Raw genomic sequence first — 56,500 nt, forward strand, 5'->3', positions numbered from 1 at the left:
TGATGACCTTGTAGCCGTTGTAGTCCAGCCAATCGATCAGAGGACGGATCGACGAATATTCCTGATCTTCGATAAGCGCGGTGTAATAGTAGGCCCTGAGCAGGTATCCGCGTTTCTGGAAAGCTTTCAGCAGCTTGCGATAGTCGATGTCGAAGCCGAGGCTTTTCGACGCGGCGTAGAGATTGGCGCCGTCAATGAAAAGTGCGATTTTCTCGCGGGGATCGAACATCGTAATTTCCTTTTCCATGCCGGCGCATCTTGAACCTTCCGACCGAAGGGTGCGCAGAAAATAGGTGGATTACATTAACAATTGCTGATATTGCAAATAATGTAGGTTATACCACGCATTAATCCAACCAGCGCACGACGCATATAGCTAGTTTTAGCAGTTGCTGCAGTTGGTCCACACCTCAATTTGCGATTGCCGCTGCAAATTCGATTAGCGCATTGCGCAATGCAATCAGCATATATGGCCAACACTTGCGGCGCGCAGGCGTCATATTCTACCATGTGTCATTGGGTGATGTGAGCACCGAATGCAGGAAAAACTTGAACTTATGCTGTTTTGATTGTATCCGGGCGGATAATTCCAGAAATCGGAGCTGATGAAGTCGTCAATCGACGGCTGTTCCGGTCTCGTGTCGTTTAATCTGTGCAGCGGCAACGCCGCCGCGCTTTGAGTCGCAAAGGACAGGCTATGGCCCGCGTCACCGTCGAAGACTGCATTGACAAAGTCGACAACCGTTTCGAACTCGTTCTGCTCGCCAGCCATCGCGCACGTCTGATTTCGCAGGGTGCTGCTATCACCGTTGATCGCGACAACGACAAGAACCCCGTCGTTGCATTGCGCGAGATCGCTGACGAGACCCTTTCGCCCGGCGATCTGAAGGAGGACCTGATCCACTCGCTGCAGAAGCATGTCGAGGTGGACGAACCCGAGCCGGATCCGGCTTCGCTGACCCAGCCGGAAGCCGCCGCCGCTTTCGCGGATGCGGCGGAAGAGGAAGATCAGCCGGAAGCGCTGACCTTCGACCGCATGTCCGAGGAGGAACTGCTTGCAGGTATCGAAGGACTTGTGCCTCCGGAAAAGAGCGACGACTACTAAGATCCGTTCCGGAACGCGTGTTCCGGCGTGTTTTCAAAGCAGTGCGCCACTCCTATGATTGGCGCACTTTTTTATTTGTCTTTTCCACGGAGCCGCCAGCGGATGATGCGCCAATACGAGCTCGTTGAGCGCGTGCAAAAATACAAGCCCGACGTCAATGAAGCCCTGCTGAACAAGGCTTACGTCTACGCCATGCAGAAGCACGGCCAACAGAAACGGGCAAGCGGCGATCCCTATATCTCCCACCCCCTCGAAGTGGCGGCCATTCTTACCGAAATGCATCTGGACGAGTCCACGATCGCCGTTGCCCTGCTGCACGATACGATCGAGGACACGACGGCGACGCGGCAAGAAATCGACGATCTCTTCGGCGAGGATATCGGTGCCCTGGTCGAGGGACTGACGAAGATCAAGAAACTCGATCTCGTCACCAAGAAGGCCAAGCAGGCGGAAAACCTGCGTAAGCTGTTGCTTGCCATTTCGGACGACGTCCGCGTTCTCCTCGTCAAGCTTGCCGATCGCCTGCACAACATGCGCACACTCGACCACATGTCGCCGGAGAAGCGCGCGCGCATTTCCGAGGAGACGATGGACATCTATGCGCCGCTGGCCGGGCGCATGGGCATGCAGGACATGCGCGAGGAACTCGAAAATCTCGCCTTCCGCCATATCAACCCGGAGGCCTACGAAACAGTCACCAGACGGCTCCAAGAACTCTCCGAGCGCAACGAGGGCCTGATCAAGAAGATCGAGGAGGAGCTGAGCGAACTGCTGCAGGCCGAGGGCCTGACGGAGGCGCTGGTCAACGGACGTCAGAAGAAGCCCTATTCGGTCTTCCGCAAGATGCAGTCAAAATCGCTTTCCTTCGAGCAGCTGTCGGATGTCTGGGGCTTCCGCATCATCGTCGAAGACATGCCCTCGTGCTACCGTGCGCTCGGCATCGTGCACACACGCTGGCGCGTCGTGCCGGGGCGCTTCAAGGATTATATCTCGACGCCGAAGCAGAACGATTACCAATCGCTCCACACGACGATCATTGGCCCGTCGCGCCAGCGCATCGAGCTGCAGATCCGCACGAAACGCATGCACGACATTGCGGAATATGGTATTGCGGCGCATGCCCTTTACAAGGATCGTGACGCCGTGGCGACGGATGCGCCGCGATCGCCCACATCTAACGCCTATTCCTGGCTTCGCCGCACGATCGAATCGCTGGCCGAAGGCGACAATCCCGAGGAGTTCCTGGAACACACGAAACTCGAGCTGTTTCAGGATCAGGTATTCTGTTTCACGCCCAAGGGGCAGCTGATCGCGCTTCCGCGCGGCGCCACGCCGATCGACTTCGCCTATGCCGTGCATACGAATATTGGCGATACCTGCGTCGGCGCGAAGATCAACGGCCGCATCATGCCATTGGTCACGCGTCTCAACAACGGTGACGAGGTGGAGATCATCCGTTCCGGCATTCAGGTGCCGCCGCCCGCCTGGGAGGAAATCGTCGTTACCGGCAAGGCGCGTGCCGCTATCCGTCGCGCGACGCGTGCGGCCGTCCGCAAGCAGTATGCCGGTCTCGGCTACCGCATTCTTGAGCGCACCTTCGAACGGGCCGGCAAGAGTTTTTCGCGCGAGGCGCTGAAGCCCGCTCTGCACAGACTCGGGCAAAAAGAGGTCGAGGACGCGATCGCCGCGGTCGGGCGGGGTGAGCTGTCCTCGCTGGACGTCCTGCGCGCCGTATTCCCCGATCATCAGGACGAGCGCGTCACGGTGAAGCCCAGCGCAGACGACGGCTGGTTCAACATGCGCAGCGCAGCAGGCATGGTCTTCAAGCTTCCCGGCCGTGCGAAAGAGACGGTCGAAGCGCAACAGGCCGAAGGCCCCGAAGCTTTGCCGATCCGTGGCCTTTCCGGCAACGCCGAGGTGCACTTCAGTCCGGCCGGCGCCGTTCCGGGCGACCGCATCGTTGGCATCATGGACAGCGACAAGGGTATCACCATCTATCCGATCCAGTCGCCTATCCTGCAAAAGTTCGATGACGAACCGGAGCGCTGGATCGATGTGCGGTGGGACCTCGATGAAGCGAACAGCAGCCGGTTCATCGCAAGGATCGCGGTCAGCGCGCTGAATGAGCCCGGCACACTGGCGGAGATCGCTCAGGCGATCGCGACGACCGATGTCAACATCCGCACGCTCTCCATGGGGCGAGTCGCGGCGGATTTCAGCGAGCTGCAATTCGACTTGGAAGTCTGGGATCTGCGTCAGTTGAATCATCTGATCGCACAGCTCAAAGAGTTGCCGAGCATTTCCATGGTCAAGCGGCAGTTCGAATAGGCGCGTCAAAAAGCTGCAAGAGGCCTCGCCAGCACTGCGATTTCTCGGCGGGGATGGCCCGTTCGTGCGATCGAGTCGCGCGTCGTTCAAGCCGCGTGCATGGATGACAGTTGTTCCGACGGATACGTTCTCCATGCATTTGCCTATGGAATAGGCACGACGCGGGAGGGAAAGGCCGCTGTCATGCGTTAGTTGCATGGCTGCCGCCTTATCCTGACGCTGGTAGAGCAGCGGTCGCTAAACTATCTTTCGCTCGGGAGGTAAACGAAGAGGTTTGCCATGTTCAAGCAGTTGAAGAAACTCACCCGTGCCCTGCACGTCCCGACCGTTGAAGAGCGCGAGATCGCCTATCTGAACGGTTCCGTCGATCGCATTGATCTTGAATACCGTCAGCGCCAGATCGACCGTGGCCTGTTCCGCAGCAGCTTCTGATTTTATCGCGTGGCCTTCGAACGCGCGCGATGGCTGACCCTACAGCCCAACGTGTCTTTTCAGGTGCGAAAAGGTCGCTGTAGCACTCTGAATTGCTGCATGTTTTATCCTTGACCGGCCCGATTTAAGGACGCATGCAGCAGTGGTTGGCGGCTCGCTAAAGCCATGCATCAGACGAATAGCTCCGTTGCAAATTTCTGCGGTGCCGCGCCTGACTTGTCTGCGATGGACATGACGCCTATCTTGCGGCCCACAACGAGGCGGAAGCGCTTTCTCGCGCCCATGGGCCGCTTCGAGATGCGATCATGACGGCATAATGTTATTCAGGCGCAGAAAACCGGTCACGACTTCCGAGAGGCTCCGCGCCTTGTTATGGCCACGCAAGGGCATCTCGCGCGGGCTGCGATACATTGCCTTGCGCGTCCTGCGTCTGTCGTCTTCGCCGCATTCGATCGCGGTCGGCGTTGCGGCCGGCGCCGCATCGTCGTTCACGCCGTTTTTCGGCCTTCACATCTTCCTGGCAGTCGCCCTCGCGTCGATTTTTTCCGGCAATCTACTGGCGGCCGCTATCACGACGGCGCTTGCCAATCCGGTCACCATTCCGGTCATCCTGACGGCCTCTTATGAAATCGGCACCGTCCTGACGGGGCCGCAGGATGGCACGGCTGTCAGCGGCGCCGAGATCGGTGATATGCTCGAGCGCCTGGAACTTGCGGAACTCTGGGGCCCGGTATTCAAGCCGATGCTCATCGGTTCACTTCCGCTCGCCGTCGCTGGCGCGCTTGTCTTCTATCCGCTCGCCTACCAAGCGGCCCGGCTTTTCCAGCGGCGGCGCAGGCGAGCACGTTCCCAACAGGTCGGACACTCATCATGATCATTGGCATCGGCAGCGATCTCATCGATATCCGCCGGATCGAGAATTCACTCGAACGCTTCGGCGAACGCTTCGTCAATCGGTGCTTCACCGACATCGAGATCGCCAAATCGGACGGCCGCAAGAATCGTGCCGCATCCTATGCCAAGCGCTTTGCCGCCAAGGAGGCCTGCTCGAAGGCACTGGGCACCGGCTTGGCGCAGGGGGTTTTCTGGAAGGACATGGGTGTCGTCAATATGCCGGGCGGAAAGCCGACGATGCAGTTGACCGGCGGCGCGGCCGAGCGGCTCCAGAAAATGTTACCCGTGGGTCACCGTGCTGCCATCCACCTGACGATCACGGACGACTTCCCATTGGCACAAGCCTTCGTGATTATCGAGGCGCTGCCCGTTGCCCCGGTGGAGGGAACGGTTTAGAGCATTCTGCTGGAAACACGGACCGGTGGTCGCTTGAAGCGCAAAGTTCCGGCAACATATAGGATCGAATTGCGCGGCGGCGCGCAGTACGGAGCCCGAGCGCAAGTGTCGGGAATCCGAAGCGGATGACAAAGGAAGACAGCAGCGTGGAAGAAAAGACAGAAACGAAGCAGAGCGGTCTCTGGGAGAATGTAAAGGTTATCATCCAGGCGCTGCTTTTGGCCGTCGTCATCCGAACAGTCTTCTTCCAGCCCTTTACGATTCCGTCAGGCTCCATGATGCCGACCCTGCTTGTCGGCGACTATATTTTCGTGAACAAGTTCGCCTACGGCTATTCGAAGTACTCGCTGCCTTTCTCGCCTGATCTTTTTAGCGGCCGGATTTTCGCAAGCGAGCCAGAACGCGGCGATATCGTGGTCTTCCGCTTCCCGCCGAATCCGGACATCGACTACATCAAGCGTCTTGTTGGCCTTCCCGGCGACCGGATTCAGGTGAGAAACAGCATTCTCTACGTCAACGACAAGGCCGTCGATCGCGTCCCGGATGGCGCATTCCGCGCTGACGACCAGTACGATACCGGCGGCGATGTCCCGGTCTACCGCGAGACGATGGACAGCGGCGTTTCCTATGACACGCTCGACCAGTTTCCGGATTCGCGCGGAGACAACACGCGTGAGTTCATCGTTCCCGACGGCCACTATTTCATGATGGGCGACAACCGCGACAATTCCGCCGACAGCCGCTTCGACGTCGGCTTCGTGCCAGCGGAAAATCTGGTGGGCCGCGCCAGCCTGATCTTCTTCTCGCTCGGCAACGACACGTCGTTCCGCGAGGTCTGGAAATGGCCGGCAAACCTGCGTTACGACCGCCTGTTCAAGGTCGTCGAATGATGAAGGGGCGACCGCTGAGCGCGGAGGATCGGGCAAGACTCGAGACCGTGATCGGTTATCAGTTCGTCGAGAAGGAACGCCTGGACCGGGCGCTGACGCATTCGAGCGCTCGCAACGCCAAGGGCAGCAATTATCAGCGTCTCGAATTCCTGGGTGACCGTGTGCTGGGCCTGTGCGTGGCCGAGCTACTGTTCCAGACGTTTCGCGACGCGAACGAGGGTGAGCTTTCCGTCCGACTGAACCAACTGGTCAGCGCGGAAAGCTGCGCCAAGGTCGCGGACGACCTGTCACTGCACGAGTTCATCCGCACCGGTTCGGATGTGAAGAAGATCACCGGCAAGCACATGATGAATGTGCGCGCCGATGTGGTAGAGTCGCTGATCGCGGCGATTTACCTCGATGGCGGTCTGGAGGCGGCGCGGCGCTTCGTGCTGCTCCACTGGACGGCTCGGGCGGCCAGTGCCGACGGCGCCCGCCGCGACGCGAAGACAGAATTGCAGGAATGGGCGCACGCCAGATTCGGCGTTGCACCGAAATACAGGACGGATGATCGCTCCGGCCCCGACCACGACCCGCGTTTCACGGTGACGGTCGAGGTTATGGGGGTTGCACCGGAGACGGGAACCGACCGCTCCAAACGCGGCGCCGAACAGGTCGCCGCGACACGATTGCTGGAGCGTGAAGGCGTTTGGCAGCAGAAGCCTGCCGGAAATTGACGGAAGCTATGACGGATATGGAACATGATACGGCCGCCACCGGCGCGCCGACCCGCTCGGGTTTCGTGGCGCTGATCGGCGCAACGAATGCCGGTAAATCGACGCTCGTCAACCGCCTCGTCGGTGCGAAAGTCTCGATCGTCAGTCACAAGGTGCAGACGACGCGCGCGATCGTGCGTGGCATCGCGATCCATGACAATGCCCAGATTGTCTTCATGGACACGCCGGGCATTTTCAAACCGCGGCGCAGGCTTGACCGCGCGATGGTGACGACCGCCTGGGGCGGCGCCAAGGATGCCGATCTGATCATGCTGCTGATCGACAGCGAACGCGGATTGAAGGGCGACGCGGAAGCGATCCTCGAGGGTCTGAAGGAAGTGCATCAGCCGAAGATTCTGGTGCTCAACAAAATCGATCAGGTTCGCCCGGAAGATTTGCTGAAGCTTGCGGCCGCGGCAAACGAAACGGTCAAATTCGAGCGCACGTTCATGATCTCGGCACTTTCCGGCTCCGGATGCGATGATGTCATGGATTATCTTGCGAAGGCGCTGCCGGAAGGCCCCTGGTACTATCCCGAGGATCAAATCTCTGATCTTCCGATGCGCCAGCTCGCAGCCGAGATCACCCGCGAAAAACTGTTCCTCCGGCTGCACCAGGAACTTCCCTATGCGTCTCACGTCGAGACCGAGAAATGGGAGGAGCGCAAGGACGGGTCCGTGCGCATCGAGCAGGTGATCTATGTCGAACGCGACAGTCAGAAGAAGATCGCGCTTGGCAAGGGCGGGGAGGCGATCAAGGCGATCTCGACCGCGGCCCGCAAGGAAATCTCGGAGATCCTGGAGCAGCCCGTGCACCTTTTTCTGTTTGTGAAGGTGCGCGAGAACTGGGGCGACGATCCGGAGCGCTTCCGTGAAATGGGGCTCGAATTCCCGCGATAACGGGGTTGTCGGCGCGGCAAACGTCTTGGCCTATTCGCGGTTGGCTTGGCTGTTCGTTGCCGCCATCCTTTTCACGAGAAGCGGACTGATTGTCTCCGCGCGGTTGGTCCAGACATAGCCCGCGAAATTCTTGGGCACGAGCGTCAGGTCATCTGCGCTGTCGATGCCGGAGGTAAAATCGCCGCCGCCGTAGCGCCCGAGAAGTATCACCTCGCTGCCTACATCCTTCATGCGGGCCGCAAAGCGGTCTGGCCAGCCCCAAAGAAACGGCGCGTAGTTGGCGGGTACGACGACGAGCGTGTTATGGCAGGCCTCAGGCACAATGCTTGTCCAGCCATAGGCGACGTAGCGGCCAAGACAGGCGAGAGTGGACTGTCTGTCATAGCCCCTCAGCCCAGGCACCAGCCGCAGGGTTTCCTGCGTCGGAGCACTGCCGCCATAGACGCCGAAAACCGATTTTCGCCATTCAGGGTGCGCGCGCAACAGGACCGCAAGCGTCGCTCCTTCCTCCCGCCGCTCGCTCTTGAAGTTGATGAGGAAGCGGCCGTGGGGCAGGGCGGTGAATACCTCCGTCAGCGTCGGCATTTGGCCTTGCGCGCGGCCGCGGAAGGGGAAGGTCTTGCCTCCGTCGGCGGTGTAGCCGTAGCCGATATCGAGCGTCTTCAGCTTCGTCATCGGCGTTTGCTCGGTGACGCCCTTTCCGTCCGTGCGGCAATCGAGCGTCCAGTCGTGGAACACGGCAAACTGACGGTCCGGCGTAAGGTGAACGTCGAGTTCCACGACCTCCGCGCCACTGTCCATTGCCGCTTGCATCGAGGCTATCGTGTTTTCGAGATAGGTGTGACGCGGCGGCTCGATGCGCTGGGCGGTGCAGGTGTCGTTTTCGACGCCTTCCTGTTGGAAAACCTGATGAATGCCACGGTGCGCGAGAATTTTGGCCGTGTCTGACGGTGGCGTCACCAGCAGGGAGGTATTGAGAAGCCAGAGGGCGGCAACGACGGCAAACACAACAACGATGAGCGTCTTCATCGTGACTTCTCCTCTGGCGCCCGCTTCACCGGCAATATGGGCGAAGATGATGCGAGCGCCGGGCGCGCGGTTTGCGAACGATCTGTCACCCCGCGCGCAATTGACCGGAAATCAACCCTGTGGAACGTAAGCCATCGATACCGGTTTAGGCAACGCCTGCAGGAGAACTCGCATGCCGCAGCTCGTCGATGGAAAATGGGTCAAGAGTGATGTCGCCGCAAGCGAGATGAAGGACGGTGCCTTCCATCGCGAGCCGACTCGGTTCCACAACTGGATCACTCCCGACGGGCGGGCCGGTCCGGACGGCCAACCGGCATTGATGGCTGAAGCAGGGCGTTACCGGCTTTTCGTCTCTTATCTGTGTCCCTGGGCCTCCCGTACCATCGCGATGCGCAACCTCAAGGGCCTTGAAGCCGTTGTCGGCTTGACAGCCTCCAACCCCATTCTGGGTGAAGATGGCTGGACCTACGACCAGCCTGCCGATGCCGGCGCCCGCGTGGGCGAGATTCGCTATCATCATCAGCTCTACACGGCGAGCGACGCGCACTACACCGGCAAGGTCTCGGTACCGGTGCTATGGGACATGAAAGAGGGGCGCATCGTCAACAACGAATCAGCCGACATTATTCGCATCCTCAATTCGGCGTTCGACCATCTGACCGGCAATCGCCTGGATTTCTACCCAGCCGCATTGCGCGCGGAAATCGATCGTTGGAACGAGCCGATCTATGCACGCGTGAACAACGGCGTCTACCGCGCCGGCTTCGCAAAGACGCAGGCGGCCTATGACGAGGCGGTCTCCGGACTGTTCGACATGCTCGATGAACTCGAGCGGCATCTTGAGGCGCATCGATATCTTGCCGGCGCCTATCTCACCGAGGCCGACATCCGGCTGTTCGTCACCCTGATCCGTTTCGATGCCGCCTATCACGGCGTCTTCAAGTGCAACATCCGCCGGATCGAGGACTATCCATCGCTGTCTAACTATATGCGCGAAATTTACCAATGGCCGGGTATCCGCGAGTCCGTGCGCATCGATCACATCAAGCGCGGCTATTACGGCATCCGGCATGTCAATCCGACCGGGATCGTTGCGGCGGGACCGGACCTCGATCTCGATCGCCCGCATGATCGCCACAGCCTTCGCGGGCTTGGCGTGTTCGGCAGCTAGGGTGGAAGGAAAAGCCTCGGAATGTCCGGTTCATCCCGCGGCCGATCCCTTGGCCACACCTGGCCGACGGGCCGCCGCCGGCCGCTCCAATCGCATTTCTTCGAATTTACTAAGGAAGCAGATCAATGAGGGGCCACAAAGAAGCCCATTGATAAACCGTGGAACACCGCTAAGTTAATGGAAGTTCTGATGGATAGGAGCCCGGTGGGCCAGCCTGACGAAATTCCCGGTGCGCGGCGACCTTGCGGCGCCGCTACCTGACGGAAGCCGTGGGCTTAGCCAAGTCGGTTCTCGCTTTCAGGATGCGTCCGGCGTCGTTTTCCCAAGCGCATGCCTGCGCGCATATCCTCCGAAAGCTGATCGAACCGCTCGCAGCGTCTCCTGTGCGGAGGAACGATATGTCCGTTTAGGTCTGATGCTGAGGTAGGATATGAGTGCGGCATTGTCGAATCTGCTTCGCCGTCTTGTTCAGAAGGGCAAACTGACGGTCGTTTTCTCATCGGGTGAAAAGGAAGTCTTCGGTGATGGTACCGGCCAGCCGGCGGCCATACGGATAGCCGATGCCGCGGCCGAAAAGGCCATTGTGCGGGACCCCGGGCTAAAGTTTGGTGAAATGTATATGGATGGTCGCGTTCTCGTTGAGGAAGGCGACATCTTTGACGTGCTATCCATTATCAAGAGCAATGATCTGGCAAACGTTGCGACCTTCGCCAATTCCATCGTGGCGTTGGGGCATGTGTTGCGCCAGCAGGTGAAGAGCAGGCTGCCGGTCAACCGCAATCGCTACAATGTCGCCCACCACTATGATCTCGACGGGAAGCTCTTCAACCTCTTCCTCGATGAGGATTGGCAATATTCCTGCGCCTATTTCCATCCGCCGGGAATTTCGCTCGACGAGGCGCAGCGCGCCAAGAAGCGGCACATCGCGGCGAAGCTCTTGCTCGAGCCCGGGCAAAAGGTGCTTGAAGTCGGTTCCGGCTGGGGCGGGATGGCGATGTATCTTGCCGAAGCATCCGACGTCGAAGTCACCGGAATCACGCTCAGCGAGGAGCAACTGAAGGTCTCGCGCGAACGAGCGGAGCGGCGCGGGCTCGCCGATCGCGTGCGCTTCGAGCTGCAGGATTACCGCACGATGCAGGGGCGGCAGTTCGACCGGATCGTCTCGGTCGGCATGTTCGAGCACGTGGGCATCGGCAACTACGGCAATTTTTTCCGCAGGATGAAAGAGCTGCTGACACCCGAAGGGGTGATGCTCCTTCACTCCATCGGCCAGATCTACAAGCCTTGGGCCACCAACCCGTGGATCGAGAAGTACATCTTCCCCGGCGGTTACATCCCGGCCCTCTCGGAAGTGCTGCCGTCGGTCGAGAGCACACGGCTGCTCGTCAAGGACATCGAAATCCTGCCGATGCACTACGCCTGGACACTGCGGGCCTGGCGCGAGCGCTTCGTGGCGCGCCGGGAGGAGGCGGTCAGGCTCTACGACGAACGGTTCTTCCGGATGTGGGAATTCTATCTCGCGGCCTCGGAAACCGCCTTTCTCTATGACAAGCACTTCGTCTTCCAACTTCAGCTCTCGCCATCGCTGAGGTCAGTACCGGTCTCGCGGGATTATATCGCTCAAAAGGAGCGCGAATTGCTTGAATTCGAGAGAACCCGCCGGCGCCTGGAACTCGTCGCGGTCTAACGCAGCATAGTACCGGTCATCCGGCGAGCGTCTGCCCCTCATTCCATGTGGGTGAGGGGTGCCGTGAGTATTTCCGCAATCGACCATCTTCTGTGGAGTGCGGTCGGGCGACCATCCGCCCTCACTTGGCCTTGATGGTCTGCGCCAGTATGGTCCGCTCGGAAACAGAATACGGAATGCAGAATGACCGCAAAGCCCATTGCCGCCCTCATCGCAAGCGAGATCAAGGCAACCACCGCGCAGGTTGCCGCCGCCGTCGACCTGCTCGACGCAGGAGCGACGGTGCCTTTCATCGCTCGCTATCGCAAGGAGGTAACCGGCGGTCTCGACGATACGCAACTGCGCGTGCTTTCGGAACGGCTCACCTATCTGCGTGAACTCGAGGCGCGCCGGTCGTCGATCCTCGATTCGATCCGCGGCCAGGGCAAGCTCACCGACGAGCTCGAAGGCAAGATCGCCGCTGCGGCCACCAAGGCGGAGCTTGAGGACATCTATCTGCCCTATAAGCCGAAACGGCGCACCAAAGCAGAGATCGCCCGGGAGCGTGGGCTGGGACCGCTGGCGGAGGCTATACTTGCCGACCGCTCGATCGCACCGGCCGATCGCGCCGGTGCATATCTGACGGCCGATGTCACGGACGTCAAGATGGCGCTCGAGGGTGCGCGCGACATCATCGCCGAAGGCATGACCGAGAACGCCGATCTTTTGGGGCGCCTGCGCAATTACATGAAAGACGCCGCGTTCCTGCGTGCCAGAGTGGTCGACGGCAAGCAGGAAGTCGGTGCGAAGTTCTCGGATTATTTCGATCATTCCGAACGCTGGGCGACGGCGCCCGGCCACCGCGCGCTTGCGATGTTGCGCGGCTGGAACGAGGAGATCCTCTCGGTCGATATCGTCGTCGACCAGGACGACAGGTCACCGATGAAATCGGTCGAGCGCATGATTGCGGCCGCCTATAATGTCGGCCCGCACCTGCCCGGCGACAAATGGCTCCTGGACGTGATCGGATGGACCTGGCGGGTCAAGCTCTCCATGTCGCTCTCGCTGGATCTGATGCGTGAGTTGCGCGAGCGGGCGGAAGAGGAAGCAATCCGCGTCTTCGCCCGCAATCTCAAGGATCTGCTGCTCGCCGCGCCCGCCGGCTCGCGCGCAACCATGGGCCTTGATCCGGGCATCCGCACCGGAGTGAAGGTCGCGGTCGTCGACGGCACGGGCAAATTGCTTGATACGACAACGGTCTATCCCTTTCCGCCGAAGAACGATGTCCGCGGCACTCAGGCGGAACTTGCGTCGCTCATCCGCAAGCACAAGGTCGAACTGATTGCCATTGGCAATGGCACGGGCAGCCGCGAGACCGAGAAGCTTGTGACCGACATGCTTGCGCAGCTGCCGGCGCCGAAGCCCACCAAGGTCATCGTCTCGGAGGCGGGGGCTTCGGTATATTCCGCGTCCGAAACGGCGGCAGCCGAATTTCCCACTCTCGACGTCTCGCTGCGCGGCGCCGTATCGATCGCCCGAAGATTGCAGGATCCGCTTGCCGAACTCGTGAAGATCGAGCCGAAGTCGATCGGCGTCGGCCAATATCAGCACGATGTCGATCAATCGAAGCTCAGCCGCTCACTGGACGCGGTCGTCGAAGATGCGGTGAACGCCGTCGGCGTCGATCTCAACACCGCCTCGGCATCGCTGCTGGCGCGCGTCTCCGGCCTCGGCAAATCGTCGGCGGAAGCGATCGTCGCGCACCGCGACGCGACGGGGGCTTTCACCAGCCGTCAGGAACTCCTGAAGGTTCCGCGTCTTGGCGCCCGGACCTTCGAGCAATGCGCCGGCTTTCTGCGGATCCCGAACGGCACCGAGCCGCTCGATGCGTCCTCGGTGCACCCGGAGGCGTATGGAGTGGCGAAAAAAATTGTCGCCGCTTGCGGTCGCGACCTCCGCTCCCTTATGGGTGACAGCGTCGCCCTGAAAAAGCTCGACCCGCGCGCCTTTGTCGACGAGCGTTTCGGCCTGCCGACCATCAAGGATATTCTTGCAGAGCTGGAAAAGCCAGGCCGCGATCCGCGCCCGAGCTTCAAGACTGCAGCCTTCGCCGACGGCGTCGATGACATCAAGGATCTGAAAGTCGGGATGCAACTCGAGGGTACGGTGACGAATGTCGCCGCGTTCGGTGCGTTCGTAGATATCGGTGTGCACCAGGACGGCCTCGTCCACGTGTCGCAACTGGCCGACCGCTTCGTCAAGGATCCGCATGAGGTCGTGAAGGCGGGCGATGTCGTGCAGGTGCGCGTCACCGAAGTCGATGTTGCGCGCAAGCGCATTGGCCTCACGATGCGCAAGGATGGTGGCGCGGAAAAAGGGGGGCGCCAGCCGCGAGTATCCGCATCGAATGGCACCGGCGCGCGCAACGCAGCCGACCGTCAGCCGCGGCCGCAAGCGCCTGCCCAGGGTGCGCTTGGCGCGGCACTGATGGCGGCAATGAAACAAAAATGACCAGCAAAGTGGAACGGCCGGCGCCAACGATCGTTTCCCCCTCATCGACTGTTGGCATGACGGTTTCAGGTGAGTGATCTGTAAATTAGTTAATTGAAATATACCGTGCTTTCCGTCATACTCCTCTCGTGGCGACACCGGCTTCGTGTCGCGAGCAGGTGTCGACCATAGGATGCCGGTCTACGGCGGAACAGGTCAGCGGAAATCCTCTTCCGCCGGGGCTCCCGGCGAAAGGAGGAGCGTCATGGTACGCAATGTGATCCGCGGCCTCACAAGAGCCATCATATTGGCTGTATTGGTGTCGGCACATCCCTATCCGGCAGGTTCGCAGACGGTCGCGAATTGCGCCGAACGATCCCAGGTGATCGAGTTCCTTGCGCAAAAATATGACGAGAAGCCCGCGGCAATCGGATTGATCAACCCGCAGGCCGTCATGGAGGTTTTTGCCGCCGACAACGGCAGCTGGACCCTGATCGTCACGGATGTCTCGGGCCGAAGCTGTGTCATTCTCGCCGGAAAGAGCTGGGACCCGATGCCGCAGATAGGGCCGAAGGCATGAACGCGAAAGATCACGCGTGACCGTTCATTGCGAACGATCACGTGACGGCACAATTAATCTGCCGTCACGTCAAAAAGCTTCCGCACTTTCATCCCGTGTCTCGGAACGTCTGGTCAGTCCGGCCTGCCGATGCTGGCATAGCCGAAACCGTGCCTTGCCACTTCGTCCCTACGGTAGATGTTGCGCAAGTCGACGAGCAGCGGCGTCTTCATCACGGTCTTGAGCCGCGCAAAATCCAGCGCCCGGAATTCGTTCCACTCGGTGACGATGACCAGTGCATCGGCGTCCGCTGCCGCAACGTAGGGGTCGGCCGCGTAATCCAGCCCTTCAATCAGCTTGCGGGCATTCTCGACACCCTCCGGATCGTAGCCGGTTACCTTGGCGCCGGCATCCTGCAGGGTCTGCACGATTGCGATCGCCGGGCTGTCGCGCATGTCGTCGGTATTCGGCTTGAAAGTGAGGCCGAGGACGGCGATCTTGCGCCCGCGCACATCACCGCCCGCGGCGGTGATCACCTTGCGACCCATCGCCCGTTTGCGATTGTCGTTGATCGCAACGGTCGTTTCGACGAGGCGAACCGGACTGTCGTAATCCTGAGCGGTTTTGACGAGTGCCAGTGTATCTTTGGGAAAGCACGAACCGCCGTAACCCGGCCCGGCATGCAGGAACTTCGAGCCGATGCGGCCGTCAAGGCCAATGCCGCGGGCGACATCCTGAACATCGGCGCCGACCTTTTCGCAGAGATCGGCCATTTCGTTGATGAAGGTGATCTTCATCGCCAGGAAGGCGTTGCCGGCATATTTGATCAGTTCGGAGGTGCGGCGCGTGGTAAACACAAGCGGCGACTGGTTGAGGTAGAGCGGGCGATAGACCTCGGTCATGACTTCACGTGCCCGCTGGTCGTTGCCGTTGAGGCCGACGACAATACGATCCGGCCGCTTGAAATCCTCGATTGCGGCGCCTTCGCGCAGGAACTCCGGATTGGAGACGACGGCGACGTCGGCTTCGGGATTGGTTTCGCGGATGATGCGCTCGACCTCGTCACCGGTTCCGACAGGAACGGTCGACTTCGTGACGACGACGGTGAAGCCGGTGAGATTGCTGGCGATCTCCCGGGAGGCTGCATAGACGTAGGAGAGATCGGCATGCCCGTCGCCGCGCCGCGATGGCGTGCCGACGGCGATGAAGATCACGTCGCTTTCGGCGACGGCCGACTTGAGGTCTGTCGTGAAACTCAGGCGTCCCGACGCGACATTGCTGAGGACAAGATGGTCAAGGCCGGGCTCAAAGATCGGGATTTGCCCCTGCTTGAGCGCCTCGATCTTGCGCTCGTCCTTATCGAGGCAGATCACGTCGTGACCAAAATCCGCAAAACAGACGCCCGAAACAAGGCCGACGTAGCCGGCGCCGATCATCGTGATTTTCATCGGTTCTTCCTTTGTTGTTGGGTTTTCTTGGATATCGGTTAGATAAATCCGTGTATTAAAAGCGAAATAGACCTATTTGCGACCATTTTGAGCCGGATCTGAGATTTTGCCGCAGCTTCGTGGCAAATAATACGTTATGCGATCTGGCCGGTTTTACAATAATATTGCTCATACCATTCCACAAAGCGGGCAACGCCCTCCTTGACCGAAATCGACGGCTTGAAATCAGTTAACGCTTCGAGCAGGTCCGGCGACGCGTAGGTGCGGGGAACGTCACCCTGTTGCATCGGAAGCATGTTGCGGATGGCGGGCCTGCCGACTGCCTTCTCGACCGTTTCGACGAAGGTCATCAGTTCGACGGGCTGGCCGCCGCCGACATTAACGATGCGAAACGGTGCCTGAGAGGAAAGCGTGTCCTTGGCCTTTTCCGCCGGAACGCGGTTTTCCTCTGCCGGTGCAACATGCGAGAGCCTGAGGATGCCTTCGACGAGATCGTCGATATAGGTAAAGTCCCGGCTCATCCGGCCCTCGCCGTAGATGTCGATCGGCCGATCGTTGTGAATCGCATCCACAAATTTGAACAGCGCCATGTCGGGGCGTCCCCAAGGGCCGTAGACGGTGAAGAAGCGGAAGGCGGTCGTCGGCACCTTGTAGAGATGGGCGTAGCTGTGCGCCATCAATTCCATCGATTTCTTCGTCGCCGCGTAGAGCGTCAGGGGCTCGTCGGCCCGGTCCGTCTCGGAAAAGGGGATCTTCTCGTTGGCGCCATAGATCGAGGACGTCGACGCGAGCATCAGGTGCTTGGGACCAATTGCGCGCGCAAGTTCCAGCATGTTCCACGTGCCGACGAGGTTCGAGTCGACATAGGCCTTGGGATTTTCGAGGCTGTATCGAACGCCCGCCTGTGCGGCGAGATGAATGATCACCTCGGGCTCGGCAAGCTCTGCAGCGTGGTCGAGTGCCGCCCGATCCTCGAGCATCGCCGTCACCGCCTTGAAGCCATTGGAGCGCTTCAGGATCGCATGGCGACGCTCCTTGAGCGTCACGTCGTAATAGGGCGTCATGCCGTCGAAGCCCACCACGAAATGGCCCTCGTCGATAAGCCGCTTGGCGACATGGAAACCGATGAAGCCTGCTGTGCCGGTGATGAGGTAGCGCACGACGGTATCCCCAAATTTGCATAGTCGGACAGTTCATACGAAGAAAGCTGAGCAATGGAAAGCCGAATCCATCACTTGGGCGGGCTTTCGAGCCCCCGGTGCAGGGCCGTCAGTACCGACATGGCGTGGTCCGCATATTGGCTGATCCAGCGATCGTGAATGGCCTGGATCGGCAATGCATTCAGATAGTTCCATCGCTCGCGCCCCTGTCGTTGGACAAGGATCAGGTTTGCGTCCTCCAGCACCTTCAGGTGTTGCATCACGGTGCAGCGGTCGAGTTGCGAGAATTGTTCGCAGAGCATGCCGGTCGTCTGCGGTGCGGCCTTCAGAGCGTCGAGGATCTGCCGGCGCAGGCCGTTGGCCAGTGCCCTGAAGACGGCGTCGTCTTTCGAATCGGTTGACATGTTATATTTTTATAACATATCATCGTGTCACACAATGGCGAGGAGGAAGACATGACCTTGGAATTTCGTGTGAATGGCCGGATCGCCCGGCCTGTCGATGAGGTGTTCGACGCTGTCGTCAACCCGGATCAGCTCAGCCGCTACTTCGTGACCCTCGGCGGCGTCAGCGCGCCCCTAGTCGCTGGTACGACAGTTACCTGGTGGGGGGAGGTGCCGGTGGAGGTGGAAACCGTCGAGCCCAATCAGCGAATCGTATTCCGGTGGGACGCCAAGGTGGGCGAGGGCGAGGCCCCGTACCGGACGAAGGTAGAGATGCGCTTCCAGTCCCTTGATGACGGCGCAACCATGGTCACCATTGCCGAAACCGGCTGGCGGGAAAACGAACAGGGACAGAAAAGCTCCTATATGAACTGCGAAGGCTGGTCCCAGATGCTCGCCTGCATGAAGGCCTGGCTCGAATATGGCATCAACTTGCGCGAGGGCTATTACGTGAGCGAACTCTCGGGCAATCCTGCACTCGAGCCGCAAGCATAGGAGGGCGTGCGATGCCGACGGAGATCAAGGGCGGGTTCAACATCGCCATGAAGGTTCCTAGCCATCAGTACGAAGCCGTGATTGCCTTCTACCGCGACGTCGTCGGGCTTCCGCCCTTCGATGAGAAGGCGCCGGCGATGGGGTTCGTTCTCGGCCCAAATCGCCTCTGGATAGATGAGGCGCCAAACTACAGCCAGGCGGAAATCTGGCTGGAGCTTTTCACCGGCGATCATGAGAGGGCGCTCGAGCATCTCGCGGCGAACGGAGCTGTCCGCTGCGACGCGGTCGAGGATCTGGGTGGAGGCTTTCGCGGGGGCTGGATCATGAACCCCGCGAACATTGTGCACCTGGTGCGGGAGCCGGGTGCCTGGTAGGCACCTGGGTGTCAAAATGCATCACATGGGCCAGTCGTCACATGGAAAGCGGCTGACCCTCATCGGCGGCGGCCGCCATTGGCTCACCGAGCGGTCCACCCATCGGTGGTTCGGATTGAAGCACGACGACGCGCGTATCCGTCGGCACGCGGCTATAAAGGTCGATGATATCAGGATTGAAAAGCCGGATGCAGCCGCTCGAAACGGCCTTTCCAATGGACCAGGCCTCGGTGGTACCGTGAATGCGAAACAGCGTGTCGCGGTTGCCCTGGAAGAGATAGAGCGCGCGCGGGCCAAGGGGATTGCGAAGCCCCGGCTCCATGCCGCCGGCAAGCGGCCCGTAGCGTTCCGGCTCGCGTGCGACCATGTCGGACGTCGGCGTCCAACGCGGCCACTCGGCCTTGCGTCCGACACGGGCCTCACCCTGGAATTCCAGCCCCGCCTTGCCGACGCCGATCCCATAGCGCAACGCCATACCGCCGTCCTGCACGAGATAAAGGAAGCGATTCTGGGTGTCGACGACGATCGTGCCCGGCGGTTCAGAAGTGGGATAGGCGACCTGCTGGCGCAGATAGCGGGGCTCGACCTTGCTGATGTCGATTGCGGGTAGCGGGAACTTTTCCTCCGGCTTCGCCCCATACATGGCGAGGTAGTATGGATCCGGTCCTTTCGGCTTGGCGCTTTGGCCGCTGGTCGCGCAGCTGGCGAGAACTGACGAAACGAGGAGAAGGGCGAAGAGCCGCGCCAGGCGGCCGGCACTGTTCCGGGACACACACATAGTTGATCCTGCTGACTGCAATAATTCCTGGACTCGGAAGCGTTCCAGCGAGTGGCCCGGCTTGAGGCCCAAAAGTGTCCGCGGGGAGGCGGCGCTAAGGCAGAAATGTGGCCGGCAGGCGGTGTAGCGAAAAGGCGACAGTTTCGTCGAGAACCGTTCTCGCCGCCCCATCCGAAGCCGACACATCTGTGCTTGATCCGCTTTCAAACCCGGGTGTATGCCTGTTCCATGCAGTGGAGCGATCAAGCTATCATACTCGGCATCCGGCGGCATGGCGAAAGCTCTGTCATCGCGGAAGTCATGACCGCCGCGCATGGGCGGCATCTTGGCCTCGTGCGCTCCGGCCGATCGCGTACGATGCAGCCCGTGCTGCAGCCCGGAAACTCTGTCGAAGTGACCTGGCGGGCGCGGCTTGACGAACATCTCGGCGAATTTCGGGTGGAGCCGCTTCAACTGCGTGCCGCAAGGCTGATGGAGGCGGCAACATCCGTCTATGGCATCCAGGCCCTGGGCGCGCTGCTGCGGCTGCTGCCGGAGCGTGATCCGCACCCGCATCTCTACGAGGCGCTTGCCGTCATCGTCGACCATCTTCAGGACCCTGCGGATGCCGGGGAACTGTTCGTGCGCTTCGAACTCGCCGTCTTGAACGACCTCGGCTTCGGTCTGGATCTGTCGGAATGTGCCGCGACCGGCGCGCGCCAGGGCCTCGTCTATGTCTCGCCCAAATCCGGCCGCGCCGTCAGTCGGGAGGCCGGCGCGCGCTATGCCAACCGCATGCTCGCCCTTCCGGATTTCCTGTCTCCCGGTGGGCACCAGGCGGCCGATCACGACAGCCTCGCCGCCGCGTTTCGCCTGACCGCCTATTTCCTCAACCGCCACGTCTATGAGCCGCGCGGTCTCGACGCCTCCTCCGTGCGTGACGCTTTTGTTCACGCCGCGCTGAAGGCGTTGAAATCTTCTCCACCGTCTGCGGCCTGATAGAGGCCTACTGGCAACCTCCGACGATGAAGCCGGACGCCGCGTCGGCGACGCGGCGTCCGTTGTAATGCTACTGCATGTTTCCTTAAATCGCAGCCGATTTAAGGATAAAAACATGCGGCAATTCAAAGTGCTACAGCGTCCTTTGCGCGTCTGATAAGACGCGCGGCGCTGTAGGTCAGCCGATTCGGCCGCCGCCGCGCTTGGTGACGGCCACCACAGCCGGGCGCACTGGCATGTCGTCCTTGAAGTCGGGCCAGCGCGTTGCCGGCTTCTCGTAGGTGGCAAGGCCTGCGTCGCCCGGGTGCTGCACGGCGAGGAAGAAAGTGTCGGACGTCGGATTGAAGCAAGGTCCGCACATTTCGGCCCCGACGGGAACGCGGAAGAACAACTTCGAGGTACCGCGCGCGCCGCCTTCGGTGTCGATCGCCCAGACGCCATCGGTGCGGCCGGTTTCCTTTTCGTTGTTGCCGTCCGTCGAAACCCAAAGCCTGCCGTCCGCGTCGATCGCGCAGTTATCCGGCATGCCGAACCAGCCGTTCTTGGTCGTGGCCGTCGAGAACGACGCGCCGACTTCGGCAACGCTTGGATCGCCACATTTCAGAAGCACGTCCCAGCGGCTGCTGAGCGAGGCGAAATCGCCATCCGTTTCGGTGATTTCGATGATGTGACCGAAGGCATTCTTGGCACGCGGATTGGCAGCATTGATTTCTTCCGCCGTGCGCTTGGTGTTGTTGGTCAGCATCACGTAGACCTTGCCGGTCTTCGGATTGGGCTGGACGTCCTCTGGACGGTCCATCTTGGTGGCGCCGAGCGCGTCGGAAGCAAGCCGGGTGTCGATCAGCACGTCGGCCTGCGAGGCAAAACCGTTCTCGGCGGTCAACGGTCCCTCGCCATGAACGAGCGGCATCCAGGTGACTGTGCCGTCTTCATCGAACTTTGCCACATAGAGCGTGCCTTCGTCGAAGAGGTCCATGTTGGCGGCCCGATCGTTCGGGTTGTAGGTGCCCTTGGTCACGAATTTGTAGACATAATCATAGCGCTCGTCGTCGCCGGTATAGAGCACGACGCGCCCGTCCTTGTTGACGATGGATTCGCAGCCTTCGTGTTTGAACCGGCCAAGCGCCGTGCGCTTCTTCGGGATGGACGTCGGGTCGAGGGCATCGACTTCTACGATCCAGCCGAACCGATTGGCCTCGGTCGGTTCCTTCGACACGTCGAAGCGATCGTAGAACTTGGACCATTCATATTGTCCGCCAGGCGCCCCAAGACGCTTCAGCTGCTTGAATTCCGCATGGTCCTCGGCGATTTCGCCGCCGAAGTAGCCGTTGAAGTTCTCCTCGGCCATCATGTAAGTGCCCCAGGCGGTGACGCCGCCGGCGCAATTGTTGACCGTGCCAAAAACCTTCTTGCCCGTCGGGTCGGACGGCGTTCTCACGCGGTCATGACCAGCGACCGGTCCCGAAAGCTGCATCTCGGTGTTGAGCGTGATGCGGCGGTTGTATTTGCCGTCGAGCACAGGCTGCCACTTGCCCTCCACCCTGCGGATTTCGATGATCGTGCCGCCGTGTGCGGCCATTTCGATGTCGACGAGGTCCTTGGTGTATTCGCCAAGGGTAACCTTTTCCTCTTCGACTTCCTTGCCGTCCTTGGTCACCTTCTCCTTCACGATCGAAGCGAAGACCGGGAACATCAGTTCCGCATTGGTGTATTCATGGTTGACGACCAGCAGACCGTGGTCCGGATTGTCCTCGAGCGGGATGAAGCCGACATAGTCATTGTTATAGCCGAAGAGCTTCTCCTGGCCCGCGGCCGTCTGGTTCTTCGGGTCGAAGTCCGGGCTGTCGGCAAAAACCTTGTCGCCCCAGCGCAAGAGGATATCGGCATCATAGCCGTCGGCAACGTGATGGTTCTCGTCGATACCGGCTTCGACTTCGGTGAAGTCGAAACGCGAGGCGTCGTCGGCGCGCGCTTCATCGGCCGTCAAAAGCGCGAGCGGGCTGACCGTCGTGGAAATAGCGGCAACGGCCAAGGAGCCGCCGATGAATGAGCGGCGCGAGAAACGGCGATTGATGATGTCGCCCATGGTCGGGTTGGCGGAACAGTTCTGACCGATGTCCTCCAATTCCTCCCTGCGTTCCGTCAGCGTCTTGAATTCGGTTTCTTCCGTTGAGGCGAGATGCTTGTCCATTGCCTGGTTCTCCACGTTGAACGATAGAGCCGCCGCGCATCATGCGACGTCCATCCGTCGCTGTAGCAGCAAGCTCATGACAGTTCCGCGACAGTTCGGTGAAGAGATTGCTGCGCCCGATTGTCAATGCATTTGGCGCTTGAATGAAAACCTGTATGGTCGCAGCAGCCTGCGAAGATTGCCGCCACTGCATGATTCCTTAAATCGGAATCGATTTAATGACAGAATCATGCAGCAATTCAAAGTGCTACAGCGATCTTTGCGCGTCCGATTGGACGCGCGGCGCTGTAGGGGGAAAGATGCTGGAAGTCATTGCCTTTGTTGCCTTTGCCATGGCACTTGCCGCTTTTCTCGGTGGCCGCAAGACTGCGGAGCGGCTGGAAGCCGAGATCGCTTCTCTGAGGGCCGAGATCGCTCGCTTGGGCGAACGACAGACCGTGGCCGAACCTGCTCCCTCCCGGACCATTGAGGCACAGGCTCCCGATACGATCGAAGTTGAAGACGAAGGCAAGGAAGGCCCCTGGTCGCGGGCGCGAGAAGGCGCACGGATCGCCAGCGGGGATGCGGGAGCACAGGAGCAGGCCGAGGACGGGGGCGGCGACGGTCAGATTGCTGCTGCAGCCATCGCGGAGGCTCCTACACCCTCGGCAGAAAGCCTCGAAAGCCGAATTGGCGGCCAATGGCCCGTTTGGGTCGGCGGTCTGGCGCTGGCGCTCGGCGGTTACTTCCTGGTGCAATATTCTATCGATGCGGGACTGCTGAGCCCGACCGTCAGACTGACACTGGCGGCGGCTTTCGGTCTTGCGCTTGGGATCGCTGGCGAAGTGATCCGCCGGCGTGCGATGCCGACGATTGCCGACAGGTTCCGTCATGCCATGATCCCGGGCGTGCTGACGGCGGCGGGTGCCGCCACGCTTTTTGGTGTCGTATATGCTGCCCACGGCATCTACGGCTTCATAGGCACTGCGGCGGCGTTCGTACTGCTGGCATTGATTTCGCTGGCGACGGTGGCACTGTCGTTGTTGCATGGCCAGGCCTTCGCCGGGCTTGGGCTCCTCGCGTCGCTGCTCACGCCCTTGTTCGTATCAAGCGAAGCGCCCCGACCATGGGTGCTTTTCGGCTTCCTGTCGATTGCCTGGCTCGCGACGCTCTTCGCCTCGCGCCTCCGCCAGTGGACTGTCGTTCCGACGCTCGCCAATGCCGGGCTTGCTCTCTGGGGGCTCGCCTATGTCGTGGGCGTGACACCCTTCGAGGCGTTGCCGGTCACCTTTGCGCTGCTGGTGATGATTGCGGGCGTCGGATTGATCTGGCCAGGCGACGGCGAACGCGCAGAAAGTGCGCCGGGGGCGGGTCGCGCTGACGCCGCCGCGGCCGGCCCGTGGGAAAGACTGTTCGCACCCCCCTATGCGGCAGTCACCGTCTCGGCCGCGATCGCAGCAACCGTTCTCGCGCTCCTTTTCATCAGCCCGGCAGTCACCGCAGAGCGTTTCCCGGTCCAGGAATTTGTCGTGGTGATCGCAGCGCTCGCCCTGGTCGGCGCATTGAGGGCATCGGCGGTCTACCCGGCGCTGTTTGCCGCCTTCGGCGCAATCGCCGGCACGTGGAGCCTGACCGCGCTCAGCGATGTTCTTGCCTATCTCGACCCTGCGCTCCCGCAACTTTCACCGGAAGTCGTCGTTCCCGGCAGCACGGCGATGCTGGCCGCGATGACGCTGGCCGCGCTCTTCGTTCTGCTCCCTTCCTTCGTGCTCGACCGGCGGCTTGGGACGCACTCGCAGTTTGCCATTCTGTGGGCAGGTATCGCCGGCGTCGTGCCGAATGCCGTCCTGGCCATGTCCTTCCTCATGACGGGAAAATTCGCCTTCGATCTGCCGCACGGGCTCGCCGCCTTTATCGGCGGCTTGTTTCTTCTCGCTTTCGTCGAGTGGCTTTACCACCGGAGCGCAGAGACAAGAGACATGAATACAAGGGACATGGATATCGCTAGCGGACTGCTGGTGGCGGGCTCCTTCGGTCTCTTCGTCATCGGCCTGCATGCCTGGACGGATGGTCTCACCACGACCCTTGCCGTTGCGCTGCTGGGCGCGGGATATACCTTCGCAACGCGGGCGCGCTCCTGGCCCGTTCTTCCCTGGATAACCGTCGGATCAGCCATCGCGGTTCTGGCACGGATCGCCTGGGAGCCGACGATCGTCGGTGCCGGAAATCTCTCGACGACACCAGTCTTTAATGCGCTTTTGCCAGGCTACGGCATTCCGGCATTGCTGCTGGTGGCATCCGCCTATCTGCTTCGCGCCTCATCGGCGACGCGCGTGCGCAACCTGCTGCAGGCGCTCGCAAGCCTTTTCGTGCTGCTGACGCTCGCGATCCTTGTTCGCCACGCGATGAATGGCGGCGTTCTGGACAGTTCCGTTCCGACGCTTGCGGAGCAATCGATCTACACGCTTCTTGCAATCGGCGCGTCCGGCATATTCATGACCCTGGACACGAAATCGCCAAGTCCGGTATTCCGCTACGGCGGGATGGCGCTCGGCGCGCTTTCGATGCTTTCGGTGCTTTCGGCGCACCTTGCCGGTCTCAATCCCTATTTCAGCGGCGAACTGCTCGGCAGGATCCCTGTATTCGACCTGCTCTTTATCGGTTATCTGCTGCCCGGCGTCGCTTACGCCGGCCTCGCCTGGTATGCGCGCGACAAGCGCCCTTGGCCTTATGTGGCCGCACTTGCGGTAAGTGGTGCAATCCTCGCCTTCGCCTGGGCAAGCCTCAGCGTTCGCCGCTTCTGGCAGGGAGAGAACGTCGCAGACTGGAAGGGCTTCCTCCAGGGGGAAACATATACCTATTCGGTCGTCTGGCTGGTGCTTGGTGTGTCGCTCCTTGTCGCCGGCTCGCGCTTCGATGCGAAGAGCATCCGTATTGCCTCGGCCGTGCTCGTCTTCATTGCCGTGCTCAAAGTCTTTCTCATCGACATGTCGAACCTGGAAGGGTTCCTGCGCGCCCTGTCCTTCATCGGTCTCGGTGGCGTACTGATCGGTATCGGCCTTTTCTACCAAAAGATATTGTCCAACACGGGGAATGGCGGCCGGGCCGACGCTAGGGCAGCCACAATTGGACCAGACGAGGGGACTAGCCGCGCATGACACGCCTTCCGGAACTGGCAGCCGCTTTCGCGCCTTATGACGAACTCGCAAGAAAGCTCTTGCCGCATGCCTTTGCCGAGGACGACGGCTCCCACGATGCGTCGCACCTCATTCGCGTCTGGAAAAATGCAGCGCGCATACAGGCCGAGGAGGGCGGCGACACCCACATTCTCGTGGCCGCCGTGCTGCTTCATGATTGCGTTTCGGTCGAGAAGAACTCGCCGCAGCGTGCCGAGGCTTCCCGGCTTGCGGCCGAGAAGGCCTGGCAAATCCTCGACGCTCTCGCCTGGCGCACGGCGGACATTTCGCCTGTCGCGCATGCCATCCTGACGCACAGCTTCTCCGCCAACCTGCCGCCTGAAACGCTGGAGGCGAAAATCCTGCAGGACGCCGACAGATTGGACGCGATCGGCATGGTCGGCGCGGCGCGCTGCTTCTATATCGCCGGACGCATGGGCAGTGGGCTCTACGATCCGGTCGATCCTCTGGCAGAGGATCGACCGCTCGACGACAAGGCCTTCGCGATCGATCATTTCGAGACGAAGCTCTTTCGCCTTGCGGATGGATTCCAGACCGCGGCGGGGCGTCGGCATGCGAAGGAGCGGCAAGCCCGTTTGCGCAGCATACTTGCCATGCTGCTCGATGAAATCTAGAGCAGAAGAGAAAGGTGCGAAGCGGGTCTCCGCCCCGCATTCCGCTCCTCATGAAAATCGATCGCAGCCATTCCCGATTGTCTCAATCAAAAATGATGTGATCTTTCAATCGATTGGTGCCGCTCGCCGAATCGGATTGCGAGCCGCCTGAATCAACTTCTGAATTCGGAAAGATCGACATGAAAGTGACCGGCCTCAATATCCATCCGCTGAAGAGCGGTCGCGCCATTCCGCAAGTCGCCGTGGCGGTCAAAATTGATGGGCTCGTCGGCGATCGGCGCTTCATGGTGGTCGAACCGGATGGCCACTTCGTTACCCAGCGCGAGTTGCAGGCGTTGGCACAGGTCGAGGCGGCGCACATCAACGGCGGCGTGCGCTTGAAGATGAACGGCAACGAATTGTCCGCGCGCTTCGATCCAGGCCGCCGGCTCGATGTCCGCGTCTGGTCGAGCGACGTCGACGCGGCGGTCGCCGACGATGCCGCCAATGACGTGCTTTCCCGCTGGTTCGGGCGTGCTGTGAAACTGGTCCACATGGACGAACAAGCAGAACGCTTCGTCGGCGCCGAATGGGCGGGCGCGGCAGCGCCAGTTGGCTTTGCCGACGGCTTTCCGATCCTCATTACCACGACCGGATCGCTTGCGGACCTCAACCGCACGCTGATCGCGAAGGGGCAGCAGCCAGTCGGCATGGAGCGCTTCCGCACCAATATCCTGATCGATTGCGATGAACCCTGGGAAGAAGATTGGTGGGAAAGCCTGGAGATCGCCGGCATCACCTTCGATCTCGTCAAGCCCTGCGCCCGATGCATCATGACCACGCAGGATCAGACCACCGGTGAGCGGACCGGCGGCAATCCGATCCAGGGTCTGTCGGAAAAGCGCATGTCCGCGAACCGGCGCGTCGCGGGCGTTCTTTTCGGCTGGAATGCCGTGCCGCGAGGCGAGGGGACCGTCAAGCTCGGGGACGACGCCAAGGTCGTTCGCCGGCGCGGTGAGCGCTGGCCTATGAAGGTGCGCAACGCGAATTGAAGCGCCTTACGCTTCGGAATGGCGGTTGCCGGCAGGCGCTATCAATTCCTGTGATCACATCGTCAAATTAATTGGCTTTCCTCAATATGAGCCCCGCCATAGGATGCGCCCTCACAAATCGGAGCTATCCTATGTCCGCGATTTCCTCAGCCGCCGCACGTCCAGCCGATAACAACCTGCCGTGGCTGATCATCACCGCCGGTTCCATAATTGCGATGCTCACCTTCGGTCCGCGCTCCGCCATGGGCTTCTTCCAGTTGCCGATGCTCGCCGATACGGGGTGGGACCGAACGACCTTCGGCCTCGCTATGGCGCTCCAGAATCTCTGCTGGGGGCTTGGCCAGCCGTTCTTCGGGGCAATAGCCGACAAGTTCGGTACCTGGCGCGTGCTGGCGTTGTCCGGCCTTGTTTACGCGGCGGGTCTGTTCATCATGGCCTTTGCCAATGCACCGATCTGGCTGCATATCGGCGGCGGCGTGCTCGTTGGCCTCGGGGTTGCGTCCGGTTCCTTCGGCATCGTGCTTTCGGCCTTCGCGCGCAATGTCGCGCCCGAGCAGCGCTCGCTCGCCTTCGGCATCGGCACGGCTGCCGGTTCGGCCGGCATGTTCCTGTTCGCGCCGCTGAGCCAAGGGCTGATTTCCGCCTATGGCTGGTCCGACAGCCTTGTCTATCTCGGCGTGCTGATGCTGCTGGTCCCACTCGTCGCAATCCCCTTGCGCGGCAACGCTTCTTCCGGTCGCCAGTCGGAAATGCAGTACAAGCAGACAGTCGGCGAGGCCCTGAGGGAAGCATTCGGGCATAGAAGCTATCTGCTGCTGGTTTCGGGCTTCTTCGTCTGCGGCTATCAGGTCGCCTTCATCACCGCGCATTTCCCCGCCTATATCGGCGACATCGGCATCGATGCGCGTTATGCGGTGATTGCCCTCGCTCTGATCGGCTTCTTCAACATCATAGGTTCGTTCTCAGCCGGCATCATCGGTCAGCGCTATTCGAAGCCCTATTTCCTGGCGCTGATCTATCTTGCCCGCTCGATCGCCGTTACAGCTTTCCTGCTGCTGCCGCAGTCGCCGACCTCGGTCATAATTTTCGCAATCGTTATGGGCTTGCTCTGGCTGTCGACCGTGCCGCCGACCAACGGGCTGGTGGCGATCATGTTCGGAACGAGACATCTCGGCCTACTTGGCGGCATTGTCTTCCTTTCCCACCAGATCGGTTCCTTCCTCGGCGTCTGGATGGGCGGCTATCTCTACGACCGCTTCGGTTCCTATGATCCAGTATGGTGGCTGGGCGTCGCACTCGGCGTGTTTGCTGCCATCGTCCATTGGCCAATCGAGGAGCGTGGCGTCGCTAGACCGGCGATGGCCTGACCGAAGACGACAATATTGATGCGCCCGAAAAGGGGCGCATCCTCCTTGAAATCTGTCACAAAACTTTCTAAATCAGTCGCCGCGGCTTCGCCGCTTTTGTTTTGATCTAATTATGCTCAAGATGAGCATAATTAGAAACTGCCGGAAGCGGCGGGAGAGGAGAGACGATGACCAATCTTGACCTTCGCGCGGACGCAGCGCCAGCCCCGGCATTCGTCACCGCGGCTGCGCGCTTCGGTGTCATCGAAAAACCCGACCTCACCTACACGCCGGCGATGGCGCGCGAAACCGCGCATCTCTACGAGAAGGTCAAGGATTTCATCCCGGCCATCGAGTGGCCCGCTTACGCGCCTTATGTTCACGCGATCAATCGTCTGAAGAAGGAGCGCAACGCCGTCATCCTGGCGCATAACTACCAAACGCCTGATATTTTCCATTGCGTCGCCGACATCGTCGGGGACTCGCTGCAGCTCGCGCGCGACGCCACCAAGGTCGACGCCGAAATCATCGTCCAATGCGGCGTGCATTTCATGGCTGAGACCTCGAAGTTGCTCAATCCCGAAAAGACCGTGCTGATCCCCGATGCCAAGGCGGGCTGCTCACTGTCGGAATCGATCACGGGCGCGGATGTACGTTTGCTCAAGCAGCGTTATCCCGGTGTTCCGGTCGTTACATACGTCAACACCTCGGCCGAAGTGAAGGCGGAGACCGACATTTGCTGCACCTCGTCCAACGTGCTGGCGATCGTCGAAAGCCTCGCGTCCGATACAGTCCTCTGCATTCCCGACGAATATCTCGCGATGAACGTCGCGCGCCAGACCAACAAGAAGATTCTCACCTGGAAGGGCCACTGCGAGGTCCATGAACGTTTCACCGCGGCAGAACTCCTCGCCTACAAGGAAGCCAATCCGGGCATTGAGATCATCGGTCATCCGGAATGCCACCCGGATGTCATTGCCGTCTGCGATTTTGCCGGCTCCACCTCGGGCATGATCAACTATGTCAAGGATAAGCGGCCGCCCAAGGTGCTTCTCGTCACCGAATGCTCCATGGCCTCCAATATCCAAGCGGAAGTCGAGGGTGTCGATTTCGTCAAGCCGTGCAATCTCTGTCCGCACATGAAGCGCATCACGCTGCCGAAGATTCTCGACAGCCTGCTCAACATGATGGAAGAGGTTCTGGTCGATCCGGCGATCGCCGGTCGCGCGCGGCTTGCGGTCGAGCGCATGGTGAACCTCAAGCAGTAGTCGATGCCCGGGCCCACAGCCCCGCACTCATGCCATGCGTTGGAGGAGCTACCGAGCCATGCTGAAAGACCATTTTCGCCCGCAATCTTTCAACGGCATCGATGATATCGTCATCGTTGGCGGCGGGCTCGCGGGGCTTTTCTGCGCCCTGAAGCTGGCGCCGCGTCCTGTGACCATCCTTGCCGCTGCGCCTATCGGGCACGGCGCCTCGTCCGCCTGGGCGCAAGGCGGGATTGCTGCCGCCATGAGCCCCGGCGACACTTTCGAAAAGCACGTCGCCGATACGGTCACCGCCGGTGCGGGCATCGTCGATGAGAAAATGACGCGGATGATGGTCGCCGAGGGACCGGCGCGGATTCACGATCTGCTCGAATATGGGGTACCCTTCGACCGGGACCTCGAGGGCAAGCTTCTGCTTTCACGCGAGGCGGCGCATTCCGAACGGCGTATCGTTCGCGTCAGAGGCGACATGGCCGGCAAGGCGATCATGGAAGCGTTGATTGCAGCCGTGCGCAGGACCCCGTCGATCCGCATCATCGAAGGCTATGTGGTCGAGGAACTGGTGCGCGAAGGGCGCTTCATCTCCGGCGTCATCGCGAGGCCGGACGCCGGCCAGTCGAAGACCCGCGTTTCCTTCCCTGCGCGCGCCGTCGTCCTCTGCTCCGGCGGTATTGGGCATCTGTACGCCGTCACCACCAATCCGTGGGAGGCTTGTGGCCAGGGTGTCGGCATGGCGGCGCGGGCGGGCGCCATCATCGCAGATCCCGAATTCGTCCAGTTCCATCCGACCGCGATCGATATCGGCAAGGATCCGGCGCCCTTGGCCACCGAGGCGCTGCGTGGCGATGGCGCCGTGCTTGTCAATTCCGCGGGTCATCGTTTCATGCTCGACATTCACCCCGACGGTGAGCTCGCGCCGCGGGATATCGTCTCACGCGGCGTTTTCGCCGAAGTGCAGGGCGGACGCGGCGCCTTCCTCGATTGCACCAAGGCGGTAGGCAAACATTTCTCCGAAATGTTCCCGACCGTTTATGCCTCCTGCCTCGCGGCCGGCATCGATCCGGTGACGCAACCGATCCCGGTTGTTCCTGCGGTTCACTATCACATGGGCGGCGTGCTGACGGACGGGCAGGGCCGCACCTCGATCGATGGTCTCTGGGCGGCAGGCGAGGTGACATCGACCGGTGTTCACGGCGCCAATCGTCTCGCTTCCAACTCGCTGCTCGAAGCCGTGGTCTTCGCTGCGCGCATCGCGGAAAGCATCAAGGGCACCTTGCCGGCGCCGAAGCTCACCGAATGGGGCGATAATGCCGGCGAGAACGACGATCCGGTGACGGTGGAGGACAGCCCGCCGTTCAAGATCCTGCGTAGCCTGATGAGCGACTGCGTCGGCGTTGTCCGTACGCGCGAGAGCCTGACACGGGCGATCCGCGAGATTGCCGCGCTGGAGCGTTCCAATAGCCGCCTGCGCTTCGCCAACATCATCACCGCTGCAAAACTCATCGCTGTCGCCGCGCTTCAGCGCACCGAGAGCCGCGGCGGCCATTTCCGCGCGGACTGCCCGGCCGAGCGCCCCGAATGGCAGCGCCGCACGTATCTCACGCTGGCGCAGGCCGAACGCCTGGCCGCGGAGGTGGCGGAAACCGAGCCGGCGTGACAGCCGGCCGGATATCTCCAAGCGTTATCGACATCCAGACAGATGCAGGAACCAAGCCCATGACTGCCGCGCTACGCCCGGAACTGCCTCCCCTCATGGTCGAAGAACAGGTGAGGGCTGCCCTCCTGGAGGATCTCGGCCGCGCCGGTGATATCACGACGCTCTCGACCATAGGTCCGGACATGGCGGCGCTGGCCGAAATGCGCGTCCGTGATGCGGGCGTCATCGCCGGGCTGGATTTGGCACGGACGGCATTTCGGCTGATCGACCCGTCACTCCGCTTCGACGCGTTGGCTGCAGACGGCGATCGTGTCGCGCCCGGTATCGCCATTGCCCGGATATCGGGTCGCGCAAGGGGGCTGCTATCTGCCGAACGTGTCGCCCTCAATTTCCTCATGCATCTCTCCGGGATCGCCACCTACACGGCAAAATTCGCCGATGAGATCGCGCATACGGCCGCCAAGGTTTGCTGCACCCGCAAGACCATTCCCGGCCTGCGTGCCCTGGAGAAATACGCCGTCCGTCTCGGCGGAGGCTCCAACCATCGTTACGGCCTCGACGATGCCGTGCTGATCAAAGACAACCATATTGCCGTTTCCGGCGGTGTTGCCGATGCCATTCGCGCTGCGCGCGCCTATTGCGGCCATCTCGTCAAGGTGGAGGTGGAAGTCGACGGGCTTGCGCAGATGCGCGAGGCGCTGACCGCTGCGCCGGACGTGATCCTGCTCGACAATATGGGACCGGATTTGCTGCGCGAGGCCGTCGCCGTCAATGCAGGACATTGGCGGCTGAACCCGGCCGACTATGCCGCCGACCCGCGCCGCACGCGGCTCGAGGCGTCCGGAAACGTGAAGATCGGTACGATCCGGGCAATCGCCGAGACCGGCGTCGATTACATCTCCACATCGAAGATCACAATGGCGGCGCCGACGCTCGACATCGGACTCGACGTGACTATCTAGATGTGAGCGGCTCCAGGAAAAGTGTAACGGTGTTTCCGTCCGGAATTGCGCAATGTCAAAGAGCGCGCCGCGGAGCAAGCCTCGAAATCACCGACCACAACTCTTCCGCGCTCCTATGGAACGACATCACCACCCGCGCGTTGGTCTTTCTATCCCGCGAGCGAGGAAGGATTTGGTGATGATCAGAATCTTAGCTGTAGTTGCGCTGGCAATGGGCGCGGCAACCGCTGTATCTGCGCAAGAGTCATCGCAGACTGCCGTCGCTAATTTCATCGGCAAGGATGGCAAGGAGGCGGGCCGCGCGATGTTGACGGCGGCTGGGAAAGGCGTGCTGATCGAGATGGAGGTCACCAGCCTGCCAAAGGGCACTTGGGTCGCCTTCCATGTTCACGAAGTCGGGAGCTGCGACGCTGCAGGCGGCTATGAGTCTGCCGGCAAGCATTTTGCTGGCGAGGACGAGAGTGCCGAACATGGGTTCCTGGCGGCCAAAGGTCCGCATGCCGGCGACATGCCGAACCAATATGTCGGCGCGGACGGGACGCTGCACGCCCAGGTGTTCAACAGCTTCGTTTCTCTCGACGACAAGAGCACCGCCATTCGCGGACGGGCCTTGATGATCCATGCAGGTTCCGATGACAACCGCAGCCAACCGGCGGGCGACGCGGGTGACCGCCTCGCCTGTGCTGTCATCGAATAGGTAAAGCGATCTAGAGCAATTTCAGGAAAAGCGTGTAACGGGTTTTCCGTCCGGAATTGCGTGGTTTCACAGCATTAGGTCATTTCAATGTTTCACTGGAACAGTGAAATGATCTAACGCCCGCCGACCTTCAGCCCCGGAGCTGGCCGCTCGTCGAGTATCTGGCGGCGGAAGCGGAAAAGCGCGGCCGGTCGGCCGCCGGTAGAGGCAAGCGTACCGCCTGTCGGCTCGACGAGCTCGGCCCCCTCGACCAGACGTCGAAAGTTCTGCTTGTGCAGGTGACGGCCAGAGATCGCCTCCACGGTCGCCTGCAAATCGGTAAGCGTGAATTCCGGCGGCATCAGTTCGAAGACCACGGGCCGGTATTTGATCTTCCCCCGCAATCTGGCGACAGCCGTCGCGGCGATGCGGCGGTGGTCGTGTCGCATCGTCAAGCCGACGGTGGGATTGCCGAGGTTGCGGCTATGCCCGTCGATCACGGCCTCGCGCACAAGGCCGGCCTCGTAAAGCAGTTCGTAGCGCTCCAGTACCCGCTCTTCGTCCCAGGGGAAATCGTCAAGGCCGAAGGCCAGGCGAACACGGGAGCGGCGTTGGAAGGCGGAGGCTGATCGTTCATCTTCCGGCGGGCTGTTTTCCCAGCGAGCGAGCGCCGGCAGGATTACCTGGTCCAGCAGGGCGGGGCGTCCGTGCCGCCAATCCTCCCACGGCAGATAGCCATACCAGTCCCGCCAGTGAGCGCCGGCCTCTGCCAATCGCTCATTGTTCTCGGCGTCGGTGCGGGTCAGCGCCAGGTAGCCGACGGAGACCATGTGCTTGCCTTCCTCGCCGGGCAGCCGCTGGCGGCCACGATCGCCGAAGGTGTAGAGCTGTTCGATATATCCAAGCTTGAGAGCGGTGCGTTTTTCGACGCGATCGCGCAGGCCCGTCTCGAAGGTGCGGTGACGCGCCGGATCGAAAGGACCGAAGGGCAAGCTGTCACGCATGTCGCCATCCGCCTCGCTGACGGCGAGAATATGCGGGCTGCGGTTGACGACGGCGACGATCGCCGCATTTAGCCCGATCTCGACCGCAATTGCCGGCACGTCATTCGGCATGCTGCGTGCTCTCGGGTCGGGTGGGGAGCATGAAGGGTGCATTGCCGTTGGCGTCGGCCCCGCGGCCGATGGATCGCACGGCGGCAACGAGCCTTCCCTGTCGCGACAGCGCCTCGTCGCCGATCTCGACGAGCCTCAGGTTAGGTGTCGCGAAGGGCGACACGCGCCGCAGTCGCGCCGCCAGGGCATCATCGTCCTGGTCCGGCTCGACCGCAAGGGCTGCGATCAGCGCGGCTGCCGGCGAGCGGGAGACGCCCATCCAGCAATGGATGAGGAGCGGGCGGGTACGGTCCCAGTCGCGGGCGAAATCGATGATCCGCCGGACGTGTTCCTCCTGCGGAGCAATCAGGTCGCCCGTTCCGGCGAAGCTGATGTCGTTGACGCCGATCTTCAGATGTTTCTCCCGATCGATCACGGCAGGGCGGTGAAAATCCTGCCCCTTGGCAAGCAGGCTCAGCATTTCGCGGCAACCGTGGCGAACGGCCATTTCCGCGATGCGCGCGAGCGGCGAGACGACAATGCCGGTCATTTCAGGCTTCCGCCCTTGCCATGGTCCGCTCCCCTTCGAGCGTGTTGAACCGTTCGGCGAAGCGCCGTTGTGCCTCGACCGCCGGCAGCGGATCGATCAGCAGGGTTTCCCGCGTAATACCGCGCGGTTGACCGAAGAACCTCCGGGCCTCCTCCGCCGAAAAACCGGCAAGCTCGGTCGCTTCGAAATAGGCGGCGACGCGATCGGCCTTCTTGATCCGCTCCTTGAGTTCCTTGGGCGTATGAGGCGGCAGGCCGAAGCGCAGGTGCACGGCGCTTTCGAGCCGCTTTTCCACGGTCTTGTAACCACCGCCGACAACAGCCTTGAACGGCGAAATCATATCGCCGATCACGTATTCGGGGGCGTCGTGCAGCAGTGCCATCAGGCATTCATCCGCGTTGCAACGGTTGGTCCTACGAAAGATATCCTCGACGATAAGGCTGTGCTGGGCGACGGAAAAGGCGTGATCGCCCGAGGTCTGGCCGTTCCAGCGTGCCACGCGGGCGAGCCCATGGGCGATGTCGGAAAGCTCGACGTCGAGCGGCGAGGGGTCGAGCAGATCGAGCCGCCGGCCGGAAAGCATACGCTGCCAGGCACGCGCATTCGTCATGCGCTTGCCTCATCGGCCTCGGTCGGGAACGAGAGGCCGGTCCAGCCGGGCAAGGTCAATGTCACCGGCACGTCGCCTGCGAGAATGGTATCCCCCTTGGTGATCGCCTCACCGGCCTTGTCGATGCGAACGATGGCAAGGGCGGCCTTGTGCCGTACGGTGCCGAGGGAGCCGATCGATCGGCCATTGACGGTAATGCTTGCACCTGTCGAAGGCAGCGGCGCTTCGCTAGCAACAATGACGACGCGGCGGCGTGCCGTGGCGCGGTGCTGCATGCGGGAAACGACCTCCTGACCGACATAGCAGCCCTTGCGGAACGAGAGCCCCCCATTGAGATCCATCAGCACATCGTGCGGAAAGGCATCCTGCAAGGCAAAGTCCGGCCCGGAAACGGCAACGCCGCTCGCGATCCTCAGCCGCTCGAGTTCGGTGACGTCTGCCTCCGGGTTCCCCATGTCCTGATAGAGACGGAAAACCGATTTTCCGGCCTTCTCGAATCGATGATCGCGATAGCTCCCGGCGGGCTGCTCTTCCTCGAACACGACGGTGACCGGCGCCGGCGACTGGAGCGAGAGTTCGACCGCGGAGCGCAATTTATACATGGTCAGCCGCTTCAGGAGCGGCTCGGCCTGATCACTCGTCGTCTCCAGCCTGAGTGCTTCGCCATCGCGGGAGATCAGAAAGTCGAACAGAATCTTGCCCTGTGGCGTCAGCAAGGCGCCCGGGCGCGCTTCGTCGGAACCAAGCGCACCGATATCGGTGGTGATCAGGTTTTGCAGAAGATCTTCAGCATCCCTACCGGAAACGCTGATGATCGCGCGGTCATCGAGGGAAACCTTCGGCATCGTTCGAATCCTGTTCTCTTTGTCGAAGAGGTAGGATGTTCGCCGCTCATCGGCAAGCATGCCGCCGGAGCGGGAACAGGAAAAGTGCCAGGCTGCTATCCGTTCACGTCCGCTCTACGGCGCCGTGCGTCTTTCCAGACGCACAAAGGTCGTTGCCGCACATCGCTACTCAGTCGCCAGCGACGAAAAATTTCCAACGACCGTCGGGCGTGATGCCGACGCGGTAAAAGTTATAGCTGCCGAATTCTTCCATTTCGGCGAAGTCACCGGCGGTGACGAGGCGGAACAGGTCCACCTTTTCCGGCGCTGTGAGCGAAGACAATGGCTTTTCGGCAAAATAGGGCCAGACGTAGGCTTCTTCCGGCGTGCCCTTGTCGGCGAGAACAAAGCCGGTCGACAGAACGTCGAGAAGGATGGCCAGGATTTCGACGCCGTCCTGATCGCCGGAAAGGTCCTTGAGCGTTGTGACCGGGTCCTCGTCGCTATTGACACCCGTCACCTGTGTTTGCGTTGGTCCCTTGCCGAGCAGTGGCCGCAGCCTTTCGATGTCGCCGGAGGCAGCGGCTTCGACGATCAGTTCACGCATGCGTGCAACAGGTGCTGGAATCGTGGAAACATCCGTCAGCACCTCGACAGGCTCAACGACTTGCGGCGGCTCGATTTCATCATCTTTGCTCGCGGCCTTGTCGACGAGCGGATTGGGCATTGGAATTTCGAGAGGGGCTCTCTCCTCCGGCTCGACCTCTTCGGGCTGACCGGCCGGCGCCGTGCTCTGGTCGCTGGCAATAGGTCCAGGAACCCTCTGAAACTCGCTGAGGGCAAGCGCGGGGGATGCGATGATCGGTGTGTACGCGGTTATGCCGGCCAGCAGCAGCGTAGCGAGGCGAACCGGGGAAACCCGGTTTGCAAGGTTCCGTCTCATTGAGGCAGTCCCGATATTACTGGATTGTTCGCTGTGGCGAGAATTCTCCGGCCAGCATCCGCTCGCGAAGCGAATTCAACATCGCTTCGGCGCCTTCTTCGCCATGAAGCCGAATGGTTTCCCGCATGGCCAGCGCGATCGCCGCATCGGCGATGATCTCCGGCTCGATGCCGTCCGCCATGCCGTCCGCCCAGGCTTCATTCTGATGTTCGAGGGCCGCCTGCATTTTCTCGTGGACGATCATGTCGTCGATGTCGGTCAGGCTTGGTTCCATCATTCGTTCCATGCGACTTCCAATACGTGCACTTGGCTCAATCTAACGCTGCTCCGCTGAACCGCAACTGAACGGGGCGGATGGGCCGGTCACTTCTTACCACTCTCTTAACAAACTTAGCAGCCTTTTCCCGAAACGACACGGGGTCCCGGGAAAAGAGGTTAATTTATCCCTAATTTCCAAAGCGGGCGACGATTTCTGACGCAAGTGTTGCACCTTCGGCACGGTATCGCTGCTCGGCGAGAGTGGCCGGCTCGGTGCACGTCGTGTAGACCGACGCGAAGGTTCGATATCCACGGTTGAACGCAGCCGTCAGACGCTCGCGCCGCTTCGGTTCGTCGCCCGTCTCCTTATCGAGCAATTCCTGCGTCGAGCGTCGCCACGTGTCTTCTTCCGCCTTGAGGCAGAGATTGCGCAGATAGTGGACAGATCCGAGAATTTCGGCGAGGCGAATCAGCCGCTGATCGTACGGCGTCGACTTTTCCTCCGTCGCCGCTTCAGGCGCCTTGTCCTGTTGGGACGGTGCCTCTTCTTGAGCGGCGGCGCCCGCGGCGAAGGCGAGAACGGCGCCAATCAGGGCAAGTCGAAGAAGGGGAAGGGCGCTGGTCATGGTCCCATCAAATCCGAATCAACGTCGGTTTTATGGCAGGTATCAGCCTCGATGTGCCCTGGCGAGAGGCCCGACAGTTTTTCGACGCACTGACGAACGCTCTCCGGAATCGGCAGTTCGAAGATTTCCGGCGGCGTGAACCAGCCGACGCCTGCGGCGTCGTCGCTGGCGATCGCGACAGAATTGGTATCCGCACGGACCATGAAAACTGAGAGCAGGAAATGCCGCCCTTCCGATTCCTTTCCCGGCAGATCGTAGGTTTCGAAGAGCACCGGGTCACGGCCACTGATGCCGGTCTCCTCCGCAAGCTCACGCAGTGCCGTCTCTGCCGGCGTCTCGCCCGGCTCTGCCCGGCCACCGGGAAAGGCATACATGTCGGCCGACGGCGGATTGGCGCGTCGGACGAGGAGATAACGCCCATCCCGTTCGAGGATGGCGGAGGAGGCGAGTTCGGGCTGCTTTTGCATCGCAGAATCAAAATGGCGTTGGATCGTTGACCCATCCTACGTGAAGTGCCACATCCATGTCATGTGCGGACGTTTTGCGCTCACGGCGACGCCGGAAGAATTGTTGGAGCTGTTTGGTCTGCTGGAGGCGGAAGACTTTCCGGCGCGCTACAACATCGCGCCGACGCAGCCGATCATCGTGGTCGTTGGCTCGGATCGGGCGAAACCTGGCAGCAACCTGCCGGAACGCAAGGCGCTGCTCGTCCGCTGGGGCTTCACGCCCGGTTGGGTGAAGGATCCACGCAAGTTCCCGTTGCTCATCAACGCCCGTTCGGAATCGGCGGTCGGAAAGGCAGCCTTTCGCGCAGCGATGCGACATCGCCGCATTCTGGTGCCGGCCTCGGGCTTCTATGAGTGGCACCGCCCGGCAAAGGGCAGTGGCGACGCTTCGCAGGCCTACTGGGTCCGCCCGAAGCGGGGCGGGATCGTCGCCTTTGCAGGCCTCATGGAGACCTGGTCTTCAGCCGACGGCTCGGAGGTCGACACCGCAGCGATCCTCACCACCGGCGCAAACACGGTGATCCGGCATATCCATGATCGCATGCCGGTCGTGATCCAGCCGGAAGACTTTGCCCGCTGGCTGGACTGCAGAACCCAGGAGCCGCGCGAAGTCGCCGATCTCATGACGCCGGTCCCGGACGACTATTTCGAGGCGATCCCCGTGTCGGACAAGGTCAACAAGGTCACCAATACCGGACCCGAGCTTCAGGATGAGGTCGTTCCTGCAAAGTCGCCGGAAACGGCGCGCCGGAAACGCGCTGACGACCGTAACGACGACAACGAGCAGATGTCCTTGTTCTAGCGGGGTGCCCCTTGGTGGGGTCTACTTGCATGGTCCCCTAAATCGTAGCCGATTTGAAGAACATGCAGCAATTCAAAGCGCTGCAGCGTCTTTTGCGCGTCTGACGGGACGCGCGGCGCTGTAGATCACGCCGGGCGTTTGACGAGTTTGCCTGACGGCTTGACCTTGATCTGCAGTGCGGCGGCGAGCACGGCCTTGAGGCCGAGCGGCCGGTACAGCGCTACCAGATCGGCGGCGGGTGGTTTGGTTTCGGTGGTCTTGGCGGCCTTCACTTCTATTCTCTCCATGGTGCTTTCCCTGACCGGGAACACTTTGTTTTCCCGTTATGCGCGAAAACAAAGCTCCTCCTTGTTCCTCCGGAAACAGGGATCGGATGCAGGGCCAATCTGCAATCGCGAATCTCCTTCCCGTTGCGGCGATCCAGATAAGCCAATGATGACAAAACCATGGCCGCTATCATTCGATGATGCCGGTCGTTGCTTGCCCGTGGTTGACCTCTTGACCGGCGTGATGTGAAGCGCGATAAGTGTCGCCATGAAAACGGTTATCTGCATTATTTGCCGGAAGATTATTCGCTAGCGATCCGCTGGCCTGGCCGTTTTCGTCTCCTAAAATCCAAGATGACAAACGTGCGGGCCGCCCGGACGCTGTATATTCCGACGGTTGCACGCAGGCTTGGAGATTTGGGATGGGCGCTATGCCGACTTTGAAGCTGTACAACACACTGACGCGGGAGAAGGCCGATTTCCGGCCCATCGACCCGGAGAACGTCCGTATGTACGTCTGCGGCCCCACGGTCTACGACTATGCCCATATCGGCAACGCGCGTCCGAACATCGTCTTCGACGTTCTCTTTCGATTGCTGCGCCATGTCTACGGCGCGAATCATGTCACCTACGCTCGCAACATCACCGACGTGGACGATAAGATCAACGCGCGGGCGCTGCGCGACTATCCGGGGCTGCCGCTGAACGAGGCGATCCGGCGCGTGACCGAGAAAACCGAGACGCAGTTTCTCGAAGATGCGAAGGCGCTCGGCTGCCTTGATCCGGACGTGCAGCCGCGCGCCACCGAAAATATCGCCCAGATGATCGAGATCATCGAGACGCTGATCGCCAAGGGGCATGCCTACCAGGCCGCCGGCGAAGTGCTGTTCGATACGAAGTCGATGGCCGATTATGGCCAGCTCTCGAAACGCAACCTCGACGAACAGCAGGCCGGCGCCCGTGTCGCCGTCGATGCCCACAAGAAAAATCCCGGCGATTTCGTGCTCTGGAAGCTTTCCGAGGACGACGAGCCCGGTTGGGAGAGCCCTTGGGGACGTGGTCGCCCCGGCTGGCACATCGAATGCTCGGCGATGAGCAGGCGCTATCTCGGCGAAGTGTTCGACATTCACGGCGGCGGACTGGATCTGATCTTCCCGCATCATGAAAACGAGATCGCTCGGTCGCGCAGCGCCCACGAGACCGACGTGATGGCGAACGTGTGGATGCACAACGGTTTCCTGCAGGTCGAAGGCCGGAAGATGTCGAAGTCCGAAGGCAATTTCGTCACCATCTACGAACTCCTCCACACGGAGAAGTTCGGTGGCCGCAAATGGCCGGGCGAGGTGTTGCGGCTTGCCATGCTGATGACGCACTATCGCGAGCCGATCGACTTCTCCATCAAGCGGCTGGAGGAGGCCGAGCACCTGCTGTCCAAATGGCCCGTACCCGGGGAGACGGCCGACGAGCCGGATCCCGCGATCGTCGCGGCACTGGCGGATGACCTCAACACCGTCGCGGCAATTCAGGCGTTGCATGCGCTTGCCCAGAAGGCATCGGTCGATTCGCGCCAGGCCGGCGTTTTCGCCGCAAGTGCAGCTTTGCTTGGCGTCGAGCCGAAGGAGATCGAGCTCGACGAGGCAGTCGTACACGAGATCGACGCACGGGTGCGTGCCCGTCTCGAACTCATCAAGGAGAAGAACTTTGCCGAAGCGGACAGCATTCGCAACGATCTTCAGGCCCTGGGCATCCAGCTCAAGGACGGCAAGGACCCGGAAACCGGCGAACGAGTGACGACATGGGAGGTAAAGCGGTCGCAGGCGTGACCGTTTAAGGCGACAAATCACAGCAGAGGAAAGGAGCGTGACATGACGGACGAGATCCATACTGGCGGGTGCCAATGTGGCGCGATCCGCTTTCGCGTCGAGGGAACGCTCGGCGACGCCTCCGTTTGCCATTGTCGAATGTGCCAGAAGGCGAGCGGGAACTTCTATCTGCCGCTCGTTTCCGTGCGCGGCGCAACGATCACCTGGACGCGCGGCGAGCGCCGGCGCTTTCAGTCGTCGAACGCCGTCTGGCGCGGTTTCTGCGGTGATTGCGGCACACCGCTGACCTACGAGGCGCCGGATGGCATGGCGCTGGCAATCGCAGCCTTCGACAAGCCCCAAGGTATCATGCCGACGGTCCAGTGGGGTATCGAGGCGAAGCTGCCCTATGTCGACCATGTGCCCGACCTTCCGGGCGAAGAGACCATGACGGATGTGGCGGCGGGCTCGTTCCTCGCCGATCTCGTTTCCTATCAACACCCCGATCACGACACCGAAATCTGGCCACCGGAGGCAAAGCGATGACCGATGCTGTACGAACAGGAGGATGCCAGTGCGGAGCCGTGCGCTTCCGCATCCACGGAAAGCTCGGACGCCCGTCCATATGCCATTGCCGCATGTGCCAGAAGCAGTTCGGGTCGTTCTTTTCGGCGCTCGTCACGGCTCCGAAGGATGGGGTCGAGTGGACGCGCGACGAGCCGAGCTACTTTCAGTCCTCGGTCAATATCGACCGCGGCTTCTGCCCGAAATGCGGAACGCCGCTGACTTACCGGCATCCGGGCGGACTCGAAATCGCGATCGGCGCCTTCGATGACCGCTCCGACCTCGCGCCGCAAATCCAGGTCAATTACGCCGCGCGGCTGCCGTGGGTCGAAACGATCTTCGAGCAGCCGGTGCACGACGATCCGGATTATTATGCCCGGCAGGAACAGATCATCTCCTTCCAGCACCCCGATCACGAGACGGATCAGTGGCCGGTGTCGGGGGCCTGGTCGTGATGATCAGACGAATCTTTACTGGCGGCTGCCAATGCGGCGCGGTGCGCTACCGCGCCGAGGGCACGCTCGACGACCCGCATCTTTGCCATTGCCGCATGTGCCAGAAGGCGGCAGGCAACTATTTCCTGCCGCTCGCCAACATCAAGCGGGAAGATTTTCTTATCACTCGCGGGGAGCCGTCCTGGTTCCAGTCGTCGGATGTCGTCAGGCGCGGCTTCTGCCGCGACTGCGGTACGCCGCTCTTCTACGACATGCCGGGCGAAGGTTTCCTGAACATCGCACTCGGCTCGCTGGACGACCCGGACGACGTACAGCCCGTCTATCAGTCCGGCATCGAGTCGCGCGTGTTGTGGTTTTCTCATCTGCCGCGCCTTCCTGAAAGGGAGACCGATGACGGCAGCGAAGAATCTGCGGCGCGTCATTTGCGCGTGCTGGAATCCAACCGCCAGCATCCCGACTACGAAACCGTGCATTGGCCACCCAAGGAAGACCTGTTGTGAGCGTCACATTGCGAACCCTTTATCCGGAAATCGAACCCTATGCCTCCGGCCATCTCCATGTCGGCGACGGCCATGTGATTTATTGGGAACGCGTGGGTACCCCCGGCGCAAAGCCGGCGGTTTTCCTGCATGGCGGACCGGGCGGCACGATCTCGCCGAACCACCGCCGCCTCTTCGATCCGGTACTTTACGATGTGACGCTGTTCGACCAGCGCGGCTGCGGCAAGTCCACGCCGCATGCGGAGATCGAGGCGAATACGACATGGCATCTCGTCGCCGATATCGAGCGGCTGCGTGAACTGGCCGGCGCCGACAGATGGCTGGTTTTTGGCGGCTCCTGGGGCTCGACGCTGGCGCTTGCCTATGCGGAGACTCATCCCGATCGTGTTTGCGAACTCGTCGTCAGGGGCATCTACACGCTGACGAGAGCCGAGCTTCACTGGTACTATCAGTTCGGCGTCTCGGAAATGTTTCCGGACAAGTGGGAACGCTTCGTCGCTCCGATACCACCGGAGGAACGCCATGAGATGATGCTGGCCTATCATCGCCGGCTGACGAGCGAAGACCGCGCAACGCGGCTTGCCGCCGCCAAAGCCTGGAGCATCTGGGAAGGCGAGACGATCACGCTGCTGCCGGAGCCGGCAACGAGCACGCGCTTCGAGGACGAGGAGTATGCTGACGCCTTTGCCCGCATCGAGAACCATTTCTTCGTCAATGCCGGCTGGCTGGAGGACGGGCAGTTGCTGCGTGACGCGCATAAGCTCCACGGCATTCCGGGCGTGATCGTGCACGGCCGCTACGACATGCCGTGCCCGGCCAAATATGCCTGGCAGTTGCACAAGGCCTGGCCGCAGGCGGAATTCCACCTTATCGAGGGGGCGGGGCACGCCTATTCGGAGCCGGGCATTCTCGACCGCCTGATCCGGGCGACGGACAAGTTTGCAGGCAAGACCGAATAGAGCGGCAGGTGTCCGCGGTTTTCGCCGGCATCCCGCGCTGACCCATTAGCATCGTACGTTGGAACTGAGCCATGACCAGGGAACGCATCTATCTCTTCGACACTACGCTTCGGGACGGACAGCAGACGCCCGGCATCGATTTCTCCGTCGAGGACAAGATTGCGATTGCGACCATGCTCGATGATTTCGGCATGGACTATGTCGAAGGCGGCTATCCGGGTGCCAACCCGACGGACACCGAGTTCTTCAAGCAGACGCGCACACAGAAGGCTTCCTTCGTGGCGTTCGGCATGACCAAGCGCGCTGGCGTCTCCGCCTCCAACGATCCGGGCCTGCGCGCGTTGCTCGATGCCAGGAGCGATGCGATCTGTCTCGTTGCCAAGAGCTGGGACTATCATGTCGAGGTGGCACTCGGCTGTTCGAATGAGGAGAACCTCGACAACATCCGCGCGTCGGTCGAGGCGGTTGTCGCCTCCGGTCGCGAGGCCATGGTCGATTGCGAGCATTTCTTCGACGGCTACAAGGCAAACCCGGGCTATGCACTTGCCTGTGCGCGAACGGCACTTGAGGCAGGAGCACGTTGGGTCGTGCTGTGCGACACCAACGGCGGCACGCAACCGCCGGAGGTGCGCGAAATCGTTGCCGCCGTGATCGCCGGAGGCGTCCCCGGCGCCAACCTCGGCATTCACGCCCATAATGACACCGGCCAGGCCGTGGCGAATTCGCTTGCCGCCGTCGAGGCCGGCGTGCGCCAGATCCAGGGAACGCTGAACGGCATCGGCGAACGCTGCGGCAATGCCAATCTAGTGACGCTGATCGCGACTCTGGCGCTGAAGGAAGCCTATTCCAGCCGCTTCGAAACCGGAGCGGATTCCGAGAAACTGCAGGAACTGACTACGCTTGCGCATGCGTTCGACGAGCTTCTGAACCGCTCGCCGGATCCGCAGGCGCCCTATGTCGGCGCGTCCGCCTTTGCCACCAAGGCCGGGATCCATGCGTCGGCGCTGTTGAAGGACCCGAGAACCTACGAGCATGTCGCGCCCGAAAGCGTCGGCAATCTGCGCAGGGTCATGGTCTCGGACCAGGGCGGCAAGGCCAATTTCATAAATGCGCTCAAGCGGCGCGGCATCAGCGTCGCCAAGGACGACCCGAGGCTCGACAAGTTGATCGCCCTCGTCAAGGAGCGCGAAGCCACGGGCTACGCTTACGAGGGTGCGGATGCGAGTTTTGCCCTGCTCGCGAGTCGCACGCTTGGAACCGTCCCCGATTTCTTCCACGTCGAGAGCTTCCGCGTGATGGTCGAGCGGCGCTTCGATGCGAACGGGAACTTGAAGACGGTCTCGGAGGCCGTGGTGAAAGTCGTCGTCGACGGGGAAGTCATGATGTCCGTTGCCGAAGGCCATGGCCCGGTCAACGCGCTCGACCTTGCCTTGCGCAAGGACCTCGGCAAATACCAGTCGGAAATCGTCGATCTCGAGCTTGCAGACTACAAGGTGCGTATCCTCAATGGCGGTACCGAGGCGATCACGCGCGTGCTGATCGAATCGACTGATCGCACCGGCGCGCGCTGGTGGACGGTTGGTGTTTCCGACAACATCATCGATGCGTCCTTCCAGGCTCTCATGGACAGTATCGTCTACAAGCTCCTCAAGAACCGCGATCAGATCGGATTGATAGCGGCCGAATGAGGTTCGGGTGCGCTTTGCTTCACCGTTCGATCAGAGAGTTTCACTCTTCGTTCACGGAAATGAATTGGTGCATTACCGCTCGTTGGAGTAGGACGCCTCCAATGAGGAGGCATTGGTCCGTTGACCAGGCCGTCGATAAGGACCGGACCGCCAGTTCCGCTGTGTCCGAGATGTCAGGAACGAACCATGGCCGAGCCCAACGCGAAGATGCCCGCTGAAAACACTGATTCCGCCAAGGGTTTTGCCTTCGCGCTTTCCGCCTATCTGCTCTGGGGTTTCCTGCCGTTTTTCATGAAGGCCGTAGCACACATCCCCGCGGCGGAAGTCGTCGCCCACCGCATTGTCTGGTCCGTGCCGCTCGCGGGTCTCGTGCTGTTGTGGCTCGGTCGCACACACGAGGTGAAGGCGGCGCTCAGGTCCCCGAGCATGCTGAGAATGGCGGCAGTGACCGCTGTGCTCGTTACGATCAACTGGGGCATCTATGTCTGGGCGATCGGTGCCGGCCGCGCCATCGAGACGGCGCTCGGCTATTATATCAATCCGCTATTTTCGATCTTTCTCGGAGCCGTTCTGCTCAAGGAAAGGCCGAACACGGCGCAGATGGTGGCGATCGCCTTGGCCGCGATCGCCGTCGCTGTGCTCGCGTTCGATGCCGGCGGCCTGCCATGGGTCTCGATCGGGCTCTGCATCTCCTGGGGCTTCTACGCGTTCTTCCGCAAGACGCTGCCGATCGGGCCGAACCAGGGCTTCTTCCTCGAGGTGCTGCTGCTCAGCATCCCATCGATCGGCTACATCATCTGGCTTGAAGCCACCGGCCAGGGTCATTTCGGAGACACCGGTGTCGCCGATGTCCTATGGCTGCTCTCCTGCGGCATCGTCACGGCCGTGCCGTTGATGATCTATGCCAACGGCGCGAAGCTGTTGCGGCTCTCGACCATCGGCATCATGCAGTACATCGCTCCGACGATGATCTTCGTGATTGCGGTTTTCGTCTTTCACGAACCCTTCGGGACAGCGAAACTCATCGCCTTTGCATTGATCTGGGCCGCGCTCGTCGTCTACTCGAGCGCGATGCTCGTCGAAAGTAGAGCTCGCCGCGCCGCGCCGCCCGCTCCCGCTGAGTAGATCCATCACGGAGCGCGTCTCAGACGCGGAAGCCATAGAGGCGCTGTCTAGCCCTTTGAAATTACGCGATTTCCCGGAATTTCTTTAAAGCCTGGAAATGATATCTGCCTCGCCGCCGCGCCCCTTGGCGCCGGCTGACGCGAGGATCGCAGGGACGATGCCTTCGGCGCTGTCGATCACCAACGGCTGGACGAGGTGGGCCGTGTGGACGAAGCCCTGATCGCGCATATGCTGGAACAGTTCCAGCATCGGGTTCCAGAAGCCGTTGATGTTACCGAAGATCATCGGTTTCCTGTGGCGACCGAGCTGCGCCCAGGTCATGATCTCGACGATTTCCTCAAGCGTGCCGATACCGCCAGGAAGCGCGACGAACGCGTCGGCACGCTCGAACATCTTGTGCTTGCGCTCATGCATGTCGGCAGTGACGACAAGCTCGCTGAGCTGCCCCAGTGAATGGCGCGTCGCTTCCTTGTCCATGAGGAATTCCGGGATGATGCCCGTGACCTCGCCACCGGCGGAAAGCACACCGCTTGCCACCGCACCCATGATGCCGCGCGTACCACCGCCATAGACGAGGCGCAGACCATGATCGGCGATCGATTTTCCAAGTGCGCGACCGGCCTGTATATGGGCTGCATCTCGTCCAGGCTGAGAACCGCAATAGACGCAGATCGATCGAATCGGGGCAATTTGCTTGGTCATGGAGCCAAAAGACATTGCAGCGCAGCATCGGTCAAGAAAAATGAGGGAAAAAGCTGCGGCAATGAGCCCCGCATAAGATGCGGGAGCTTGTATGAAACTATAGGAAACGTTAGCAATTTCAGTAATACGTTGAAGAATTCGGACGTGCAGGCCGTTGTTGCGCTATAATGGCGAAAAAGGCCCGCGCCGCAGGGCGATAAAAAAGGGCATGCGCGGGGCGTTGTATTGCTCCGCTCCGTGTGGAGAGTAGCATGATGAAGAACAAAGCCGGCTGGGTGGCGCTGAGTGTTTTGGCAGCCGCGACCGCATTGATGGTTTTCGTGGTCCAGCCAAATCTGCGTGACGACGGCAAGGAACAGACAGCACAGCCAACCGCCAGTGGCGGTCAACCGGCCGAGACCAAGCCATCGGCCAAGGTCGAAACCACCCCGGCCGCGCCGGAAGGACAGGCGGCGGCGAATGTCGCGGGCAACAAGGCTGCCGATGCGTCCGATCCGGCGAACTGGACTGTCCCGGGCTTCGACATTCTTCGCGTCGAACCCGATGGGTCGACCGTCGTTGCGGGACGTGCCCAACCCGGGACCAAACTCGAAATTCTCAACGGCAATACGGTTATCGGCACGACCGACGTCGGCGCCGCCGGGGACTTCGCTGCCGTCTTCGACAAGCCGCTTGTTGCCGGCGACCACCAGCTGACCCTGCGCAGCGTCGGTGCAGGCGGCGCGACCAAGACGTCCGAGGAAGTGGCGACAGTGTCCGTACCGAAGGACGCAAGCGGCCAGTTGCTGGCGATGGTATCCAAACCTGGTGAAGCGAGCCGCCTGATCACGACGCCGAAGATCGATGCAAAGCCGGCGGAGGTCGCCGTTCAGTCGAATGCGCAGCAAACGGACAAGCCTGCAGGCACGCTCGGGACGCCGGCCAAACCCGGTAGCGTTGCGGGTCTTCAGGTCACCGCTGTCGAGATTGAGGGCGGAACGATGTTTGTTGCCGGCAACGCCAAGCCCGGCGCGTTGGTGCGCATTTATGCCGATGACAAGTTCGTCGGCGAGATGAAGGCCGACGAGAAGGGTAAATTCGTCGTTGATGGCTCGATCGACCTGGCGGTCGGCAGCCACATCATCCGGGCCGACATGCTGAACGAGGACGGCGTTAAGGTTGCGATGCGCGCTTCCGTGCCCTTCGACAGGCCGGCGGGGACGCAGGTTTCTGCCGTCGCTGGCCCGCAGGCTGCGGCGGCGAGCGACGGGCTCGACCGCTTGAAGGCTGAGGCGGGCAAGGCGCTTGCCTTGCTGAAGGGACTTTTCGCCGATGGCAAACGGCCCACTGCCGAGCAGCTTGCGGCGGCCCGCTCGGCGACGGAATTCGCCCTGCAGTCGCTCGCGGACTTCAAGCCGGCGGACAATGAGAACCGGGCGCTGGCGACGGCCGCCGCGGAGGCTTCCAAGGCGGCCGCCGATGCGCTGACGGTACTCAAGTCTTCCCAGCGAGACCCGGCCAGCGTCGCTGCAGCCTTGGCAAAGGTCGAGGGCACGGTCGGCCCCGCGCTGACGCGGCAGAGTGCTGTTGCCGAGGCGGTTGTCAGGCCTGAGGCCGAGACGGCTACGGACGCCGCCAAGCCGTCGGAGCCGTCGATGGCCGAAGGTGCCGGCAGCGCTGCGGCAGCGCCCGCGACCGACGAGGCTGCGGCCGCAGCATCCGTCGAGGCGGCTGGGCAACCCACGACGATCGAGCAGGCTCCGCTCAAGGAGAGCAAGACTTCGGTCATCATCCGCCGCGGCGACACGCTCTGGCAGATTTCTCGCCGGGCCTATGGGGCAGGGGTTCGCTACACGACGATCTATCTTGCCAATCGGGAGCAGATTGAAAATCCCGACTTGATCCGTCCGGGTCAGGTTTTCGGTGTTCCCGACGAGGCGATGTCCGAGGACGAATCGCGGGAAATGCACCGCAAGCATGTGAAGCACGAATAATAGCCTGCCTTTTTGGCCGCAATTCCATTGCGGCGAGGAGCATGCGAGCCTATCTGATTTGTCAGCAAACGCGGCGTCTCCAAAAAGGCGCCGCTTTTCATTGACGATCTGCAGCGCCGCGCTTCGTTTCAGACGCACAAAGGACGCGGCAGAACTTTGAATTGCTGCATGTTTTATCCTTAAATCGCCTCCGATTTAAGGAAACATGCAGCAGAACTGGAAACGGAACGAGACGTGGCATCCCAAAACCAGAAAAAGACGGTTTCTGCCAGCACGAGCAATCCGTTAGAGACCATTGTGAACCTCTGGCCATACATGTGGCCGGCAGATCGCGCGGATCTGAAGTTGCGCGTCGTCTGGGCGACGGTGATCCTCGTGATCGCGAAGGTTGTCCTTATTCTCGTTCCTTACTTTTTCAAGTGGGCAACCGATGCCCTCAACAGCAGGCCGGACGCGCTGGCCTCTCTGCCGCAATTTTTGACCGGCGCGGTCATGCTGGTGCTCGCCTATAATCTTGCGCGTCTGCTGCAGGCGGGCCTGAACCAGTTGCGTGACGCATTGTTTGCGAGCGTGGGTCAGCACGCCGTGCGGCAACTCGCCTACAGAACCTTCGTCCACATGCATCAGCTTTCGCTCCGCTTTCATCTCGAGCGGCGCACGGGCGGGCTTTCGCGCATCATCGAGCGCGGAACCAAGGGCATCGAAACGATCGTCCGTTTTACGATCCTGAACAGCGTGCCGACGCTCATCGAGTTTCTGCTGACGGCGGTGATCTTCTGGTGGGGTTACGGCTTCAGCTATCTCCTCGTGACGGCCGTGACGGTCTGGCTCTACATCTGGTTCACAGTGCGCGCCAGCGACTGGCGCATTGCCATCCGCCGTTCGATGAACGACAGCGACACCGATGCGAACACCAAGGCGATCGACTCGCTTCTCAACTTCGAAACCGTCAAGTATTTCGGCAACGAAGAGATGGAAGCAAAGCGGTTCGACAGGTCGATGGAACGCTACGAACGCGCCGCGACCCAGGTCTGGACGTCGCTCGGCTGGCTGAACTTCGGCCAGGCGCTGATCTTCGGCGCGGGCACCGCGGTCATGATGACGATATCGGCGCTCGCCGTACAGCGCGGCGACCAGACGATCGGTGATTTCGTCTTCGTCAACGCGATGCTGATCCAGCTTGCCATCCCGCTGAATTTCATCGGCTTCGTCTATCGCGAAATCCGGCAAGGCCTGACCGACATCGAGCACATGTTCGATCTGCTCGATGTTCAGGCGGAGGTCGTCGATAAGCCGGACGCGAAGGAGTTGATGATCGACAGGGGCGCGATCTCCTTCAGGGATGTGCATTTCGCCTACGATCCTGCCCGCCCCATCCTCAAGGGAATTTCCATTGACGTTCCCGCCGGCAAGACGGTGGCGGTCGTTGGACCGTCCGGAGCGGGCAAGTCTACATTGTCGCGGCTGCTTTACCGCTTCTACGATGTTCAGGGGGGATCGATCACCGTTGACGGACAGGACGTTCGGGACGTGACGCAGAAAAGCCTGCGCGCGGTGATCGGCATGGTCCCGCAGGATACCGTGCTCTTCAACGATACGATCGCCTACAATATTCGCTACGGTCGCGTCGAGGCCTCCGACTCCGAGGTCGAGGCGGCTGCCGAGGCGGCGCAGATCGCAGGTTTCATCCGCAGCCTTCCGGAAGGGTTCCGGGCCATGGTCGGCGAACGCGGGCTGAAACTTTCAGGAGGCGAAAAGCAGCGCGTGGCGATCGCGCGCACGATCCTTAAGGCGCCGCCGATTTTGATCCTCGATGAGGCGACATCCGCGCTCGATACCAAGACTGAGCAGGAAATTCAGGCGGCATTGGACGTCGTGTCCCGCAACCGCACGACGCTCGTCATCGCCCACCGTCTGTCGACGGTCATTCACGCCGATGAGATCATCGTCCTCAAGGACGGTGTCATCGCGGAGCGTGGCACGCATGGGGAACTGATCGACCGCGACGGCCTTTACGCTTCCATGTGGAGCCGTCAGCGCGAGGCTACACAGGCGGAAGAGCAGTTGAAGCGGGTGCGCGAGCGCGACGACCTCGGTATCGTCGACCGAGGTCAGCCGGCTGCTTGACCATGACAGGTGAGTGCGCGACGCCATTTGTTTGCGGCTTCTACGTTGCCGGACTCCTGGATTCGCGCTACTGCATGTTTCCCTAAATCGGGACCGATTTTGAGGATAAAACATGCAGCAATTCAAAGTGCTAAAGCGACCTTTGTGCGTCTGAAAAACGCACGTCGCTGTAAGTCACCTTCCACGTCAAATCTGGAGTAGAGTTCATGAGCTTGGTCAACACGGTGCGTAACACGCTCGTTCCGGTGCACAAGGAAGGTTATCGCTTCATCGCGATTTTCTTCGTTGTGTCGCTGGTGCTTGGCTTGCTGTGGGAGCCGCTGATGTGGATCGGCTTCCTGTTGACCGCTTGGTGCGCCTATTTCTTCCGCGATCCCGAGCGCATGACACCGATCGACGACGATCTTGTCATCAGCCCGGCCGACGGTCGCGTCTCCTCGATTGCGGTCGTCACACCGCCGGATGAATTGGGCTTGGGATCGACGCCGATGCTCCGCATTTCGGTTTTCATGAACGTCTTCAACTGCCATGTGAACCGCGCGCCGATGAGCGGGTCCGTGCGCCGCATCGCCTATCGAGCCGGCAAGTTCGTGAACGCAGAACTCGACAAGGCAAGCCACGAGAACGAACGCAATGGCCTTGTCATCGAGACGAAGCACGGCGAAATTGGTGTAGTCCAGATTGCCGGGCTGGTGGCGCGGCGCATTCTCTGCTGGACGGCGGAAAACGCGCCGCTTGAAGCGGGCGAGCGTTTCGGTCTCATCCGATTCGGCTCCCGGCTCGACGTATTTCTGCCGGAAGGGGCCGAGCCGCGCGTCAGCCTCGGCCAGACAGCAGTCGCCGGCGAAACGGTGCTTGCTGAATTCGGCTCCGCGAAGGGGCCGGTCATCAGCCGCCGGGCATAAGGAGCGATCATGGAAGAGCCTCAGCAGGAAAAGCCGACAGAAGCAGTGCAACCGGCCGCGGAGGGTGAGGGATCGAACGACAAGGCGCGCGGGCCGCGTCTGCGCGAAATTCCGCTGCGTCTGATGATCCCCAACATGATCACTGTGCTGGCGATCTGCGCCGGCCTTTCCGGCATCCGGCTTGCCTTCGAGAACCGCGTCGAGCTTGCCGTCGCCATGGTGCTGTTCGCAGCGTTCCTCGACGGTATCGACGGACGGGTCGCCCGCCTGCTCAAGGCGACGTCGAGCTTCGGCGGCCAGATGGATTCGCTTGCGGACATCATCAATTTCGGCGTCGCTCCGGCACTGGTTCTTTACGTTTTCGTGCTTGACCAGGCGCGGTCGATCGGCTGGATCGCCGCCTTGATCTACGCGATCGCCACAGGGTTGCGGCTGGCGCGCTTCAACGTCATGGCCGAGCGCCAGGTCAAGGCATCCTGGCAGTCTGAATACTTCGTCGGCGTTCCGGCGCCGGCGGGGGCCATGTTGGTGCTGTTGCCGGTCTATCTCGGTCTGCTCGGCCTTGCGCCGGAGCGGCTGTTCGCGCTCATCGCGGCCGCCTATACGGTGCTCATAGCCTTCCTTCTCGTCAGCCGCTTGCCGGTCTGGTCCGGCAAGTCGGAGAACAGCCGTCTGCGCCGCGATCTCGTCCTGCCGGCCATTCTCGTTGTTGTCTTTTACGTCGCGACGCTGATGACCTATACTTGGGAAACGATGGTGGTGACGGCGCTCGCCTATCTGATCAGCCTGCCCTTCGGCGCGCGCTCCTGGCAGCGCAAATATGGCGACTGGCCGGCCCATCCGGCGCAGGGAGGCGATGGGCTGCCCGGCGACAACGATTAAAGACAAGCCTCGCCATGAAAGAAGAAAGCCACCGCGGATCACCGTGGTGGCTTGATTTTTGGCTTCGGTTGCCGGAGCGTTTCAAAACATTGAAACGCCATAACGCTTCAAGACCCGGATTCCGGATTACTCCGGCATCCGGTAATCGACGACCTTGTTCTCGCGGACGACGAAAAGTTTGCCGGTTTCGGTCTGGTCAGGCCCGAGAAGCGGCATCAGCGCGGCCGCGACTTCGGATGGATGTGGCACGGTTGCCGGATCTTCACCGGGCATCGCCTGTGCCCGCATTGCGGTGCGCGTCGCTCCGGGATCGACGCTGAGAATTCGGAGCGGCAGTCGCTGTGTTTCGTGCGCCCAGGTGCGTGCCAGTGCCTCCACGGCCGCCTTGGACGCAGAGTAGGGGCCCCAGAAGGGCCTGCATTTGTGCGCGGCGCCGGAGGTGAGGATGAGCGCGCGGCCCGCATCGGATTTGACGAGCAACGGCTCGACCGACCGGATCAGCCGCCAGGTCGCGGTGACGTTGATCGTCATCACCTTTTCGAACACCTTGGCTTCGACATGACCGATGGGCGAAATCGTGCCGAGCACACCGGCATTGGCAACGAGGATATCGAGCTTGCCCCAACGCTCGTTGATCGCGCCTCCAAGCTTGTCGATCGCTGCCATATCCGCGAGGTCGAAGGGGACGAGCGTGGCCGACCCGCCAATCGCCTTGATGGCATCGTCCAGTTCTTCGAGACCGCCGACCGTGCGTGCGCAGGCGATGACGTGAGCGCCAGCCTTGGCAACTTCGAGGGCGGTGAAATAGCCGATACCGCGCGATGCACCGGTAACCAGGGCGACCCGGTCTTTCAGATTGGGCGTCATTTTGTTGTCTTTATCCGTTGCTGGCGAGAACCGAGAGTTTGCGGACGTTGCTTGCGCCTTCCTGGTCGAGCAAGCGGGTCGGGTAGTCACCGGTGAAGTAATGATCGGTGAATTGCGGTGCCTTGGGATCGCGCGCAACACCGCCCACGGCTTGATAAAGCCCGTCGATCGACAGGAATTCAAGCGAGTCGGCGCCGATAAATCGGCACATGGAGGCGAGGTCGGCGTGTTGGTTGGCGAGCAACTTGTCGCGGTCCGGCGTATCGATTCCGTAGAAGTCCGGGTGGAAGATCATCGGGCTTGCCACGCGGATATGCACTTCGCGTGCACCGGCGTCGCGGATCATCTGCACGATCTTGACCGACGTCGTCCCGCGCACGATGGAGTCATCGACGAGGACTACGCGCTTGTCCTTGATCATGGCGCGGTTGGCCGAATGCTTCAGCTTGACCCCGAACGCACGGATCTGCTGCGTCGGCTCGATGAAAGTCCGCCCGACATAATGGTTGCGGATGATGCCGTATTCGAACGGAATGCCGCTCTGCTGTGCATAACCGAGCGCGGCAGGAGTGCCGCCGTCGGGCACGGGAACGACCACGTCCGCTTCGACGGGCGATTCCTTGGCGAGATTGACGCCCATGTTCTTGCGCGCCACATAGACGCTGCGGCCGCCGACGACCGAATCCGGGCGGGCGAAGTAGACATATTCAAAGAGGCAGAGTTTTTCAGGCTGCGTTGATTCCGGCTTGCATGCGTCGATCGAGATCGAGCCGTCCGGCTGGATTTCGCAAATGACCACTTCGCCGTTCTCGACATCACGGATGTACTTGGCGCCGATGATGTCGAGCGCGCAGGTTTCCGAACAGAAGATCGGCTTGCCGTCGAGTTCGCCCATGACGAGGGGGCGGATACCGATCGGGTCGCGTGCGGCAATCAGCTTGGTGCGCGTCATCGCCAGCATCGAATAGCCGCCTTCCATCTGGCGGATGGCGTCGATGAAGCGATCGGAGGAGGAGGTCTGCTTGGAGCGGGCGATGAGGTGAAGGACGACTTCGGTGTCCGACGTCGACTGACATATCGCGCCGTCTGCAATCAATTGGCGGCGGAGCGTCAGCCCATTGGTGAAGTTGCCGTTATGGGCGATGGCGATGCCGCCGACTTCAAGCTCGGCAAAGAGCGGCTGGACGTTGCGCAGCGCCACCTCGCCGGTCGTCGAGTAGCGCGTATGCCCGATGGAAATATAGCCCGGCAGCTTGGCCAGTGTTGCGGGGTCCGTATAGTGGTCTCCGACGAGACCCATGCGCTTTTCGGTATAGAACTGCTTGCCGTCGAAGGTGACGATACCGGCCGCTTCCTGGCCGCGATGCTGGAGCGCGTGCAAGCCAAGTGCCGTCAGGGTGGCCGCATCCGGATGCCCGAGAATACCGAAGACCCCGCACTCTTCGTGCAGAGTGTCGCCATCGAGTTCGTCGTGGATTTCACTGGATCTGAGATCGGTCATCACAAGTTCGCCTTTGCTCCATGCCGGTGCGCATATCGTGATCAGGCTGCCCGTCTTCAAGCAATCTTAGCCGAAAACACTAGCAAGCGTTATTCCAAATGGACAAAGCCCGCGCAGCGGGCCTTGTCGCTAACTGATGTCTGTCTCAGCCGTTCGTCGGCGCATCCTCGACGGGGGGCTGTTCTGTCGTGCCCGGAGGGGTTTCGGGTTCGCCTTCGCCCGTCGCATCCTTGCCGCGAAGTCGGTCGAGGATTGTGGCGTCGGCCTCTTCCGGCAAAAGCGCGATCAGCCTGTTGCCGAGATTGTCGAGCAGCGGCTTCGACTTCGCCTGGGTTACCCAGATCGGCTGCTGCTGCGGCGCGACCAGCCAGTTGAAGAACAGCATGGCGACGACGACAAGCAGGATGCCACGGGCGGCACCGAAGAGAAAGCCGAGCGTCCGGTCGAGCGCGCCGATGCGGCTGTCGATGATGAAATCGGCGATCCGCATCGTAATGAAGGAAATGATGATCAGCGCGACCAGGAAGACAACGGCGGCCGAACCGATCATCGCGACCGTGTCGCTGCTCGTGTATTGCGAGGCATAGGGCAGCAGGTACGGATAGAGGAAATAGGCCGCTGCCGCCGCGCCGACCCAACTCGCGACCGACAGAACCTCGCGCGAGAATCCGCGGACCATGGCGAGGATGGCCGAAAACAGCGCGACGCCGAGAACGATACCATCGAGAATTGTAATGGGCATGTTGTCCTTACTCCGACC

Annotated in this window: 55 protein-coding genes (1 of these 55 cut by a window edge); 35 read left to right on the top strand and 20 right to left on the bottom strand. The window is 61.2% G+C overall.

The window, feature by feature from the left end:
• Window positions 1-229, bottom strand: the 5' end (the start) of a protein-coding gene (locus tag QN219_RS02790) for an NYN domain-containing protein (protein WP_173510441.1). It extends 350 nt beyond the left edge of the window; the window shows 229 of its 579 coding nt (coding positions 1-229); the start codon lies at window positions 227-229; its stop codon lies beyond the left edge, outside the window.
• 468 nt (window positions 230-697) lie between these two features.
• Between QN219_RS02790 and rpoZ the strand changes: the two genes are divergently transcribed.
• From rpoZ to era, 8 genes are all read left to right on the top strand, one after another.
• Window positions 698-1,105, top strand: coding sequence for a DNA-directed RNA polymerase subunit omega (rpoZ, locus tag QN219_RS02795; RefSeq protein WP_136504099.1), 408 nt, complete (start codon window positions 698-700; stop codon window positions 1,103-1,105).
• Between the two features lie 102 nt (window positions 1,106-1,207).
• A complete protein-coding gene (locus QN219_RS02800) occupies window positions 1,208-3,433 on the top strand; it encodes a bifunctional (p)ppGpp synthetase/guanosine-3',5'-bis(diphosphate) 3'-pyrophosphohydrolase (RefSeq protein WP_283997771.1) in 2,226 nt (741 codons plus the stop codon).
• A gap of 279 nt (window positions 3,434-3,712) precedes the next feature.
• Window positions 3,713-3,865 carry a DUF3563 family protein gene (locus QN219_RS02805; protein ID WP_173510439.1) on the top strand — a complete coding sequence of 51 codons (153 nt, stop codon included), beginning with the start codon at window positions 3,713-3,715 and terminating at the stop codon, window positions 3,863-3,865.
• 367 nt (window positions 3,866-4,232) lie between these two features.
• Complete coding sequence (locus tag QN219_RS02810) at window positions 4,233-4,739, top strand: DUF2062 domain-containing protein (protein ID WP_405052077.1); 507 nt, start codon at window positions 4,233-4,235, stop codon at window positions 4,737-4,739.
• Window positions 4,736-5,155 carry a holo-ACP synthase gene (gene acpS, locus QN219_RS02815; protein WP_173510437.1) on the top strand — a complete coding sequence of 140 codons (420 nt, stop codon included), beginning with the start codon at window positions 4,736-4,738 and terminating at the stop codon, window positions 5,153-5,155. Before QN219_RS02810 ends, acpS begins: the two co-directional genes overlap by 4 nt.
• A 146-nt stretch (window positions 5,156-5,301) precedes the next feature.
• Entirely contained in the window at window positions 5,302-6,045 is a 744-nt protein-coding gene (gene lepB, locus QN219_RS02820; RefSeq protein ID WP_283997775.1) for a signal peptidase I, read from the top strand.
• A complete protein-coding gene (rnc, locus tag QN219_RS02825) occupies window positions 6,045-6,761 on the top strand; it encodes a ribonuclease III (RefSeq protein WP_283998257.1) in 717 nt (238 codons plus the stop codon). Before lepB ends, rnc begins: the two co-directional genes overlap by 1 nt.
• A gap of 8 nt (window positions 6,762-6,769) precedes the next feature.
• Window positions 6,770-7,699 carry a GTPase Era gene (gene era / locus QN219_RS02830; protein ID WP_283997776.1) on the top strand — a complete coding sequence of 310 codons (930 nt, stop codon included), beginning with the start codon at window positions 6,770-6,772 and terminating at the stop codon, window positions 7,697-7,699.
• A gap of 30 nt (window positions 7,700-7,729) precedes the next feature.
• On the opposite strand, the gene QN219_RS02835 is transcribed toward era, so the two are convergent.
• Window positions 7,730-8,728: a glycerophosphodiester phosphodiesterase family protein gene (locus QN219_RS02835; RefSeq protein ID WP_283997778.1), complete on the bottom strand. Its 999-nt coding sequence runs from the start codon at window positions 8,726-8,728 to the stop codon at window positions 7,730-7,732.
• A gap of 172 nt (window positions 8,729-8,900) precedes the next feature.
• Here QN219_RS02835 and QN219_RS02840 point away from each other — a divergent pair, with 172 nt between their 5' ends.
• The 4 genes from QN219_RS02840 (at window position 8,901) to QN219_RS02855 (ending at window position 14,635) form a co-directional block, all read left to right on the top strand.
• Window positions 8,901-9,899: a glutathione S-transferase family protein gene (locus QN219_RS02840; protein ID WP_283997780.1), complete on the top strand. Its 999-nt coding sequence runs from the start codon at window positions 8,901-8,903 to the stop codon at window positions 9,897-9,899.
• A 430-nt stretch (window positions 9,900-10,329) separates the two neighbouring features.
• Window positions 10,330-11,586, top strand: coding sequence for a cyclopropane-fatty-acyl-phospholipid synthase family protein (locus QN219_RS02845; protein ID WP_283997781.1), 1,257 nt, complete (start codon window positions 10,330-10,332; stop codon window positions 11,584-11,586).
• A gap of 183 nt (window positions 11,587-11,769) precedes the next feature.
• Entirely contained in the window at window positions 11,770-14,076 is a 2,307-nt protein-coding gene (locus QN219_RS02850) for a Tex family protein (RefSeq protein ID WP_283997783.1), read from the top strand.
• Window positions 14,077-14,320: 244 nt separating this feature from the next.
• Window positions 14,321-14,635, top strand: a complete 315-nt coding sequence (locus QN219_RS02855) for a hypothetical protein (protein WP_283997785.1) — start codon at window positions 14,321-14,323, stop codon at window positions 14,633-14,635.
• A 113-nt stretch (window positions 14,636-14,748) separates the two neighbouring features.
• Here QN219_RS02855 and rkpK read toward each other — a convergent pair whose 3' ends face one another.
• The 3 genes from rkpK to QN219_RS02870 all read right to left on the bottom strand — a co-directional run bounded on the left by rkpK (window position 14,749) and on the right by QN219_RS02870 (window position 17,626).
• Complete coding sequence (gene rkpK / locus QN219_RS02860; RefSeq protein ID WP_283997786.1) at window positions 14,749-16,062, bottom strand: UDP-glucose 6-dehydrogenase; 1,314 nt, start codon at window positions 16,060-16,062, stop codon at window positions 14,749-14,751.
• Window positions 16,063-16,196: 134 nt separating this feature from the next.
• On the bottom strand, window positions 16,197-17,222 hold the full coding sequence (locus QN219_RS02865; RefSeq protein WP_283997787.1) for an NAD-dependent epimerase: 1,026 nt from the start codon (window positions 17,220-17,222) through the stop codon (window positions 16,197-16,199).
• 71 nt (window positions 17,223-17,293) lie between these two features.
• Window positions 17,294-17,626 (bottom strand): helix-turn-helix transcriptional regulator, encoded by a 333-nt coding sequence (locus QN219_RS02870; RefSeq protein ID WP_283997788.1) that lies wholly within the window; start codon window positions 17,624-17,626, stop codon window positions 17,294-17,296.
• Window positions 17,627-17,677: 51 nt separating this feature from the next.
• Here QN219_RS02870 and QN219_RS02875 point away from each other — a divergent pair, with 51 nt between their 5' ends.
• Entirely contained in the window at window positions 17,678-18,160 is a 483-nt protein-coding gene (locus tag QN219_RS02875; protein ID WP_173510426.1) for an SRPBCC domain-containing protein, read from the top strand.
• 11 nt (window positions 18,161-18,171) lie between these two features.
• Window positions 18,172-18,534 carry a hypothetical protein gene (locus QN219_RS02880; protein ID WP_283997789.1) on the top strand — a complete coding sequence of 121 codons (363 nt, stop codon included), beginning with the start codon at window positions 18,172-18,174 and terminating at the stop codon, window positions 18,532-18,534.
• Window positions 18,535-18,571: 37 nt separating this feature from the next.
• Here the strand turns inward: QN219_RS02880 and QN219_RS02885 are convergent, their stop codons facing one another.
• The gene (locus QN219_RS02885; protein WP_283997791.1) at window positions 18,572-19,312 is read right to left on the bottom strand and encodes a L,D-transpeptidase; all 741 of its coding nucleotides are present in this window, start codon (window positions 19,310-19,312) and stop codon (window positions 18,572-18,574) included.
• A gap of 228 nt (window positions 19,313-19,540) precedes the next feature.
• Between QN219_RS02885 and recO the strand changes: the two genes are divergently transcribed.
• Window positions 19,541-20,290 carry a DNA repair protein RecO gene (gene recO / locus QN219_RS02890; RefSeq protein WP_283997792.1) on the top strand — a complete coding sequence of 250 codons (750 nt, stop codon included), beginning with the start codon at window positions 19,541-19,543 and terminating at the stop codon, window positions 20,288-20,290.
• 178 nt (window positions 20,291-20,468) lie between these two features.
• Here the strand turns inward: recO and QN219_RS02895 are convergent, their stop codons facing one another.
• Window positions 20,469-22,481, bottom strand: a complete 2,013-nt coding sequence (locus tag QN219_RS02895; protein WP_283997793.1) for a PhoX family phosphatase — start codon at window positions 22,479-22,481, stop codon at window positions 20,469-20,471.
• A gap of 299 nt (window positions 22,482-22,780) precedes the next feature.
• On the opposite strand from QN219_RS02895, the gene QN219_RS02900 reads away from it, so the two are divergent.
• From QN219_RS02900 to QN219_RS02935, 8 genes are all read left to right on the top strand, one after another.
• On the top strand, window positions 22,781-25,618 hold the full coding sequence (locus QN219_RS02900; RefSeq protein WP_283997794.1) for a DUF2339 domain-containing protein: 2,838 nt from the start codon (window positions 22,781-22,783) through the stop codon (window positions 25,616-25,618).
• Window positions 25,615-26,271 carry an HD domain-containing protein gene (locus QN219_RS02905; RefSeq protein ID WP_283997795.1) on the top strand — a complete coding sequence of 219 codons (657 nt, stop codon included), beginning with the start codon at window positions 25,615-25,617 and terminating at the stop codon, window positions 26,269-26,271. Before QN219_RS02900 ends, QN219_RS02905 begins: the two co-directional genes overlap by 4 nt.
• 179 nt (window positions 26,272-26,450) lie before the next feature.
• On the top strand, window positions 26,451-27,302 hold the full coding sequence (locus QN219_RS02910; RefSeq protein WP_283997797.1) for an MOSC domain-containing protein: 852 nt from the start codon (window positions 26,451-26,453) through the stop codon (window positions 27,300-27,302).
• Window positions 27,303-27,433: 131 nt separating this feature from the next.
• Window positions 27,434-28,669, top strand: coding sequence for an MFS transporter (locus tag QN219_RS02915; RefSeq protein WP_283997799.1), 1,236 nt, complete (start codon window positions 27,434-27,436; stop codon window positions 28,667-28,669).
• A gap of 167 nt (window positions 28,670-28,836) precedes the next feature.
• Window positions 28,837-29,916 (top strand): quinolinate synthase NadA, encoded by a 1,080-nt coding sequence (nadA, locus tag QN219_RS02920; RefSeq protein WP_283997801.1) that lies wholly within the window; start codon window positions 28,837-28,839, stop codon window positions 29,914-29,916.
• Window positions 29,917-29,974: 58 nt separating this feature from the next.
• The gene (locus QN219_RS02925) at window positions 29,975-31,573 is read left to right on the top strand and encodes an L-aspartate oxidase (RefSeq protein ID WP_283997804.1); all 1,599 of its coding nucleotides are present in this window, start codon (window positions 29,975-29,977) and stop codon (window positions 31,571-31,573) included.
• Between the two features lie 59 nt (window positions 31,574-31,632).
• A complete protein-coding gene (nadC, locus tag QN219_RS02930) occupies window positions 31,633-32,535 on the top strand; it encodes a carboxylating nicotinate-nucleotide diphosphorylase (protein WP_283997806.1) in 903 nt (300 codons plus the stop codon).
• 178 nt (window positions 32,536-32,713) lie between these two features.
• Window positions 32,714-33,232: a superoxide dismutase family protein gene (locus QN219_RS02935; RefSeq protein WP_283998259.1), complete on the top strand. Its 519-nt coding sequence runs from the start codon at window positions 32,714-32,716 to the stop codon at window positions 33,230-33,232.
• 113 nt (window positions 33,233-33,345) lie between these two features.
• On the opposite strand, the gene QN219_RS02940 is transcribed toward QN219_RS02935, so the two are convergent.
• From QN219_RS02940 to QN219_RS02975, 8 genes are all read right to left on the bottom strand, one after another.
• Window positions 33,346-34,326 carry an NrtR DNA-binding winged helix domain-containing protein gene (locus QN219_RS02940; protein WP_283997808.1) on the bottom strand — a complete coding sequence of 327 codons (981 nt, stop codon included), beginning with the start codon at window positions 34,324-34,326 and terminating at the stop codon, window positions 33,346-33,348.
• Window positions 34,316-34,855 (bottom strand): tyrosine phosphatase family protein, encoded by a 540-nt coding sequence (locus QN219_RS02945; protein ID WP_283997809.1) that lies wholly within the window; start codon window positions 34,853-34,855, stop codon window positions 34,316-34,318. Before QN219_RS02945 ends, QN219_RS02940 begins: the two co-directional genes overlap by 11 nt.
• A gap of 1 nt (window position 34,856) precedes the next feature.
• Complete coding sequence (locus tag QN219_RS02950) at window positions 34,857-35,465, bottom strand: HD family hydrolase (RefSeq protein ID WP_283997811.1); 609 nt, start codon at window positions 35,463-35,465, stop codon at window positions 34,857-34,859.
• Window positions 35,462-36,310: a folate-binding protein YgfZ gene (locus tag QN219_RS02955; protein WP_283997813.1), complete on the bottom strand. Its 849-nt coding sequence runs from the start codon at window positions 36,308-36,310 to the stop codon at window positions 35,462-35,464. Before QN219_RS02955 ends, QN219_RS02950 begins: the two co-directional genes overlap by 4 nt.
• A 169-nt stretch (window positions 36,311-36,479) precedes the next feature.
• Window positions 36,480-37,232 (bottom strand): hypothetical protein, encoded by a 753-nt coding sequence (locus QN219_RS02960; RefSeq protein ID WP_283997814.1) that lies wholly within the window; start codon window positions 37,230-37,232, stop codon window positions 36,480-36,482.
• Between the two features lie 16 nt (window positions 37,233-37,248).
• Entirely contained in the window at window positions 37,249-37,518 is a 270-nt protein-coding gene (locus tag QN219_RS02965; RefSeq protein WP_085939040.1) for a hypothetical protein, read from the bottom strand.
• Between the two features lie 160 nt (window positions 37,519-37,678).
• Window positions 37,679-38,116: a TIGR02301 family protein gene (locus tag QN219_RS02970; protein WP_283997816.1), complete on the bottom strand. Its 438-nt coding sequence runs from the start codon at window positions 38,114-38,116 to the stop codon at window positions 37,679-37,681.
• Window positions 38,113-38,583, bottom strand: coding sequence for an NUDIX hydrolase (locus tag QN219_RS02975; protein WP_283997818.1), 471 nt, complete (start codon window positions 38,581-38,583; stop codon window positions 38,113-38,115). Before QN219_RS02975 ends, QN219_RS02970 begins: the two co-directional genes overlap by 4 nt.
• A 61-nt stretch (window positions 38,584-38,644) precedes the next feature.
• Here QN219_RS02975 and QN219_RS02980 point away from each other — a divergent pair, with 61 nt between their 5' ends.
• Window positions 38,645-39,424: an SOS response-associated peptidase gene (locus QN219_RS02980; protein WP_283997819.1), complete on the top strand. Its 780-nt coding sequence runs from the start codon at window positions 38,645-38,647 to the stop codon at window positions 39,422-39,424.
• Window positions 39,425-39,549: 125 nt separating this feature from the next.
• On the opposite strand, the gene QN219_RS02985 is transcribed toward QN219_RS02980, so the two are convergent.
• Window positions 39,550-39,711 carry a hypothetical protein gene (locus QN219_RS02985; RefSeq protein ID WP_283998281.1) on the bottom strand — a complete coding sequence of 54 codons (162 nt, stop codon included), beginning with the start codon at window positions 39,709-39,711 and terminating at the stop codon, window positions 39,550-39,552.
• 401 nt (window positions 39,712-40,112) lie between these two features.
• Between QN219_RS02985 and cysS the strand changes: the two genes are divergently transcribed.
• The 7 genes from cysS (at window position 40,113) to rarD (ending at window position 46,783) form a co-directional block, all read left to right on the top strand.
• Window positions 40,113-41,513 carry a cysteine--tRNA ligase gene (cysS, locus tag QN219_RS02990; protein ID WP_283997820.1) on the top strand — a complete coding sequence of 467 codons (1,401 nt, stop codon included), beginning with the start codon at window positions 40,113-40,115 and terminating at the stop codon, window positions 41,511-41,513.
• Window positions 41,514-41,555: 42 nt separating this feature from the next.
• Window positions 41,556-42,038, top strand: coding sequence for a GFA family protein (locus QN219_RS02995; RefSeq protein ID WP_283997821.1), 483 nt, complete (start codon window positions 41,556-41,558; stop codon window positions 42,036-42,038).
• The gene (locus QN219_RS03000) at window positions 42,035-42,511 is read left to right on the top strand and encodes a GFA family protein (protein WP_283997823.1); all 477 of its coding nucleotides are present in this window, start codon (window positions 42,035-42,037) and stop codon (window positions 42,509-42,511) included. The genes QN219_RS02995 and QN219_RS03000 overlap by 4 nt, the downstream gene beginning before the upstream one ends.
• Window positions 42,511-43,011: a GFA family protein gene (locus tag QN219_RS03005; protein WP_283998261.1), complete on the top strand. Its 501-nt coding sequence runs from the start codon at window positions 42,511-42,513 to the stop codon at window positions 43,009-43,011. The genes QN219_RS03000 and QN219_RS03005 overlap by 1 nt, the downstream gene beginning before the upstream one ends.
• On the top strand, window positions 43,008-43,970 hold the full coding sequence (pip, locus tag QN219_RS03010; protein ID WP_283997825.1) for a prolyl aminopeptidase: 963 nt from the start codon (window positions 43,008-43,010) through the stop codon (window positions 43,968-43,970). Before QN219_RS03005 ends, pip begins: the two co-directional genes overlap by 4 nt.
• 71 nt (window positions 43,971-44,041) lie before the next feature.
• Window positions 44,042-45,658 (top strand): citramalate synthase, encoded by a 1,617-nt coding sequence (gene cimA / locus QN219_RS03015; protein WP_283997827.1) that lies wholly within the window; start codon window positions 44,042-44,044, stop codon window positions 45,656-45,658.
• A gap of 186 nt (window positions 45,659-45,844) precedes the next feature.
• Window positions 45,845-46,783, top strand: a complete 939-nt coding sequence (gene rarD, locus QN219_RS03020) for an EamA family transporter RarD (protein WP_283997829.1) — start codon at window positions 45,845-45,847, stop codon at window positions 46,781-46,783.
• A gap of 84 nt (window positions 46,784-46,867) precedes the next feature.
• Here the strand turns inward: rarD and QN219_RS03025 are convergent, their stop codons facing one another.
• Window positions 46,868-47,485 (bottom strand): TIGR00730 family Rossman fold protein, encoded by a 618-nt coding sequence (locus tag QN219_RS03025; RefSeq protein WP_283997832.1) that lies wholly within the window; start codon window positions 47,483-47,485, stop codon window positions 46,868-46,870.
• Window positions 47,486-47,736: 251 nt separating this feature from the next.
• Here QN219_RS03025 and QN219_RS03030 point away from each other — a divergent pair, with 251 nt between their 5' ends.
• The 4 genes from QN219_RS03030 (at window position 47,737) to pssA (ending at window position 53,372) form a co-directional block, all read left to right on the top strand.
• On the top strand, window positions 47,737-49,458 hold the full coding sequence (locus tag QN219_RS03030; protein WP_283997834.1) for a LysM peptidoglycan-binding domain-containing protein: 1,722 nt from the start codon (window positions 47,737-47,739) through the stop codon (window positions 49,456-49,458).
• A 234-nt stretch (window positions 49,459-49,692) separates the two neighbouring features.
• On the top strand, window positions 49,693-51,585 hold the full coding sequence (locus tag QN219_RS03035; protein ID WP_283997835.1) for an ABC transporter ATP-binding protein/permease: 1,893 nt from the start codon (window positions 49,693-49,695) through the stop codon (window positions 51,583-51,585).
• Between the two features lie 206 nt (window positions 51,586-51,791).
• Window positions 51,792-52,490, top strand: coding sequence for a phosphatidylserine decarboxylase (locus tag QN219_RS03040; protein WP_283997837.1), 699 nt, complete (start codon window positions 51,792-51,794; stop codon window positions 52,488-52,490).
• A 9-nt stretch (window positions 52,491-52,499) separates the two neighbouring features.
• Window positions 52,500-53,372, top strand: coding sequence for a CDP-diacylglycerol--serine O-phosphatidyltransferase (pssA, locus tag QN219_RS03045; RefSeq protein ID WP_283997839.1), 873 nt, complete (start codon window positions 52,500-52,502; stop codon window positions 53,370-53,372).
• 126 nt (window positions 53,373-53,498) lie between these two features.
• Here the strand turns inward: pssA and QN219_RS03050 are convergent, their stop codons facing one another.
• The 3 genes from QN219_RS03050 to QN219_RS03060 all read right to left on the bottom strand — a co-directional run bounded on the left by QN219_RS03050 (window position 53,499) and on the right by QN219_RS03060 (window position 56,482).
• Complete coding sequence (locus QN219_RS03050) at window positions 53,499-54,239, bottom strand: SDR family NAD(P)-dependent oxidoreductase (protein WP_283997841.1); 741 nt, start codon at window positions 54,237-54,239, stop codon at window positions 53,499-53,501.
• A 10-nt stretch (window positions 54,240-54,249) separates the two neighbouring features.
• Window positions 54,250-55,740 (bottom strand): amidophosphoribosyltransferase, encoded by a 1,491-nt coding sequence (purF, locus tag QN219_RS03055; RefSeq protein WP_283997843.1) that lies wholly within the window; start codon window positions 55,738-55,740, stop codon window positions 54,250-54,252.
• A 145-nt stretch (window positions 55,741-55,885) separates the two neighbouring features.
• On the bottom strand, window positions 55,886-56,482 hold the full coding sequence (locus tag QN219_RS03060) for a CvpA family protein (protein WP_173510393.1): 597 nt from the start codon (window positions 56,480-56,482) through the stop codon (window positions 55,886-55,888).
• Window positions 56,483-56,500: the final 18 nt, after the last annotated feature.

The sequence above is a fragment of the Sinorhizobium sp. 8-89 genome (genome assembly GCF_030124325.1).
Taxonomy (GTDB): Bacteria; Pseudomonadota; Alphaproteobacteria; order Rhizobiales; family Rhizobiaceae; genus Sinorhizobium.

Bases quoted from the DNA above. Each gene is read 5' to 3' on its own strand.
- QN219_RS02805 (WP_173510439.1), top strand. From the start codon at position 3,713: ATGTTCAAGCAGTTGAAGAAACTCACCCGTGCCCTGCACGTCCCGACC.
- QN219_RS02875 (WP_173510426.1), top strand. From the start codon at position 17,678: ATGACCTTGGAATTTCGTGTGAATGGCCGGATCGCCCGGCCTGTCGAT.
- QN219_RS02850 (WP_283997783.1), top strand. From the start codon at position 11,770: ATGACCGCAAAGCCCATTGCCGCCCTCATCGCAAGCGAGATCAAGGCA.
- QN219_RS02870 (WP_283997788.1), bottom strand. From the start codon at position 17,626: ATGTCAACCGATTCGAAAGACGACGCCGTCTTCAGGGCACTGGCCAAC.
- QN219_RS03000 (WP_283997823.1), top strand. From the start codon at position 42,035: ATGACCGATGCTGTACGAACAGGAGGATGCCAGTGCGGAGCCGTGCGC.
- QN219_RS02935 (WP_283998259.1), top strand. From the start codon at position 32,714: ATGATCAGAATCTTAGCTGTAGTTGCGCTGGCAATGGGCGCGGCAACC.
- QN219_RS02840 (WP_283997780.1), top strand. From the start codon at position 8,901: ATGCCGCAGCTCGTCGATGGAAAATGGGTCAAGAGTGATGTCGCCGCA.
- pssA (WP_283997839.1), top strand. From the start codon at position 52,500: ATGGAAGAGCCTCAGCAGGAAAAGCCGACAGAAGCAGTGCAACCGGCC.
- QN219_RS02995 (WP_283997821.1), top strand. From the start codon at position 41,556: ATGACGGACGAGATCCATACTGGCGGGTGCCAATGTGGCGCGATCCGC.
- QN219_RS03060 (WP_173510393.1), bottom strand. From the start codon at position 56,482: ATGCCCATTACAATTCTCGATGGTATCGTTCTCGGCGTCGCGCTGTTT.
- cysS (WP_283997820.1), top strand. From the start codon at position 40,113: ATGGGCGCTATGCCGACTTTGAAGCTGTACAACACACTGACGCGGGAG.
- QN219_RS02940 (WP_283997808.1), bottom strand. From the start codon at position 34,326: ATGCCGAATGACGTGCCGGCAATTGCGGTCGAGATCGGGCTAAATGCG.
- QN219_RS03005 (WP_283998261.1), top strand. From the start codon at position 42,511: ATGATCAGACGAATCTTTACTGGCGGCTGCCAATGCGGCGCGGTGCGC.
- QN219_RS02960 (WP_283997814.1), bottom strand. From the start codon at position 37,232: ATGAGACGGAACCTTGCAAACCGGGTTTCCCCGGTTCGCCTCGCTACG.
- nadC (WP_283997806.1), top strand. From the start codon at position 31,633: ATGACTGCCGCGCTACGCCCGGAACTGCCTCCCCTCATGGTCGAAGAA.
- QN219_RS03025 (WP_283997832.1), bottom strand. From the start codon at position 47,485: ATGACCAAGCAAATTGCCCCGATTCGATCGATCTGCGTCTATTGCGGT.
- rarD (WP_283997829.1), top strand. From the start codon at position 45,845: ATGGCCGAGCCCAACGCGAAGATGCCCGCTGAAAACACTGATTCCGCC.
- QN219_RS02985 (WP_283998281.1), bottom strand. From the start codon at position 39,711: ATGGAGAGAATAGAAGTGAAGGCCGCCAAGACCACCGAAACCAAACCA.
- QN219_RS02885 (WP_283997791.1), bottom strand. From the start codon at position 19,312: ATGTGTGTGTCCCGGAACAGTGCCGGCCGCCTGGCGCGGCTCTTCGCC.
- QN219_RS03030 (WP_283997834.1), top strand. From the start codon at position 47,737: ATGATGAAGAACAAAGCCGGCTGGGTGGCGCTGAGTGTTTTGGCAGCC.
- rpoZ (WP_136504099.1), top strand. From the start codon at position 698: ATGGCCCGCGTCACCGTCGAAGACTGCATTGACAAAGTCGACAACCGT.
- era (WP_283997776.1), top strand. From the start codon at position 6,770: ATGACGGATATGGAACATGATACGGCCGCCACCGGCGCGCCGACCCGC.
- QN219_RS02895 (WP_283997793.1), bottom strand. From the start codon at position 22,481: ATGGACAAGCATCTCGCCTCAACGGAAGAAACCGAATTCAAGACGCTG.
- rkpK (WP_283997786.1), bottom strand. From the start codon at position 16,062: ATGAAAATCACGATGATCGGCGCCGGCTACGTCGGCCTTGTTTCGGGC.
- acpS (WP_173510437.1), top strand. From the start codon at position 4,736: ATGATCATTGGCATCGGCAGCGATCTCATCGATATCCGCCGGATCGAG.
- QN219_RS02980 (WP_283997819.1), top strand. From the start codon at position 38,645: ATGTGCGGACGTTTTGCGCTCACGGCGACGCCGGAAGAATTGTTGGAG.
- rnc (WP_283998257.1), top strand. From the start codon at position 6,045: ATGAAGGGGCGACCGCTGAGCGCGGAGGATCGGGCAAGACTCGAGACC.
- QN219_RS02925 (WP_283997804.1), top strand. From the start codon at position 29,975: ATGCTGAAAGACCATTTTCGCCCGCAATCTTTCAACGGCATCGATGAT.
- QN219_RS02915 (WP_283997799.1), top strand. From the start codon at position 27,434: ATGTCCGCGATTTCCTCAGCCGCCGCACGTCCAGCCGATAACAACCTG.
- QN219_RS02800 (WP_283997771.1), top strand. From the start codon at position 1,208: ATGATGCGCCAATACGAGCTCGTTGAGCGCGTGCAAAAATACAAGCCC.
- QN219_RS02845 (WP_283997781.1), top strand. From the start codon at position 10,330: ATGAGTGCGGCATTGTCGAATCTGCTTCGCCGTCTTGTTCAGAAGGGC.
- QN219_RS02835 (WP_283997778.1), bottom strand. From the start codon at position 8,728: ATGAAGACGCTCATCGTTGTTGTGTTTGCCGTCGTTGCCGCCCTCTGG.
- purF (WP_283997843.1), bottom strand. From the start codon at position 55,740: ATGACCGATCTCAGATCCAGTGAAATCCACGACGAACTCGATGGCGAC.
- cimA (WP_283997827.1), top strand. From the start codon at position 44,042: ATGACCAGGGAACGCATCTATCTCTTCGACACTACGCTTCGGGACGGA.
- QN219_RS02970 (WP_283997816.1), bottom strand. From the start codon at position 38,116: ATGACCAGCGCCCTTCCCCTTCTTCGACTTGCCCTGATTGGCGCCGTT.
- QN219_RS02855 (WP_283997785.1), top strand. From the start codon at position 14,321: ATGGTACGCAATGTGATCCGCGGCCTCACAAGAGCCATCATATTGGCT.
- QN219_RS02945 (WP_283997809.1), bottom strand. From the start codon at position 34,855: ATGACCGGCATTGTCGTCTCGCCGCTCGCGCGCATCGCGGAAATGGCC.
- recO (WP_283997792.1), top strand. From the start codon at position 19,541: ATGCAGTGGAGCGATCAAGCTATCATACTCGGCATCCGGCGGCATGGC.
- QN219_RS02905 (WP_283997795.1), top strand. From the start codon at position 25,615: ATGACACGCCTTCCGGAACTGGCAGCCGCTTTCGCGCCTTATGACGAA.
- QN219_RS02950 (WP_283997811.1), bottom strand. From the start codon at position 35,465: ATGACGAATGCGCGTGCCTGGCAGCGTATGCTTTCCGGCCGGCGGCTC.
- QN219_RS02975 (WP_283997818.1), bottom strand. From the start codon at position 38,583: ATGCAAAAGCAGCCCGAACTCGCCTCCTCCGCCATCCTCGAACGGGAT.
- QN219_RS02955 (WP_283997813.1), bottom strand. From the start codon at position 36,310: ATGCCGAAGGTTTCCCTCGATGACCGCGCGATCATCAGCGTTTCCGGT.
- QN219_RS02900 (WP_283997794.1), top strand. From the start codon at position 22,781: ATGCTGGAAGTCATTGCCTTTGTTGCCTTTGCCATGGCACTTGCCGCT.
- QN219_RS03050 (WP_283997841.1), bottom strand. From the start codon at position 54,239: ATGACGCCCAATCTGAAAGACCGGGTCGCCCTGGTTACCGGTGCATCG.
- QN219_RS02965 (WP_085939040.1), bottom strand. From the start codon at position 37,518: ATGGAACGAATGATGGAACCAAGCCTGACCGACATCGACGACATGATC.
- QN219_RS03040 (WP_283997837.1), top strand. From the start codon at position 51,792: ATGAGCTTGGTCAACACGGTGCGTAACACGCTCGTTCCGGTGCACAAG.
- QN219_RS02910 (WP_283997797.1), top strand. From the start codon at position 26,451: ATGAAAGTGACCGGCCTCAATATCCATCCGCTGAAGAGCGGTCGCGCC.
- QN219_RS02880 (WP_283997789.1), top strand. From the start codon at position 18,172: ATGCCGACGGAGATCAAGGGCGGGTTCAACATCGCCATGAAGGTTCCT.
- nadA (WP_283997801.1), top strand. From the start codon at position 28,837: ATGACCAATCTTGACCTTCGCGCGGACGCAGCGCCAGCCCCGGCATTC.